Source organism: Dongshaea marina (assembly GCF_003072645.1).
Taxonomy (GTDB): Bacteria; Pseudomonadota; Gammaproteobacteria; order Enterobacterales; family Aeromonadaceae; genus Dongshaea; species Dongshaea marina.
Map to the genome: position 1 here is coordinate 1453829 of NZ_CP028897.1, position 57671 is coordinate 1511499.

The 57671-nt window shown below is 52.4% G+C and carries 54 protein-coding genes, 1 tRNA gene and 5 pseudogenes (1 of these 60 cut by a window edge); 31 read left to right on the forward strand and 29 right to left on the reverse strand.

The features are described 5' to 3' along the window. The 5 genes and pseudogenes from DB847_RS07130 to DB847_RS07150 form a co-directional block, all read right to left on the reverse strand. Window positions 1-652, reverse strand: partial view of a substrate-binding periplasmic protein gene (locus tag DB847_RS07130; RefSeq protein ID WP_108650054.1) — the 5' portion only. 110 nt of this gene lie to the left of the window's left edge; 652 of the gene's 762 nt are visible here — the first part of the coding sequence; it begins with the start codon at window positions 650-652; the stop codon falls past the left edge of the window. 111 nt (window positions 653-763) lie between these two features. Beyond that, on the reverse strand, window positions 764-1540 hold the full coding sequence (locus DB847_RS07135; protein ID WP_108650055.1) for a substrate-binding periplasmic protein: 777 nt from the start codon (window positions 1538-1540) through the stop codon (window positions 764-766). An 86-nt stretch (window positions 1541-1626) separates the two neighbouring features. Then, on the reverse strand, window positions 1627-2409 hold the full coding sequence (locus DB847_RS07140; protein WP_108650056.1) for a substrate-binding periplasmic protein: 783 nt from the start codon (window positions 2407-2409) through the stop codon (window positions 1627-1629). A gap of 62 nt (window positions 2410-2471) precedes the next feature. Beyond that, window positions 2472-3173, reverse strand: a complete 702-nt coding sequence (locus tag DB847_RS07145; protein ID WP_108650057.1) for a substrate-binding periplasmic protein — start codon at window positions 3171-3173, stop codon at window positions 2472-2474. 126 nt (window positions 3174-3299) lie between these two features. Beyond that, a pseudogene (locus DB847_RS07150) lies at window positions 3300-4147 on the reverse strand (23S rRNA (adenine(2030)-N(6))-methyltransferase RlmJ). 268 nt (window positions 4148-4415) lie between these two features. Here DB847_RS07150 and DB847_RS07155 point away from each other — a divergent pair. Then, window positions 4416-5708: a M18 family aminopeptidase gene (locus DB847_RS07155; protein ID WP_108650058.1), complete on the forward strand. Its 1293-nt coding sequence runs from the start codon at window positions 4416-4418 to the stop codon at window positions 5706-5708. A 57-nt stretch (window positions 5709-5765) separates the two neighbouring features. Here the strand turns inward: DB847_RS07155 and DB847_RS07160 are convergent, their stop codons facing one another. Continuing rightward, window positions 5766-6524, reverse strand: coding sequence for a DsbA family protein (locus tag DB847_RS07160; RefSeq protein WP_108650059.1), 759 nt, complete (start codon window positions 6522-6524; stop codon window positions 5766-5768). A 207-nt stretch (window positions 6525-6731) separates the two neighbouring features. Here DB847_RS07160 and DB847_RS07165 point away from each other — a divergent pair. The 3 genes from DB847_RS07165 (at window position 6732) to DB847_RS07175 (ending at window position 7468) form a co-directional block, all read left to right on the forward strand. After that, window positions 6732-6822 (forward strand) — tRNA-Ser (locus DB847_RS07165). Window positions 6823-6995: 173 nt separating this feature from the next. Beyond that, window positions 6996-7253: a hypothetical protein gene (locus tag DB847_RS07170; protein WP_108650060.1), complete on the forward strand. Its 258-nt coding sequence runs from the start codon at window positions 6996-6998 to the stop codon at window positions 7251-7253. Window positions 7254-7264: 11 nt separating this feature from the next. Next, window positions 7265-7468 carry a DUF3592 domain-containing protein gene (locus DB847_RS07175; RefSeq protein ID WP_159084441.1) on the forward strand — a complete coding sequence of 68 codons (204 nt, stop codon included), beginning with the start codon at window positions 7265-7267 and terminating at the stop codon, window positions 7466-7468. A 1149-nt stretch (window positions 7469-8617) separates the two neighbouring features. Here the strand turns inward: DB847_RS07175 and DB847_RS07180 are convergent. Continuing rightward, window positions 8618-11026, reverse strand: coding sequence for a zinc/cadmium/mercury/lead-transporting ATPase (locus tag DB847_RS07180; RefSeq protein WP_108650062.1), 2409 nt, complete (start codon window positions 11024-11026; stop codon window positions 8618-8620). Window positions 11027-11216: 190 nt separating this feature from the next. Between DB847_RS07180 and DB847_RS07185 the strand changes: the two genes are divergently transcribed. Further along, the gene (locus tag DB847_RS07185; RefSeq protein ID WP_159084442.1) at window positions 11217-13184 is read left to right on the forward strand and encodes a flagellin N-terminal helical domain-containing protein; all 1968 of its coding nucleotides are present in this window, start codon (window positions 11217-11219) and stop codon (window positions 13182-13184) included. 129 nt (window positions 13185-13313) lie between these two features. Here DB847_RS07185 and DB847_RS07190 read toward each other — a convergent pair whose 3' ends face one another. From DB847_RS07190 to flgA, 5 genes are all read right to left on the reverse strand, one after another. Beyond that, a complete protein-coding gene (locus DB847_RS07190; protein WP_108650064.1) occupies window positions 13314-14210 on the reverse strand; it encodes a hypothetical protein in 897 nt (298 codons plus the stop codon). 226 nt (window positions 14211-14436) lie between these two features. After that, window positions 14437-15198: a substrate-binding periplasmic protein gene (locus tag DB847_RS07195; RefSeq protein WP_159084443.1), complete on the reverse strand. Its 762-nt coding sequence runs from the start codon at window positions 15196-15198 to the stop codon at window positions 14437-14439. 131 nt (window positions 15199-15329) lie between these two features. Continuing rightward, complete coding sequence (locus DB847_RS07200; protein ID WP_108650066.1) at window positions 15330-15848, reverse strand: flagella synthesis protein FlgN; 519 nt, start codon at window positions 15846-15848, stop codon at window positions 15330-15332. Next, window positions 15845-16126 carry a flagellar biosynthesis anti-sigma factor FlgM gene (flgM, locus tag DB847_RS07205; RefSeq protein WP_108650067.1) on the reverse strand — a complete coding sequence of 94 codons (282 nt, stop codon included), beginning with the start codon at window positions 16124-16126 and terminating at the stop codon, window positions 15845-15847. Before flgM ends, DB847_RS07200 begins: the two co-directional genes overlap by 4 nt. 76 nt (window positions 16127-16202) lie before the next feature. Then, the gene (gene flgA, locus DB847_RS07210; RefSeq protein WP_159084444.1) at window positions 16203-16910 is read right to left on the reverse strand and encodes a flagellar basal body P-ring formation chaperone FlgA; all 708 of its coding nucleotides are present in this window, start codon (window positions 16908-16910) and stop codon (window positions 16203-16205) included. A gap of 273 nt (window positions 16911-17183) precedes the next feature. Between flgA and flgB the strand changes: the two genes are divergently transcribed. The 12 genes and pseudogenes from flgB (at window position 17184) to DB847_RS07270 (ending at window position 26985) form a co-directional block, all read left to right on the forward strand. Beyond that, window positions 17184-17552 carry a flagellar basal body rod protein FlgB gene (gene flgB / locus DB847_RS07215; RefSeq protein ID WP_108650069.1) on the forward strand — a complete coding sequence of 123 codons (369 nt, stop codon included), beginning with the start codon at window positions 17184-17186 and terminating at the stop codon, window positions 17550-17552. A 12-nt stretch (window positions 17553-17564) separates the two neighbouring features. Beyond that, complete coding sequence (gene flgC / locus DB847_RS07220; RefSeq protein WP_108650070.1) at window positions 17565-17990, forward strand: flagellar basal body rod protein FlgC; 426 nt, start codon at window positions 17565-17567, stop codon at window positions 17988-17990. Window positions 17991-17993: 3 nt separating this feature from the next. Further along, window positions 17994-18719: a flagellar hook assembly protein FlgD gene (locus tag DB847_RS07225; RefSeq protein WP_108650071.1), complete on the forward strand. Its 726-nt coding sequence runs from the start codon at window positions 17994-17996 to the stop codon at window positions 18717-18719. A 17-nt stretch (window positions 18720-18736) separates the two neighbouring features. Further along, window positions 18737-19945, forward strand: coding sequence for a flagellar hook protein FlgE (gene flgE, locus DB847_RS07230; RefSeq protein WP_108650072.1), 1209 nt, complete (start codon window positions 18737-18739; stop codon window positions 19943-19945). Between the two features lie 10 nt (window positions 19946-19955). Beyond that, window positions 19956-20693, forward strand: coding sequence for a flagellar basal body rod protein FlgF (locus DB847_RS07235; RefSeq protein ID WP_108650073.1), 738 nt, complete (start codon window positions 19956-19958; stop codon window positions 20691-20693). Between the two features lie 22 nt (window positions 20694-20715). Next, entirely contained in the window at window positions 20716-21501 is a 786-nt protein-coding gene (flgG, locus tag DB847_RS07240) for a flagellar basal-body rod protein FlgG (protein ID WP_108650074.1), read from the forward strand. A gap of 1 nt (window position 21502) precedes the next feature. After that, entirely contained in the window at window positions 21503-22198 is a 696-nt protein-coding gene (gene flgH, locus DB847_RS07245; protein ID WP_234418531.1) for a flagellar basal body L-ring protein FlgH, read from the forward strand. Between the two features lie 31 nt (window positions 22199-22229). Further along, window positions 22230-23305, forward strand: a pseudogene (locus tag DB847_RS07250) (flagellar basal body P-ring protein FlgI). A 3-nt stretch (window positions 23306-23308) separates the two neighbouring features. Beyond that, a complete protein-coding gene (locus DB847_RS07255) occupies window positions 23309-23656 on the forward strand; it encodes a rod-binding protein (protein ID WP_108650075.1) in 348 nt (115 codons plus the stop codon). A gap of 54 nt (window positions 23657-23710) precedes the next feature. Next, window positions 23711-25066 (forward strand): flagellar hook-associated protein FlgK, encoded by a 1356-nt coding sequence (gene flgK, locus DB847_RS07260; RefSeq protein WP_108650076.1) that lies wholly within the window; start codon window positions 23711-23713, stop codon window positions 25064-25066. A gap of 9 nt (window positions 25067-25075) precedes the next feature. Further along, a complete protein-coding gene (flgL, locus tag DB847_RS07265; RefSeq protein ID WP_108650077.1) occupies window positions 25076-25975 on the forward strand; it encodes a flagellar hook-associated protein FlgL in 900 nt (299 codons plus the stop codon). Window positions 25976-25980: 5 nt separating this feature from the next. After that, complete coding sequence (locus DB847_RS07270) at window positions 25981-26985, forward strand: hypothetical protein (RefSeq protein ID WP_108650078.1); 1005 nt, start codon at window positions 25981-25983, stop codon at window positions 26983-26985. On the opposite strand, the gene DB847_RS07275 is transcribed toward DB847_RS07270, so the two are convergent. The 10 genes from DB847_RS07275 to DB847_RS07320 form a co-directional block, all read right to left on the reverse strand. Continuing rightward, the gene (locus DB847_RS07275; RefSeq protein WP_108650079.1) at window positions 26982-27929 is read right to left on the reverse strand and encodes a flagellar motor protein MotB; all 948 of its coding nucleotides are present in this window, start codon (window positions 27927-27929) and stop codon (window positions 26982-26984) included. The two genes, DB847_RS07270 and DB847_RS07275, sit on opposite strands and share 4 nt — an antisense overlap. A gap of 2 nt (window positions 27930-27931) precedes the next feature. After that, window positions 27932-28783 carry a flagellar motor stator protein MotA gene (gene motA / locus DB847_RS07280; protein ID WP_108650080.1) on the reverse strand — a complete coding sequence of 284 codons (852 nt, stop codon included), beginning with the start codon at window positions 28781-28783 and terminating at the stop codon, window positions 27932-27934. Continuing rightward, window positions 28776-29510: a sigma-70 family RNA polymerase sigma factor gene (locus DB847_RS07285; RefSeq protein WP_108650081.1), complete on the reverse strand. Its 735-nt coding sequence runs from the start codon at window positions 29508-29510 to the stop codon at window positions 28776-28778. Before DB847_RS07285 ends, motA begins: the two co-directional genes overlap by 8 nt. A gap of 3 nt (window positions 29511-29513) precedes the next feature. Next, window positions 29514-29963, reverse strand: coding sequence for a flagellar basal body-associated FliL family protein (locus tag DB847_RS07290; RefSeq protein WP_108650082.1), 450 nt, complete (start codon window positions 29961-29963; stop codon window positions 29514-29516). Window positions 29964-29978: 15 nt separating this feature from the next. Continuing rightward, window positions 29979-31130, reverse strand: coding sequence for a flagellar hook-length control protein FliK (locus DB847_RS07295; RefSeq protein WP_159084445.1), 1152 nt, complete (start codon window positions 31128-31130; stop codon window positions 29979-29981). Window positions 31131-31132: 2 nt separating this feature from the next. Further along, on the reverse strand, window positions 31133-31432 hold the full coding sequence (locus DB847_RS07300) for a hypothetical protein (RefSeq protein ID WP_108650084.1): 300 nt from the start codon (window positions 31430-31432) through the stop codon (window positions 31133-31135). Then, window positions 31429-31809: a flagellar export chaperone FliS gene (fliS, locus tag DB847_RS07305; RefSeq protein ID WP_108650085.1), complete on the reverse strand. Its 381-nt coding sequence runs from the start codon at window positions 31807-31809 to the stop codon at window positions 31429-31431. Before fliS ends, DB847_RS07300 begins: the two co-directional genes overlap by 4 nt. A gap of 3 nt (window positions 31810-31812) precedes the next feature. Next, a complete protein-coding gene (fliD, locus tag DB847_RS07310) occupies window positions 31813-33240 on the reverse strand; it encodes a flagellar filament capping protein FliD (protein ID WP_159084446.1) in 1428 nt (475 codons plus the stop codon). Window positions 33241-33455: 215 nt separating this feature from the next. Further along, window positions 33456-34439 carry a flagellin N-terminal helical domain-containing protein gene (locus DB847_RS07315; protein WP_108650087.1) on the reverse strand — a complete coding sequence of 328 codons (984 nt, stop codon included), beginning with the start codon at window positions 34437-34439 and terminating at the stop codon, window positions 33456-33458. Window positions 34440-34454: 15 nt separating this feature from the next. Next, window positions 34455-35351, reverse strand: a complete 897-nt coding sequence (locus tag DB847_RS07320; protein WP_108650088.1) for a flagellin N-terminal helical domain-containing protein — start codon at window positions 35349-35351, stop codon at window positions 34455-34457. A gap of 540 nt (window positions 35352-35891) precedes the next feature. On the opposite strand from DB847_RS07320, the gene DB847_RS07325 reads away from it, so the two are divergent. From DB847_RS07325 to pflB, 5 genes and pseudogenes are all read left to right on the forward strand, one after another. Beyond that, complete coding sequence (locus DB847_RS07325; RefSeq protein WP_108650089.1) at window positions 35892-36203, forward strand: hypothetical protein; 312 nt, start codon at window positions 35892-35894, stop codon at window positions 36201-36203. 102 nt (window positions 36204-36305) lie between these two features. Continuing rightward, complete coding sequence (gene tdcB / locus DB847_RS07330; protein ID WP_108650090.1) at window positions 36306-37310, forward strand: bifunctional threonine ammonia-lyase/L-serine ammonia-lyase TdcB; 1005 nt, start codon at window positions 36306-36308, stop codon at window positions 37308-37310. Between the two features lie 11 nt (window positions 37311-37321). Then, the gene (gene tdcC / locus DB847_RS07335; RefSeq protein ID WP_108650091.1) at window positions 37322-38659 is read left to right on the forward strand and encodes a threonine/serine transporter TdcC; all 1338 of its coding nucleotides are present in this window, start codon (window positions 37322-37324) and stop codon (window positions 38657-38659) included. A gap of 146 nt (window positions 38660-38805) precedes the next feature. Continuing rightward, window positions 38806-40014, forward strand: a complete 1209-nt coding sequence (gene tdcD / locus DB847_RS07340; protein ID WP_108650092.1) for a propionate kinase — start codon at window positions 38806-38808, stop codon at window positions 40012-40014. A 44-nt stretch (window positions 40015-40058) separates the two neighbouring features. Next, window positions 40059-42352, forward strand: a pseudogene (gene pflB / locus DB847_RS07345) (formate C-acetyltransferase). A 424-nt stretch (window positions 42353-42776) separates the two neighbouring features. On the opposite strand, the gene flhA reads toward pflB, so the two are convergent. From flhA to DB847_RS07380, 7 genes and pseudogenes are all read right to left on the reverse strand, one after another. Next, window positions 42777-44882 carry a flagellar biosynthesis protein FlhA gene (gene flhA, locus DB847_RS07350; RefSeq protein ID WP_108650093.1) on the reverse strand — a complete coding sequence of 702 codons (2106 nt, stop codon included), beginning with the start codon at window positions 44880-44882 and terminating at the stop codon, window positions 42777-42779. A 7-nt stretch (window positions 44883-44889) separates the two neighbouring features. Next, window positions 44890-46008, reverse strand: coding sequence for a flagellar biosynthesis protein FlhB (gene flhB, locus DB847_RS07355; protein ID WP_108650094.1), 1119 nt, complete (start codon window positions 46006-46008; stop codon window positions 44890-44892). Beyond that, window positions 45989-46786, reverse strand: coding sequence for a flagellar biosynthetic protein FliR (gene fliR, locus DB847_RS07360; RefSeq protein WP_199911769.1), 798 nt, complete (start codon window positions 46784-46786; stop codon window positions 45989-45991). The genes flhB and fliR overlap by 20 nt, the downstream gene beginning before the upstream one ends. A 2-nt stretch (window positions 46787-46788) precedes the next feature. Next, a complete protein-coding gene (fliQ, locus tag DB847_RS07365; RefSeq protein WP_108650095.1) occupies window positions 46789-47058 on the reverse strand; it encodes a flagellar biosynthesis protein FliQ in 270 nt (89 codons plus the stop codon). A gap of 8 nt (window positions 47059-47066) precedes the next feature. Then, window positions 47067-47803, reverse strand: a pseudogene (gene fliP / locus DB847_RS07370) (flagellar type III secretion system pore protein FliP). Between the two features lie 6 nt (window positions 47804-47809). Beyond that, window positions 47810-48166 carry a FliM/FliN family flagellar motor switch protein gene (locus DB847_RS07375; RefSeq protein WP_108650096.1) on the reverse strand — a complete coding sequence of 119 codons (357 nt, stop codon included), beginning with the start codon at window positions 48164-48166 and terminating at the stop codon, window positions 47810-47812. Between the two features lie 4 nt (window positions 48167-48170). Beyond that, a complete protein-coding gene (locus DB847_RS07380) occupies window positions 48171-49019 on the reverse strand; it encodes a FliM/FliN family flagellar motor switch protein (RefSeq protein WP_108650097.1) in 849 nt (282 codons plus the stop codon). Window positions 49020-49721: 702 nt separating this feature from the next. Between DB847_RS07380 and DB847_RS07385 the strand changes: the two genes are divergently transcribed. From DB847_RS07385 to DB847_RS07425, 9 genes and pseudogenes are all read left to right on the forward strand, one after another. Beyond that, a complete protein-coding gene (locus tag DB847_RS07385) occupies window positions 49722-50591 on the forward strand; it encodes a MotY family protein (RefSeq protein ID WP_108650098.1) in 870 nt (289 codons plus the stop codon). 2 nt (window positions 50592-50593) lie between these two features. Beyond that, window positions 50594-52009, forward strand: coding sequence for a sigma-54-dependent transcriptional regulator (locus DB847_RS07390; RefSeq protein WP_108650099.1), 1416 nt, complete (start codon window positions 50594-50596; stop codon window positions 52007-52009). 48 nt (window positions 52010-52057) lie between these two features. Further along, the gene (gene fliE / locus DB847_RS07395; protein ID WP_108650100.1) at window positions 52058-52381 is read left to right on the forward strand and encodes a flagellar hook-basal body complex protein FliE; all 324 of its coding nucleotides are present in this window, start codon (window positions 52058-52060) and stop codon (window positions 52379-52381) included. An 8-nt stretch (window positions 52382-52389) separates the two neighbouring features. Further along, window positions 52390-54054: a flagellar basal-body MS-ring/collar protein FliF gene (fliF, locus tag DB847_RS07400; protein WP_108650101.1), complete on the forward strand. Its 1665-nt coding sequence runs from the start codon at window positions 52390-52392 to the stop codon at window positions 54052-54054. 108 nt (window positions 54055-54162) lie between these two features. Further along, window positions 54163-54330 (forward strand): annotated as a pseudogene (locus tag DB847_RS26580) (hypothetical protein); the annotation flags it as partial. Between the two features lie 149 nt (window positions 54331-54479). Next, entirely contained in the window at window positions 54480-55085 is a 606-nt protein-coding gene (locus DB847_RS25475) for a FliG C-terminal domain-containing protein (RefSeq protein WP_234418602.1), read from the forward strand. Window positions 55086-55096: 11 nt separating this feature from the next. Then, window positions 55097-55810: a FliH/SctL family protein gene (locus tag DB847_RS07415; RefSeq protein WP_108650103.1), complete on the forward strand. Its 714-nt coding sequence runs from the start codon at window positions 55097-55099 to the stop codon at window positions 55808-55810. Beyond that, window positions 55803-57152, forward strand: a complete 1350-nt coding sequence (gene fliI, locus DB847_RS07420) for a flagellar protein export ATPase FliI (protein ID WP_108650104.1) — start codon at window positions 55803-55805, stop codon at window positions 57150-57152. The genes DB847_RS07415 and fliI overlap by 8 nt, the downstream gene beginning before the upstream one ends. After that, complete coding sequence (locus tag DB847_RS07425) at window positions 57149-57583, forward strand: flagellar FliJ family protein (RefSeq protein ID WP_108650105.1); 435 nt, start codon at window positions 57149-57151, stop codon at window positions 57581-57583. The genes fliI and DB847_RS07425 overlap by 4 nt, the downstream gene beginning before the upstream one ends. Window positions 57584-57671 lie beyond the last annotated feature (88 nt).

Below are 57671 nucleotides of genomic sequence, written 5' to 3' on the forward strand. Positions count from 1 at the left end.
GAGGGTTACGCTTGCTGAAGATCAGGTGATGGTCAAAAACGGCACTGGGCGAGGGTGAGTGAGCAAACTGCATCAGTTCCTGGGGAAGTTCAGTTCGGATCAGGAAGTAGCCCACGCAGAGCTGACTGGGGAAAAGGTCAATTTCCCGGTTGAGCAGCTTTTTAAGATTAGTCACATCATCGCCGGCATAGACAATCTTGATCCCTGATTTTCCCTTGAGTGACTCAAACTCATCGCCATAGATATACCCCTTGGTGGCGCCAATGATAAGAGGTCTGTTTCGGGTTAAGTCATCCCAGTTATAGGGTTTTTTAGGGCTGTCGGCATGATAGAACCAGTAGATGCTGGTCTTGAAAATTGGCATGCTGAAGTCGAAAAACTCCGCTCGCTGTTGGCTGTACCCCCAGCTGATAGAAGCATCGAATTTACCCTGTTTAGCGAGATCAAAGGCCTCAGCCCAGGGGAAAAAGTGATACTCGGTTTGATAGCCAGCCTCGGTAAAAGCGCGGGTCACTATCTGGGAGGCGAGCCCATATCCCGGGAGCTCTTTTGAGTTCCACGGAGGCCATTCACCACTGCTGATGGTGACTACTTTTGCAGCCAGGCTAGGCAGGGTTAAGAGTCCCAACAGAAGTAGTGCGATCCATCGCATAGGGAAAGATTCCGGGTTACTGATTCCTTCTTAGAGCATAGCCTAACGCTCTGCCGTTATCTCAGTTGCTGAGCATAGAGCCAAACCTTCAATGCTCGAGAGCACTGAGATTCAGGTTCCCATCTTCCAGTTTCTGAAGCACTTATTTTGGGTCTTCTTAAAGGACTCCTGCTTGGACAGCTTGGTCATCCCGCGATTAAATATTTCTAGGAGCTTCGGACTATCCGCGGAAACCCGGTTAAACAAAAGGTGCAGGTTGTTGACCGAGAAAGCAAAGGGGGAGTGGGTGATCTCTGTCATAGTCTCGACAAAGGTGTAACGAAGCTGGTAGTAGCCTACGCACAGGTTGTGTGGAAACAGATCGATGCTTCCCGCCAGGAGTTTTTGGAAGTTCTCCTCATCACTATCGGCTTCAATCAGGGTTAGGCTTCCCTTTTCCTTGAGCTCATCAAACTCTTTTCCATAAAAATAGCCCCGGGTGATCCCAACTCTTAACCCCTTGTGTTTATCAAGCTCCTCCCAGTTGAAAGGGGCTTTGGGGCTGTCTTTTCGGTAAAACCAGTAGTAGTTGGTGCGAAACACAGGGACACTGTACAGGAAGTCTTTAGCGCGCTGCTTGTTGTAGATCCATCCCAGGGTTGCCTGAAACTTGCCCTGTTTTGCCTGATTGTAGGCATCTTTCCAGGGCATCACCTCAATTTCGGCCTGGCGATTCTCAAGGGCAAAGGCCTGCGTTGCTATCTGCGAGGCGGTACCAAATCCCGGAAGTTGTGCCGAGGTCCAGGGGGCCACTCGCCGGTCGAGATATGAATGACGGGAGATGCCTGAGCAGCAGCAAGCCACCAATACAATAGCAGTGAGATCAGGATCCTTGGCATCAGGGTTCACCCTTACACAGCACTTTAATTTAAGGGTAGCTCAGTTGCCACAATTGACCGGAGCCAGCATTGAGTCGACTGAGCCCGCGTTTCCAGCTACTGACGGACCGCCCTCTGTTGACCGAGTCGCCAATTACGAAAGCATTTATTCATCGTTTTTTTGAAAGATTTTTGTTGCCTTAGCTTGTTCATTCCCCGGTTGAAGGTTTCAAGCAGGGCCAGGTTTCCCGGAGTGACCTTGTTAAAGATAAGGTGGATATCATTCACCGAGAGGGGGGAAGGGGAGTGGGCAATTAGAGGCATATCTTCGGTAAACTGGTGGCGCAATTGATAGAAGCCGACACACAAATTGTGGGGAAAGAGATCGATCTCTCCTGCCAGCAGTCGCTTGAAGTTCACAAGGTTAGTCGAGGCCTCTTTGATCTGGAATCGTCCCTTGCGTTTTAGGGCATCAAACTCCTCTCCGTACCAGTAGCTGCGAGTGATCCCTATGTTGAGATCCTGGCGGTTTTGTAGTGTATCCCAGTCAAAAGGTGCCTTGGGGTTATCTTTTAGGTAAAACCAGTAATAGTTGGCCCTGAATACCGGCTGGCTGTAATTAAAATCCTGAGCGCGTTGCTTGTTATAGATCCAGCCAAATGTGGCCTGAAACTCTCCCTGCTTGGCGCGTTGGTAGGCCTGGGTCCAGCCAAAGAAGTGAAAGCGGGTCTTATACCCCTCCAGCGCGAAGGCCTGGGTGACTATTTGTGAGCCATTTCCATAGCCATCCATCTCGGCCGAGATCCATGGAGGCCACTCACCTGTGCTGATCTCTACCCTGGGGGTGGCGTAACAGACCGCTGTTCCCAGCCACAAGAGGAATATCAGTCGCGCGTTCATCTCCGCTCAGTGATATCTGAGAAAACTTACCTAAAGCATAGCTTAGAGGCTGCGGGCGTGAGCTATTGGGCCCTTCGGGACAGAGGGTTCTTGGAAGCCCAGCCACTAAAGCAGCGTTTCTTGCCTTTACGAAAACTGTCCTGCTTGTGCAGGATCTCCATCCCCAGGTTAAATTGCTTCAAAACCTCGAGTCCGGCAGGGGATTTTTTGCTGGTGAGCAGGTAAAAGTCTGTGATCATCAGGGGGGTTGGGGAGTAGCTGATGGTTTTTATTCTCTCCCGAAAGTAGCTGCGGAGCAGGTAGTATCCGGTACACAGGTTACTTGGGAATAGATCGATCTCTCCTTTGAATAATCGCTCAAAGTTTTCGGTATCTGTGTTGGCGATCACTACGGTGACCAGGGGGCGCTGCTTGAGGGCATCAAACTCCTGGCCATAGCGATAACCCTTAGTTGCACCGACCATCAGCCCCTGATGCTTGCCAAGATTTTCCCAGTCAAAGGGAGCACTACTATTGGACGGCAGGTAAAACCAGTAGGTGTTTGCACTAAAGATGGGAGTGCTGTAGTGGAACTCTCTTGCTCTGTCTTTAGTCCGGATCCAGCTGATAGAGGCATCATACTTACCCTGGCTGGTCTGTGGCAGGGCCTGTGACCAGGGGAGAAACTCATAATCGGTTTCGATCCCCTGCTGAGCGAAGGCCGCCGAGACTATTTGGGAGGCGGTTCCATAATGAGGCAGATGCTCAGAGTTCCAGGGGGCCATTCACCGGTCGCAATTTTTACCCTGTCTTGAGCCAACAGAGTGAAGGCTGGCAGAAGTAGCAACAGCAATGCATAACGAACCATCTGGAATACCCCAAGATCACTACCTCCTTTGAGGATAGCTCAATCAGTCACTCTGGATGAGCCACTCTAGTTGCCACTTTCCTGCGCCGTCGGGACTCAGGGCCCGATGGAGTTTTGGCAGTAGGGTTTCAATCTGCTGATCGAGCTGCCAGGGGCATTAATGATCGCCATGCCAGAACCATGCATACCATACTCCTCGGCCTGGGGCTCGACCGAGAGCTCGGCGGTCAGCAGGTTATTCAGGGGGAGCTCGGCCAGGGAGCTGAGCATCCGTTGGCTGTGATCGCGCTGTTTTGCCAGCAACGGATACCAGATGGCAAAAATGCCGGTCGGCCAGCGACGAATCGCTCCCTTAATGGTTTTTACAACCTGCAGATAATCCTCTTTCATCTCATAGGAGGGATCGATCAGCACCAATCCCCGTGACGGGGTCGGAGGCAGGATCCCCGGCAGTCCCTCAAAACCATTGCGGTGATGAATACTGATCCGCTGGTCTCCCCGCATGTTGCGCCTGAGATTCTCGATTTCGTTGTTGTGTAGCTCCATTAGCACCAGCTTGTCCTGCTCTCGCAGCAATCGACGGGCGATCTGTGGAGAGCCAGGGTAGGTGGCGTTTGCCGTTCCCAGAGAGTCCTCTAACAGATCAAGGTAGTCACTGATCTGCGGCAGCTGCTGTTTAACGGCCTGGATCCGGACAATTCCCTGCTGGTATTCGGCGGTCTTTTGCGCTTCGTCACTGCCAAGATCATAGAGACCGGCGCCGCTGTGGGTATCGATGTAGATGAAAGGCTTGGATTTAGCCTTGAGCTTATCGAGTAACAACTGCTGGATGCTGTGTTTGAGCACATCGGCATGGTTGCCAGCGTGAAAACCGTGACGGTAACTAAGCAAGAGAAAGTACTCCGAAGAAAAACGGCTAGCTAACTATGAATTGGCCCTAAAGGCAAGTGAATTTTGCTGACCCTGTTGATGCCTCCAGCCTGAAGCTGTCGGCATTTTAAAATGCTTAGCTCACGAAGCTCACTTAGCCATCACCAAGAGGGTGTGCACAGTGAGCCACGACTTTTGCTATGTCCGGCTCTCAAAGTGGCTGGGCTAATATTTGCGGGCGCAGCTCCTTGGAGTAGTATGAGGCTTTTCGATTCTCACGAGATTGTTCATGCAAGCATTAGCCCGTCAGTTTATCGACTTTGTTCATCGTTCCAGCTCGGTGTTTCATGTGGTGGAAAATAGTGCAGAGCTCCTCACCCAGCAGGGTTTTGAAGAGCTCTATTATGACAAGCCCTGGTCACTTAAGGCCGATGGTAAATACTTTGTCAAAAAAAACCATTCATCCCTGGTCGCCTTCGCGATGGGAGAGGGTGAACTTACCACCCAGGGGTTTAGGATCACCGGTAATCACACCGACACTCCGGGGTTTCGGATTAAGCCAAACCCTGAAGTGAGCGCCGAAGATGCTTACCTGCGGCTCAATACCGAGGTGTATGGCGGACCGATCCTCAATACCTGGATGGATCGGCCTTTGAGTGCTGCCGGGAGAGTGATGCTTAAGTCCGAAAACCCACTACGGCCCGAGACTCGGCTGGTGGATCTGCAGGACCCCATCTTGATTATCCCTAACCTGGCGATTCATCAGAATAAGGATGTGAACAGTGGTTTTGAGCTCAACAAGCAAAACGATACCCTGCCGGTGCTGACCCTGCTCAATGATGAGCTGGAAAAAGAGGGACTACTACTTGGATTGATTGCCAAGGCCTGTGATGTGCCCCAGGAATCGATCCTCGATTTTGATCTGTTTTTGTATGAGCATGCCAAAGGCGAGCTGGTGGGTTTGAACCAGGAGATGCTCTCCTGTCCGAAAATCGATAACCATGTTTCACTGTTCTGCGGACTACGGGGATTGTTAGAGTCTCAGGGGGGGCAGGGGATCAGGGTTTTAGCCTGCTTTGATAATGAGGAGATTGGCAGCAGCACCAAGCAGGGAGCAGACTCGAATATGCTGCTCAATACATTAAGGCGCATCGCCTTTAACCTGGGACTCGATGAGGAGGGCTTTTACCAGGCCCTGTATAACTCCTTTATGATCTCCGTTGATGGTGCTCATGCGGTGCATCCAGCCCAGGGGGCTAAAACCGATCCTGTGATTAAGCCCAGAATGAACCAGGGGCCGGCGATTAAGCTCAACGCCAACCAATCCTATACCTCAGATGCCTATTCGGTAGCTGTGGTCAAACAGATCCTGGAACGTCACCAGCTACCCTATCAATTCTTTGTGAACCGCTCCGATGCCCGCAGTGGCTCCACCATTGGACCCATATCTTCGACACACCTGGATATTAATGCCGTGGATCTTGGATTGCCGATGTTGGCGATGCACTCGGTGCGCGAGTTATGTGGCACCGACGATATCTTCTATCTCAAGGAGCTCCTCAGGCACTACTACTGCCTGTAATTCTCGGCAGAGCGAAAAGAGGAGGCAAGCCTCCTCTTTTTGTTAACCAGGAGTGAGCTATGACTTGGAAGATGCTTCCTTGAGGGCTTTGATTAATATTTTCTCTGATTGAATGCCACGATAGATGGTGTTGCCTATCACAAAGGTTGGTGTGCCACGGATCCCCAGTTGTCCCGCCAGGCGAATGTTTTCACTGAGCTGCTTTTTCACTGCATCACTGTCCATGGCTTCCTGAATCTTGCCCCAATCGAGCCCCAGCTCTTTGGCTGATTTTGGCAGGGTTTTTTCGGAAACATTGCCTATCTGGCTCAGCAGTAGATTACGAAATTCCATGTATTTTCCAGGATAGAGCTGATGAACGGCCAGGGCTGCACGGGCTGCCTGCATCGAAGACTGACTGAGGATCGGGTACTCTTTGTAGACGTAACGGATATTTGGCTTTGATTTGAGAAGTGACTGGGTATCACGGTTCATCCGCTTACAGTAGCCACAGTTGTAATCAAAAAATTCAACGATGACCTGTTTGCTCTTGGGATTACCCGCGACAGGATCGCCGGGATTAAAAAATAATTTTGCAGCGTGGCGCTTAATCAGATCCTGCTGTTGCAGTTTTTGTTGTTGGAGCTGTTTCTTTTGCAGTGCCTGAGCGGCTTCAACCAGGATCTCCGGGTTTTGCAGCAGGTAGTCGTGAATAATTTTCTCCACGGCTTGTTTATCCAGAGGTGTGGCGTTAGCAGCAGGCAAAGAGTTCGCTGCACTGGCACTAGAGGAGATGAGTAGCAAGAGGCTTATCACCAGAGAGTAGAAACGAAACATAGCATCCCTTCTTTGAATCGAGTTTCATGTGTTGAGCATGGGCAAAATTTTGGCATTTGTAAAAGAAAATACGCTGGGAGCTGGTTTGTCAAAGTAGGCTCGACGATTCGTTCATAAAACTGCTTAAATAACCGGCAAACAGAGGGTTGAAGCCAAAAAAGGGTTTACAAGGCCTGAGCTTCCCGATAGGATTCAATCCGAAATCGCGGAGAGATGGCTGAGTGGTTGAAAGCACCGGTCTTGAAAACCGGCAAGGGTTAATAGCCCTTCTAGGGTTCAAATCCCTATCTCTCCGCCACTTTAGAAAAGCCGACCCTTGGGTCGGCTTTTTGCTATCTGGTGCATTTTCATCCCATCTTTTCTGGCTGCGAGTGTGTTGCCACTCAAGGATTATTTGGTCGCCGCTTACTGTCTCCCACGGATTATGGTAGCTTCTAGTCGGGGGATGTCTCCTCTTTTCAGGGATGATCTATGAAATCACAATTGACCACCAAGGACTGGGCGGCTCTGCTATTGGGCCTCATTTGCCTTATTGCCTCATGTTATATGCTAATTAACGCCTATCGCCCTTTGTTGTGGAGCCAAACAACCGCAACCATAGAATCTGTCGATCTGATCCCGGCGATCCAGGCAGGGGATGAAACACGCCTGACGATCCACTATCGTTTTGAGGCCGATGGTCGGGAGATCATAGGGCAGAGAGTGAACCCCTGTATGGAAATCGCCTGAGTGCCGAACGATTGCAGCGCCTGCACAACACGCTCAAAGTGGGTGATAAGATTCAGGTCTGGTATCAGGAGTCAGCTCCCGGCCAGGCAGTGCTTGAGATGGGGCTTGATCCCCGACACTGGGCCATGGTTGTTTTATTGCTGCTGGTTGCTCTGGCGATGTTTTCGACGGCTCTCGTCAAACAAAACCGCAGGGCGCGGGTGATACCAGGATAGGATTAATTGTGCTGCGCACGGCTGATTTGCAGCTGCGCTGCAAGGGCCGGTGCTGACCGGCGGCAGGCAAAGGGGCAAACGCCTTTCCCCTTTGCAATTCCCTTGCGCCCCAGAACTCTGTGAATCCTCGACTTTCCTAAGGATTAAGGTACGGCTTAGACGCAATTCCAGCCGCACTTGATAGCATTGCATGCAGCTAATGTTGTGGCTTTGCCACAGATGTGTCGGGGCGCCGACAGAGCCTGACTTTTGTATCGGCAAAAGTCAGCAAAACCTCCCTTCGCGTGATGGGTTCCTCCATTAAGCTGCGGCGCTCGACATCCCTGTCTCGAAAATCATAAGCCACAAGTCTATAGCTCAACACTATGCTCGCTCACGGGGAATTGGGCCCCGTCTATTTGCGCCGAGGGTTTCAAGTAGGAGCAAAGGGTGAGTGCCAAGGATGCCACGAAAAGGCAACCAGTACAGGGAGGTTCTGTTTGCCTGTACCTCTGCGAATTTGAAACTTGAGGATGAAGCAAATACCGGGGTGTCCTTGGGAGTGAAGAGGGTATTGGACAAGCAATACCCTCTTCCCGCAGCCGCTCGGCAGCGGCAAATGTGCCGCAGGCACAAAAAAGCTGACTGCAGGTCAAACTATCCCGATTCTCTTTGTACCATAGCGAATTTATGGTCGCGCTGCGCGCGGCTAATTTGCCGCTTCGCTGCATGGCCCGAATCACCGGGCAGGTGAGTTACTTTTCTATCAAGAAAAGTAACCAAAAGTTCGCTCCACACTGCGAGTCCCTCCGCAGAGCTGCGCACCTCGACATCCCTGTCTCGAAAGCAAAAACAGCAAGATAATCACTCATCTCGGTGCTCGCTCACGGGAGGACTTCCCCTTTGATTCGTCCTTGAAAATCATAATGCGAGTGAAGCCGAATGGGAGGACGCCATGAGTGCATAGCCAAGCTTAGGGTGAAGTCTCTCCCTGAGAGACAGAACGAGAGATAGGGATATCGAACTGGGGAGGCATATCATGGATGGTATGCGGCGTGTCTATACTGAGCTTCAAGGAGTAAGTGATTTTCAGGATTTCCACGAATCGAGGGGCACCCTCGGGGTTGTTAGGGGAACACTCTGGTGTGGAAGGGGCCGAGGCCCCTGAGTTTACTTCTTATAGCGCAGCAGTCGCAGCGCATTGAGGGTGACCAGGGCCATGGTTCCGGTATCGGCTAATACCGCAACCCACAGTCCGGTGAGTCCTACCAGGCTGGTAATCAGGACGATCCCCTTGAGCCCCAGTGCCAGGGTGATGTTCTGGCGAATGTTGTGGCGGGTCGCTCGGGACAGGCCAATCATGTTAGCAAGCTCGATGATCCGGTTGTGGGTCAGGGCGGCATCTGCGGTTTCCAGCGCAACATCCGAGCCTCCGCCCATGGCGATCCCTATGCTGGCCTGTTTGAGGGCCGGGGCATCATTGATCCCATCGCCAACCATGGCGACATGCCCCTTACGAGCAGCCTCGGCGACCGCCTCTACTTTATCTTCGGGGAGCAGGCTCGCCTGGTAATCTATTCCAAGTTTGCCAGCGATCACCGCCGCCGTTCCCGGGTTATCGCCGGTGAGCATCAGGCTGTTGATCCCGAGTTTTCTGAGTTCAGCTACCGCCTGGGTGGCATCGTCACGAAGCTCATCACGCAGGGCAATGATCCCCTGGGGCTCGGCATCGACCCAGATCACCACCAGAGTCTTTCCTTCGCTAATTAGCTGCTCCTGCTGTTTTTGGGCTAGCTGACTTAGTGCTGTTGCCTGCTCGGGTGATTTTCCGGGGGCCAGAAGCTGTACCTCCAGCCCATTGATTTCGCCACGAACGCCCCGGCCGGCCAGGGCGGTACGGTTGCTTGCTTCACGCAGTGCCACTCCCTGTTCGGTTGCATACTGACAGATGGCGGTTGCCAGGGGATGGTGGGAGCCCAGCTCTACCGCATAGGCGATCGCCAGAAGTTCGGACTCACTCAGGGTGCCCGTTGCAATCAGGTCGGTGACCTGAGGTTTCCCCTGGGTCAGGGTGCCTGTCTTATCAAAGGCCACGGTTTCGACCTGCCCCAGTTGCTCCAGGGCGGCGCCTCCCTTGATCAGGGCTCCGCGCCTTGAGGCGGCGGCAAGGGCTGAGGTGACGGCTGCCGGAGTGGAGATCACCAGAGCGCAGGGGCAACCGATCAGTAGCAGGGCTAAACCGCGATAGATCCAGACATCCCAGCTCTGGGCAAACGCCATGGGCGGGATCAGGATCACGGCCACGGCAGCCAGGATCATCATCGGGGTGTACCAGCGGCTGAAACGGTCAATAAAGCGCTCTATCGGAGCCTTTCGCTCTTCGGCCTCTTCAATCAGGTGCAGAATACGGTCGATGGCATTTTGTCCCTGCTTGGAGACAACCCGTAACTGGGCGGTTTGATCCACTACCAGGCAACCGGCCATCACTTTTTCACCCTCCAGGCGTTCGATCGGGATAGACTCCCCGGTCAGGGCGCTCTCATCAAAGCTTGCCTGATCCGAAACCAGCTCAACATCGGCAGGAAGGCGGCCACCGGCACTGACTTCAATCAGGTCGCCAGGCTTAAGCGCACTGACGGCGACGACCTGACGTTGCCCATTGCGCAGCAAGGTAGTGGTATCCGGCACCAGCGCCATCAGTGATTTAACTCCCTGACGGGCTCGGTTGGCGGCGTAAGCTTCGAGCTGTTCGCCGATAATAAACAGCAGCATCACCATACCGGCCTCACCGGTTTCACCGAGAAATAGTGCCCCTATGGTGGCGATACTCATCAGGGTTTCAATGGCAAAAGGGGTCCCGGTGCGTGCCAGCTTCAGGGCTTTTTGTCCGACAGGGAGCAGGCCTCGCATTGCGGCCAGGCCAAACAGAATTTTAGCTGCAAGGGGGTTATAGAAGTGGGTTGCGAATCCGGCCAGCATCAGGATGCTCAGGGTGATCACCAGGTGATAACGAACGAAGAAGCCCTGGCTCTCAGCCTCATCTTCATCATTGATGAGATTAAAACCCGCCTTTTTGACCGCCTTGGTGACGATGCCGGCACTGCTCCCCCGATGCAGATCAACCACCAGTTTCTCTGTGGTAAACAGCACCCTGGCTTGCTCCACTCCGGCTAAATTCTTGACGGCATTTTCTATCTTACGGGCGCAGCTAGGGCAGTCCATCCCCTGGATTTGCCAGCTAACACGGGTGGTTTGATCCGCTGTCCCAGCGAGTGGCGATGGCTCATCACAGCTGTTGCCATTGCTGTCTTGAGCTAAGTTGGATTGGCTGGTTTTGGAAGAGGGGGATTTTGAGGTGGAACATGCGCTCTTTGAGGCGCTACAGCAACTTTGACGGGGCGATGCCTCTTCATCCTCTGTGCTATCAGCAGAGGTGTGAGTGGCATGTTCGGCACTCGCTGAGGCTCTGGCACTGACGGCTGCTACAGACTGGCTGGCACAGCAGCTGGCACCGTGAGGCGTATCCTTGGCAGAGCGATCGAGTTGGGTTGAGTGGGTATGATTACAACGTAAGCACATAACAGGACTCCTGGCTTTTTTTATGAGTTTAAACCTTGGACCTTAGTCAAAGGTCAAGACAGAAAAGAGGTTATGGTTATTGGTTATCAGCAGTGATTGCTAACACCATTTAGTTATTTGAATAGCGAAATCGGCATTTATTGGGTATTTGATCTCTATGGCCTGTTGTTATCTTGTCAGGGGTTCGGCCGTGGTCACAATCAATTCGATGGTCTCTAATGCAACGAGTTTTCTGCAGCTACAACGCGCTCAACAGGTGCTGTTTAACAGTGCCGAGAAGCTCACTTCTGGCAAGCGGATCAATAGTGCAGCCGATGATCCGGCGGGACTTGCGATCGTCAACCGGATGAATTCACAGATCCGTGGCGATAATCAGGCTATTCGTAATGCCAACGATGGGATCTCCATGACTCAGGTTGCCGATGGAGCCCTTGCCAGTGCAGACTCGATTTTGCAGAGAATGCGCGAGCTGGCGGTTCAGGCGGGTAACAGTACTCTGTCCGAGAGTAATCGTCGGGCGATTCAATCCGAGTTGGGTATGCTCTCTGATGAGCTGGCTTCGATCGGCAGTCAGACCCAGTTTAACGGGATCAATGTGTTCAAAAACCAGGGAAGCCTCAACTTTCAGGTGGGATTTAACTCCAGCGTGCAGCTCAACATGGGGGGATTGACCGGGAATACCCTGGAGCAGGGGATCTCAGCCGCCCGGGGCGATCTCAACGGTGGACGGGTGGAAGCTGCAACCTCCGGGATAGCGGCGGGCAGCGTCACCATCAATGGGGTGGATTTGGGAGCATTAACGGCATCTAGTGGCGGTGATGCGGATCTCAAGGCCGATCTCATCAACCAGCAAACGGGGCTGACTGGAGTGACGGCCAGTGCAAGCAACCTGATCGAGGGGCAGGCGGTCGCTGCCGATACCTCTGTCGGTCAGGGAATTCAGGTGACGATAGGGGGCACCACCACCACTCTCAATGGGGCCGCCTCGGTGGATGATTTTGTCGCACAATTTAACCAAGAGGTCGCCGGGGCCCAGGCGAGTATCACGGCCAGTGGTGCGATCCAGATCTTCAATGATACCGGCAAGGATATCACCCTGACCGATAATGCCCTGGGCGATCTGGGTCAGCTGGGGTTAGAGGCCGGTACTTTTGGTGGCAGCATCGCTCTGAGTAGTGCTACGGGCGATCCGATTCAAGTCGGGCTATCTGCATCCGGAAGCTTTGAGGACCTCAGGGCGTTTGGCTTTAACCAGCAAACCGGGGCTTCGCAATTAACCGGTGGCGAGGTCAGTGGACAGGCGATTACCAGTGCAGATGGGATTGAGATCAATGGTGTGGCCCTGGGGGCTTTGGGTACCTTAGGGAGTGAGCTTGGCGCCGATGAGCTGGCTCAGGCCATCAACTCTATCAGTGACCAGAGCGGGGTAACGGCGAGCGCTTCAAACCAGCTGGATCTCAGTGTCGATCTGAGTGGATTGCAAAATAACAGTGCCTTGGAGCTCAATGGTGTGTTTGTGTTTTCCGGGTTTAGTGTTACCAGCCTGGGGGATGCCATAAATACCATCAATGCCGCCGGGATCTCAGGGATCACCGCCAGTGCCACCACCGAGGGTGAGCTGCGGCTTTCCAGTAGCAGTGGGGCAAGTATCAATATTGAGAATGGTGATACGGCTTTCAGCCAGGAGGGGAGTGCGATTAGCAGTAGCCTTACCCAGCGTGGCCAGTTGACTCTGGAGGGAGAGGATGGCCGGGAAGTGAACATCAGCTCCTCGGCAGCCATAGGTCAGCAACAGGCCGCTCTGGATAAATTGGGACTCAGTGACGTGGGAGGTTTCAGTACGGATACGGGGAACAATGTAGCCAGTGTCGAGAATGCCGGATCCCTGATCGCCAACATTGACCGTCTGAGTGCCGAACTCACACAGGCGCGCAGCGCCCTTGGCGCAACCCAGAACCGTTTCGTGTCCACGGTCAATGGCTTGTCTGACAGCATTATCCAGAACTCGGCCGCCCGCTCACGCATTGAGGATGCCGATATGGCGCGTAGCATCTCCGAGTTTCTGCAGGCTCAGGTAGCTCAGCAGGCGGGGTTGATTATCCAGGCTCAGTCGCAAAAGGCTGAGCGGGGAGTGATCTTTTCCTTACTCAGAAGCTAGTACTGATATTTTGTAAAAGAGTCGATTACCCCTGAGCTAATTATGCTAGCAGTAAGTCTGAGCCTCTTCAGTGAGGTTCTTTTTCTGCTCATCGGTTAGATTCTGTAAATTCAGTGCATAGGGTTACCATTATTTTTCATGATGAATACAGTAACTTTTATTTCCTGACACCAGGGATAGCCTATCGCCCTTCCAAAGATAAGAGCATACCTGGGGAGGGGTATTGTTATAGAAATTCATATAGTAGAGGCCATCTTTTTGGGTTATGAAGGGGGTATCAGTGAAGAGGTACCAACCTGAGCCATCAATGCCAAAGTTGTGGTAAATCACATCCCCAAAGCTGATGTTTTTCCAGCTGTCTCCCTGTTTCTCGTATATAGTATCGATTCCTGAGGTTCTCAAAGAGCCTCCTCCGCGGTAGGCAAATAGATAGTCAGGGGAGCCGTTATTGTTGATATCTACTTTGTAAACCTGCCCATCAGCAGATGAAGCCTGGCTCTCATTTTTCATGTGAGAGGCTAGCAGTTTTTGGATTGCGGAAGGATTGGAGATAGGCTTGACGGGGGCACCAAGCTGATGTTTCTGAGCGGGCAGCTGCAGCTGATAGTTAAAGGCGGTAATTTTTATCAGAGTATTGTCAGTTGCGCTAAACCAGATGTTTCCGGCATCAAACATAGCACCCTGGTAGTTACACCAAAGCTGATGCTCATTGATAGAGGCGATCCGGCTTCGGATCTCGGGGGGCATAATCCTGTTGTAGTTGGAGATAAAATAACCACGATTGATGATCTGGTGCTGCCCGTCCCTGAGATAGACTTTGAGCGGGAACCTGAAAAATTCAGCCGTTTTGCTGGGAGTACCATTTTCAACGGCTTCTTTAAAACCAACGAGGGTTTGATGGATAAGCCTGCTGTTATAGCCATTATCGTGACAGCCCGTTTGCTCAAAATCCGCTACGGCATAGCTGGGAAGTGAGAATAGAACACTCAGGCCAATCAAAAAACAAGCAGCGCAATTTATCTTCATAACTATTTTGCAGTGAAAATTTTAAAGAATGTTAGCGGCAAGGTACGAAAAGTAGCCGTGAAAATTAAGAGCATCAGTGCACTGCTCATAGTTGAAGGGGAGTGGGAAATAAGAGCTTTTTGATGGCTCAAAATCGTATTTTCCGCATATTTGGCGGGCGGTTCGAAAATAGCTCCCTATGCCAAGGATTATGCCGTGAACTCACAGGCACAGGGTAGCATCAGGTTCAGTGAAGGTTATTCATGACATGGTTATCAACAATGCGCTGGTAGGTACCGTCTTTCTGCATCTTCTCTAATACCCTGGTGATCTCTTGCTGGAGCTGTTTTAGATTTGGATATTTAGACTTTTTGGAGAGGATCAGGTAGGCGGCTTGTTTGTTACCGATAGAGGCGATAGGCGCAATTTTATGGCTCAGGTTCAGGGTACCGAGATAGTACTGCATCACCTCCAGATGGCCGATAACTCCGTCAACGCGCTGAAGGTCCAACATCTTAAGGTTATTGATATTCTTGCCTTCATTTACCCTGAACTTATGCTGCTCCATGGCTTTTTGAAACGCATCGCTGATAAAGGCGCCGCTCTCTTTGGCGATAACCTTTCCATCTAAGTCACTCAGAGAGCTGAAAGAGAACGCATTCTCTTTATTCACAAAAAGATGCATCGCTTCGTAATGCAGTGGCGCCGTATAAAGGCTGAACTCCTGGCGCTGCGGTGTCAGGAATGCCGCAAACCCGCCATCGACCCGGCCCGCTTCGACTTGAAGCATCACCGACTTCCAGGCGGTCGAGACTATCTTGACCTCCAGGTTCAGCCGATTGGCCATCTCCTGCACAAGGTCAATATCAATCCCTGATAGCGCGCCATCTTTCATGTAGTTGAAGGGGGGGAAATCGTCCACGGTTGAAAAAACCAGGACAGGTTTGGAGAACGCATAGTATCCCCAGGAGCTTAGGAGGATAAGGCAAAATAGAATAATGCGTTTCATGGGGTACCCTGGTGTATATGCCTTCAACGATTCAAGACTTGGAGTCAGTATCTTCTGTAATTTTAGTCTATCTCCCTCTTTTAAACCTTTGCTTCCTACTTTGTGCATCAACACCGTTCTCGCTTACATCATTAGGCGATCGACTCAGTTGCCTTGGTAGTGATAGCGACTCTCCTGTCAGCACTCTCCCAGCAAGACGCCGAGCTTTTCGGGGGGGACTGTAAATTGGGATGCTGATGTGGAGCCTTACTCAGGAGGCGGTTGATGAGCTGTTGCTGCTGAGCCATTAACAGGCCGTTATTCTGGTTGAGCTGGTGACAGGCGTTGATCTCATCAAGATACGCCTGCCATTGCCGGACGATGGGATTGGCGATCTTGGGTGGAAGTTTCTTTAGTAACTGGGTGATACCGGTCTTATCGGCACTGAACCCGAGTGCTTGCAGCAAACCGTCTCTTTGTTGTCCCTGATGGTCAATGGATTGCAAAAGTTGCTGTTGGCACTCTATCAGACGGTTTATCTCAGCGCTGTTACACCGATGAAGCGCTTCACTGAGCTGCTGCATCACCCGGTTGAGTTGCTGCAGCTTCTGTGTATCCCTTGCTATTAGCTGGTACAGTCGTTGGATCTTTCGGGCAAGGGGCTGATTCATGAAGACTTACCATTGTGAATACTGGCTCCCATATCCAGCAGATTATCTGCCAGCTGTTCGATGTCAACATTGAGTGAGCCTTGGCGAAGCTGCTCTTTGATCTGCTGAACCTTGAGGTTATCAACCTCAGGGGCCGCATCCAGACGCTGGCGAGCCACCTGGGTCAGAATATCTGAGCCAGGCTCAGCTTTGGTCGGTTGAGAGCGGCTCTCTCGACTCGATGGGGGAGCCTCACTTAGGGTGACCGGGCGAATGAATGAGAGTTTGTCGATGCTCATGAGAGTGTCCAATAAATCCTGATTGTTGTTATATTCGACGCAAGTTGCCGATTGTTTATAGCCAGGTTGAAAAAGATCAAAAGTGAGTTTGCACCTGGTGATGATTAATGACCTCAGCCCAGATCTGTTTATGAGAGCTTAGATTGCGTACCCTTATCTGTTGGTGGAGCTTGCCACTTTGCAAGGCCATCCCGGGAGCCGTGATCTTCAGGTTTCCACTCTGGGCGATAATATTAATATGTTCACCCCGCTCTATCATCGCGCCTCTCATTACGCTCACTGGAGTGATCACCTGCCCGGGAGGGAGCGGCCGGCGAACAACCATCCCCAAGAGTGGCTTACGGGCACTATAGTAGCCGGCATAAAGGGTACTGAGATCCTGCGTTCGGTAGCCCAAATCCGAGAGAATAAGTTTATGCTGGCGGTGAAGGGAGGCGTTGCTGACAACGACCCTGGCATAGATATGGGCATTGACCCTGGAAAACAGTTGCCAGTGCGTTTGCGGACTTTGGCAAATGAGCCGGACGGTGAAGTGGCCCAGAGGCGCCTTGCTGCCCAACATGGGCTCCACCTTGACCGGGTTCGGGCAGGGGGCAACCCCCTGAAGGAGCAGGGGGGAGATATCCAGTTGATAGCGTCCGGAGCCTTGCTCCTGAACCATCTTTTCCAGGATGGGATCCAGGTGTTGGTGGATCGCCTGGTTAAGCTGAGATTGGAGCACGCTTCCATAGGCCAGTCCAGTAAACAGCCAAAGCAGTGTGATGTAGCCGATCCTCTGTTTCATCTGTTCTATTATCCCACCCATCCGGTGGCTAGTTTAGCCTGAATCCTCCTTTCACAGAAAGACTCATCTCTATCAAAATTAAGACGGGAGTATTTTGATGGGACCTTCTCATCAATCCTCTCTTGGGCGGAAATAGAGTTTACATTGGCTTCCTCCGCCCTGGTACTTCCGGAAATATCATTTCACATATTGCTCAATGTATTGAAAATAAAGGAATTTAATATTGGCATTATTTTTGCTTAAGAGTGGGCTTTTGTTGGTTCAGAGGTGAAAGTGAGTATCAAGCTGGAGCAGGCCCTGGGAGCCCATGTCGATATGCTGCGTTTTCATATCCAGCGGGCAGAGGTATTGGCCGGCAATATTGCCAACGCAGATACCCCGGGTTATCAGGCCAGAGACCTGGATTTTAATGCCTATGTTACCGATGCTCAGGCCAGGCTTGAGGGGGTCGGTGCTCCCGCCCTGAGTCGGGAGCTTAATTATCGTATCCCGGAGCAATCGAGCGCCGATGGCAATACGGTTGAGATCGGTCAGGAGCAGGCTCGCTTTTCCCAAAATGCGATGGATTATCAAACCAGTTACAGCTTTCTCAATATGCAGCTTCGAGGTCTGAAGCAGGCGATTGAGGGGCAGTCCAGCTAAGGCAGGAGCGAGATGTCACTCGATTCAATTTATCAGATCGTCGGCTCGGCGATGAATGCCGAAACGGTCAGGCTCAATACGGTTGCCTCCAACCTGGCTAATGCCAATAGTGTGGGCGGGAGTGAGAGCGAAACATATCATGCCAAAAAAACCGTGTTTGCCACGGTTTACCAAAATAACCTCGCGGGCTCATCCTCTCCCGACTATGGTGCATCGGTTCGGGTTGCCGGGGTGGTCGATAGTCCCGAGGCTCTGGAGCGGCGTTATCAGCCGGATAACCCCAAGGCCGATAGCAAGGGCTATGTCTATGCTCCCAATGTGAATCCTGTGGAAGAGATGGCAGATATGATCTCGGCATCGCGTAACTTTGCAACCAATGTTGAGGTACTCAACAGTGCCCGGGGTATGCAGCTCAAACTACTTAAGCTTGGAGGCTAAGTTGTGAATACCTCAGTGAATGCTCAGAACAACACCCTGCTGTCCGCGGACAACACCCAGCAGCCAGTTCAACAGGGGATGGATGTTGATGAAAACATGTTCATGACCCTGATGCTGGCGCAGCTTAAAAACCAGGATCCGACCGAGCCACAGGATAGCTCTGAGTTTTTGAGTCAGCTGGCGCAATTCAGTAGCGTCAGTAGTCTGCAATCCTTGCAGAAGCAGGTTCAGGGACTGGCCTATGGACTGAGTACCGCCGTGGATCTGACGGCAACCAGCATGGTGGGAAGCCAGGTTCTGTTTGCAACGGACAAGGTTGATCTGACCCAGGACGGTAAGGTTCAGGGGCAACTCAACTTGGGGGATGATGCCAAGCAGGTGACGCTGAATATCTATGATGAGGATCATCAGCTGGTGGACTCCGTAAACCTTGGAGATCATAACCAGGGAGCCTGTGCCTTTACCCTGGATCAGAGCGAACTCAAGCTCAAGCCGGGCCACTATCAGATCTCGGCAACCGCAACCATCGGCGGTGAGCCAACACCGCTGCAAACCAATATAGCGGCCCGGGTGGATAGTGTGGAGCTGGCTCAAAATGGCATCTATCTGCACTTAGAGGGGATGGGGGTGATCCCTATTGAGCAGGTCACCCAGATCACCGGCGGGGCCGACAAATCGTCCGGCTCATCGGCACTCATGTCTCCCTTTACCCTCAATCACCACCTTTAATCTCTACAGGAGTAATCATGTCTTTTTCTATCGGACTTAGCGGATTGAATGCTGCCAGCGATGAGCTGGAGGTGACCAGTAATAACATCGCCAACGTCAATAGCGCAGGCTATAAATCCTTTCGCAATCAATATGCTTCTGTATATAACCAGTATGCCCCGGGTGGCGTGCAGCTGGCGGCACAGACTCAGCGCTTTACCCAGGGTAGTTTTCAGGAGACCGGGCGTTCTTTGGATATGGCGATTCAGGGCGGCGGTTTTTTTGTGGGTTCGATGAATGGCCATCAGGTCTACACCCGGCGTGGCTATTTTCAGCTCGACAGCCAGGGGGTCATTACCAATGATCTGGGGATGAAGTTGCAGGGCCATCCGGTGGATGGCGACGGCAATCTGCAAAACTCTGTGGTGAGTGATCTGCAAATTCAAAAAGGTGATATCGCGGCCCGCTCCAGTGGCAATGTTACCATTAGCGCGAATTTGAATGCCGGAGATGAGATCCCGAAAACCACTCCTTTTGATGCCAGTGATTCCGATAGTTACAACAGCTCTACCTCGGTCAATATCTATGACTCCTTGGGCAAGCAACATAGTTTGAAGGAGTACTTTGTCAAAGGAAAGACTTCAGAGAACCCTAGTATCACTACCTGGACAGTCCATTACACGATGGATGGTCGATCTGTGACTAATAATGGGGGGGAGGATACGTTGAAATTTGATAGTTCAGGAAAGCTGGTGGATTACAAGCCTCAATCTTTGACACTGGATCCTAGTGGTGGTGCCAGCTCCATGACCACCAAGGTGGATCTGAGCGGTATGTCGCAGTTTGCCTCCGATTTTAGTATCAACAAGGCCACCCAGGATGGCTACGCCTCGGGTCAGTTCACCAAGCTATCGGTGGATGATAAGGGGCAGATCTTCGCGGACTACTCCAATGGCAAAAGAGAGCTACAGGGGCAGGTGGTGATGGCCTCTTTTAGCAATGAAAACGGCCTGCACCCAGTGGGTAACACCGCCTGGGAGCAAACCTCCAGTTCGGGGGAGGCGATTATTGGCTCTCCGGGAAGCAGTCAGCTGGGGGCGCTCAAATCGGGTGCGGTGGAGCAATCGAACGTGGATCTCTCCCAGGAGCTGGTCACCCTGATCACGGCCCAGCGGGACTATCAGGCCAATGCCAAGACGATTCAGACCGCTTCTAAACTCAACAGCACCCTGATGCAGATCATCTAAGGGGAGAGTCATGGATCGTTCTCTATACACAGCGATGACCGGCGCTTCGGCGGCGATGCAGGTGGAGGCGCTGCACTCCAATAACCTTGCCAATGCTAATACCCCGGGGTTTCAGGCGGCGATCGCACTTGCCGATAGCCAGCCTGTCGAAGGGGATGGCTGGCATAGCAGGACAATGGCTGCGGTGCGTGATGGTGGGTTGTCCGGTCGCAGCGGGGATGTGATCGTGACCGGTCGCGCCCTGGACGTGAAGCCCTCCGAAGGGGGCTATCTGGCGGTAATGGATCCCAGTGGTAAAGAGGCCTATACCCGGGATGGGAGCATCCAGGTCAATGCCAGCGGCGAGATGACGATCAAGGGGCTTCCCGTGATCGGCAGCTCGGGCGGGCCCATCATGGTTCCCTCCTCGGCTCAGCTGCATATCGGCGAGGATGGCACCATTTCAATGGAACAGACCGCAGGCCAGGGGATGGTTGAGCTGGACCAGCTCAAGCTGGTGCAGGCCTCTCCCCGAGATCTGGAGCGGAGCAGCAGTTGTCTCATCTATGGGCGTGATGGCAAAACCTTTGGCGCATCTTCAGCTATCCGGGTGCGCTCCGAAGCCCTGGAGGGAAGCAATGTCAATCCGGTGGAAGAGATGGTGACCGTAATGTCTTCAAGCCGCCAGTTTGAGATGCAGCTGAAAATGATGGAAACCGCGAAAACCCTTGAGCAAAGTGGCGATAGCCTGTTGCGCTCCCCCCTATAACCCAAGTATGGAGTTTTAAATAATGAGTTCATCCCTTTGGGTCAGCATGACCGGCCTTGAAGCGCAGGAAAAGCAGATGTCAGTGATATCGAACAATCTGGCAAATGTGAATACCACGGCCTTTAAGCGGGATCGCGCCTCCTTTGAGGATCTGTTCTATCAGACGGAGCAGGAGGCTGGTGCCATGGCAAATCAGCAAAATGAACTGCCGGTTGGCCTGCAGCTGGGGACGGGGGTTAAGGTGACAGGGACCGAAAAGGTTTTTACCCCGGGAGACATCAAAACCACCGGACAGCCTCTGGATCTGGCGATCGCGGGTCAGGGGTTTTTCCAGGTTCAAAAGCCTGATGGCAGCATCGCTTATACCCGGGATGGCCAGTTCCAAAAAAATGCCGATGGCACCCTGGTGACCATGGAGGGGCTTCCAGTACAACCCTCGATCACCATTCCGGATGATGCGACCAGTGTCAGCATAGGTACCGATGGGACCGTATCCGTGACCCAGGCCGGCAGCACAGACTCCCAGTCGCTGGGGCAACTCACCCTGGTCAGCTTCGTGAACCCCTGTGGCCTCAAGGCATTGGGAGGGAATCTTTATCAGCAGACGACCGCCAGTGGCGCGCCAAACGAATCTATTGCGGGCCAGGATGGTTTGGGAGAGATCAAGCAACACTCCCTGGAGGGTTCTAATGTGAGCGTGGTTCAGGAGATGGTAGACATGATCTCGACCCAGCGTGCCTATGACATGAACTCCAAGGTGGTTTCGGCCGCCGATCAGATGCTCAAAGAAGTCAGTCAGGTAGGCTAAATTGACGAACCTAAGTAACCCGAGCCTGCGTACTTGCCTGCTGTTGGTGTGCCTGCTGCTGGCTGGATGTGAAAACCTCAAGCTGGATCCCAAGCCCGGAGAGGATGGCTACTCGACCCATAATTTTCCATCCAGCCACATTGAGCATCAGGATGGTAGCCTGTTTGGAGGCGGGGCCTCCATGATGCTGTTTAGCGATCACCGGGCGCACCAAACCGGCGATATCATCACCGTGGTGCTCAATGAACATACGGTTTCCGACCATAAGTCCGGCACCAAGATCAACAAGAGTAATAGTGACGATCTGGCCAGTCCCGTGGTGTTTGGGCATACAGGATCTCAGGTATTTGGCGGCTCGATTGAAACGGGCCTTAAGTCCTCGCACAAGTTTGATGGTAACACCAATTCGATGCAGCAAAACCTGTTGCAGGGGCAGCTCACCGTGGTGGTGGAGGGGGTGATGCCAAACGGCGTATTGAGCATCAAGGGTGAGAAATGGATCAAGCTCAACCAGGGCACCGAATATGTGCGGATCACCGGCTATATTCGTCCCGAAGATATTAATGATCTCAACCAGGTCTCTTCCCAGCGGGTCGCCGATGCCAATATCGCTTATTCCGGAACCGGTGCCCTGGCCGATGCCAATCGGCAGGGGTGGCTGAGCCGGTTCTTTAGCAGCTCCTGGTTCCCTTACTGAGGTGGTGATGAAATATCGTATCTTGCCGGTTATGTTTCTAATTCTGCTCAGCTCCTGGGCCCGGGCCGAGCACCTGCTGGATCTGGTGGATATCCAGGGGGTACGGCCGAATAAACTGGTTGGTTATGGGTTGGTGGTGGGCCTGGATGGCAGTGGCGACCGTACCACACAGACCAAGTTTACCGCCCAGTCGGTGCGTAACATGCTCGATCAGTTCGGGGTTCAGGTCGATGGGAATCTGAACCTGAAAAATGTGGCTGCCGTATCTGTGACCGCCTCCCTGGCGGCAGATATGCGCCCCGGTCAGTCACTGGATGTCACTGTGGCCTCGATAGGGGATGCTAAGAGCTTGCGTGGCGGCACTTTGCTGATGACCCCCCTCAAGGGGTTGGATGGCAAAATCTACGCCGTTGCTCAGGGGCACCTGATAGTCGGAGGGGTGAAAGCCGAGGGGCGTAATGGCAGTGGCGTGACCATTAATATCCCAACCGCCGGACGGATCCCGGGGGTGGAACCGTGGAACGTTCGATCTCTTCGGCCTTTGATTCCTCTCAAACTCTGACCCTGAGCCTGCATGAGCCAAGCTTTGTCACCGTGCGTAATATTGAGCGGGCGATCAACGGAATTTTCGGGCCGGGTGAGGCGATCGCCCTCAATGATCGCTCAATTCGGATCAAGGTTCCTCTTGAGAGCAATCAGAGGGTGACCTTCATGGCGATGCTTGAGCAGACCAACGTGGCTACCGGTGAGCCTCAGGCACGGGTAGTCATCGATGCCAGAACCGGCACCGTAGTGTTTGGCGGGGACGTCCGGATCAAGCCGGCGGCAGTTGCCCACGGCAACCTGGTGGTCCAGGTGAGTGAGGATTATAAGGTGAGTCAGCCCAACGCTCTGAGCAAGGGGGGAAGCACAGTGGTGGCGCCTCAGTCCCAGGTGCAGGTCAAGGGCAATGAACCGGCGCATCTGTTTTTACTCCCTGCGGGCACCACATTGGAGAAAATAGTGGCGGCGCTGAACAGCGTGGGCGCCTCTCCAACGGATCTGATGGCGATCCTTGAGGCCCTGAAAAAAGCGGGGGCCCTGGAGGCCAAACTGGAGGTGATATAACAGATGAGCATCAAGATACCCGGCAGTCAAAGCTACTTTGATACGACGCAGCTCCAGAACTTGCAGGGCGAGGGGAAAACCTCTCAGGCCCTGGGTCAGGCCTCCGATCAGTTTGAGGCGATGTTCTTACAGATGATGCTAAAAAGCATGCGCGATGCCAATCAAACCCTTGAGCAGCACAGCCCTCTGACCAGCCGGGATCAGCAGCTCTACCAGGGGATGTATGACGATCAGTTAGCATTTGAAATAAGCCGCAAGCACGGTCTGGGCCTGTCTGAGATGCTGGTTCGCCAGCTGGGTGGGACGGTTCAGCCCGATGCCGATCCCAAGGGTAATAAAGACAAAGGCTAAACATTTATGCCCGGGTGTCGAATTAACAGCAAACCGACGGATGGATGGTAACAGATGAGTTTAATCGATATAGGTGTGTCTGGGATCAATGCGGCCCAGGCCTGGTTGAATGTCACCGGACAAAACATCGCCAATGCCAGCAATCCCAACTATTGTCGGGAGGGGGTTGAGCTGGCTTCTTTGGGGGGCATCCCAGGACAGGGGGGCGGGGTTCAGGTGATCCGCTACAGTCGGTATAGCGATCCTTTTCTGAGCCGGGAGGTGTGCAATCAGTCGGCCCAGCTCAATCAGTTTACCACCCGCCATCAGTACCTCTCTCAGATCGATACCGTCCTGGGAGCCGATAGCAACTCGATCTCAAAGGGGATGGACGATCTGTTCGCCTCCTTTACTGCGGCGCAGAAAGACCCGCAGGATCTGGCCTATCGTCAGCAGATCCTCAGCCAGAGCGGTGAGTTGGTCAACCGTTTTCACATGATGGATGATCGCCTGGAGAAGCTACGCAGCGAGTCGCACGATCAGCTCACCAGCTCGGTGACCAAGGTCAACTCGGTGCTGGGGAACATCGCCAAGCTCAACCAGCAGATTGCCGATGGACAAGCGGGGGGCAGCAATGTCAGCGATCTTCTGGATCAGCGTAATGGGGCCCTCAAGTCCCTGTCTCAATATATGGATATTCAGAGCAGTACCGCGAGTGATGGCAGCATCAATCTTTATATGAAAAATGGTGAGCCCCTGCTCCTTGGAAACCAGCCGGGGCAGCTCAAGCTCGAGGAGCATGGAGATGGCAGTTATGATCTGGCGCTGACCTCGGCGGGGACCACGACTCGGATCCATGATGGGATCGGCAGCTCAATCGGTGCCCTGTTTGATTACAATGCCCAGGATCTAAATCGACTGCAGCAGCAGCTCGATAGCATGGCTTCTGAGGTGGCGAACAGCTTTAACCAGGTACAGGCGACCGGAGAGGATCTTGAGGGAAAGGCCGGGCAGCCCCTGTTTAGCTTTGATCCTGACCACCCGGCAAAAAGCCTGAAACTGGCGATCGATGACCCATCTGAACTGGCGTTTTCGGCACCCGGTAAAGGGCCTGGTGATAATAGCAATCTTAACCAGTTTCTGGACCTTCAGAATCAGAAGATTTCAGGGTTGGGAGGGGTCACCTTCAGTGATTACTATTCCCAGATGGTCAGCCAGGTCGCCAATGATACGGCCACGGCCAAAGATAATATGGCCTCGGGTCAATCGCTTCTCAAGGTTGCGGTCTCCAATGAACAGGCGGTCGCCGGGGTCTCTCAGGATGAGGAAGCCGCCAACCTGATGCGCTACACCCAGGCTTACCAGGCGAATGCCAAAGTGATCAGCACGGCCCGGGATATGTTTTCGACCCTGCTCAGCACCTTTAGTTAAGGAAACAATATGCGTATCACCAACTACCAGATGGATCAGCAGATGCTGCTGAACATGCAGCGTAACTGGTCTGATCTTAATCAGGTCAATATGCAGCTGAGTGCTAATCGGCGGGTACTCAATCCCAGTGATGATCCAGTGGCTTCGATTCAGTCGATGAAGCTGGATCAGCAGCTGCAGCAGCTGAGTGTCTATCAGCAAAACAGCAAACGTCTCGGGGGGGCGCTGCAGACCGAGGATGGGATCCTCAAGAGTACCGACTCCCTGATCCAGAGCATCCATGAAAACTTGGTGCAGTTGGGGGATGGGGCCCTGTCACCGGATGATAAAAAAGCCCTCGGCCAATCATTGCAACAAAAGGTCGACCAGCTGGTGAGCCTGATGAATAGCAAGGACTCCAGCGGCAGTTATATCTTTGCCGGATCTCAGGTCAATACCGCTCCCGTCGTGCACAATGCCGATGGAAGCTTTAGTTTTCAGGGCGATGGACAAAAACGCCAGGTGACCATTGGCGGGGGGATGACCCTGGATGCCAATGATACCTTAGCGGAATTGATGGGATCTCCCGACGGGCTCAACGCTATTGCCACCCTTGCAAATGATGCCGCTGCCGGTAAGAGCCTGTCGCAACAGGAGATGGACGAGGCCGGTAAGGCCTGCAGCGATACATTACAGAGCGTGGATCTGGTGCGCAATAAAATTGGGGGCCGTCTTCGGGCGATTGAGTCGGTAGGTAAGGCCAACGATGCGGCCAAGGTGAGCCAGACCCAGCTTAAGGAGCAGCTGGTTGGGCTTGATTACGCCGATGCCGTGGTCAGGCTCAATACCTATCAAATCACCCTGCAGGCCAGCGAGCAGGTATTCACCAAGCTCAACCAGTTGAGCTTGTTTAACTATATGGGGCATTAGTCCGGATGAATTCAGCCCTGGTTGCGACGAGCGTGACCTCACTTACGTCTGCCGGTATTTCCGATGTCAAAGGTCGGGGCCCCTCGGGAGCCACTGTTTCGGGGGCGACTCAGGGGCGCTCCGAGCATACAGGCATAAACTTAAAGCCTAAAATCACCACCAGGGTATCCTCTGGTCTGGGACTGGCTCGTCTGAGCGGGGCCATCAGTGATCAGCAGTTAGCCTCGCAATCCCTGAGGGACAGTGCCCGGGTGATGCGGTCCATGATGCGGCAAATCGGTGGCGCTTCACCGGATCTCGAAACGCTGAGCGACCTGCAACAACAATTAAAGGTGTCGCGAAACCAGCCTGGCAGCTCGGGGCAAAGCGTGCTGGATAGTAAGTTCAGCCTGAATCTTCCCGGAGCCGGGATGACACAGGAGTATGATTTTCAAATAGCCGGCCTGAGTGCGAAACCCGTGACCCAATCCTGTCGCCATCTTTTTACTGTAAAAGCAGAGCAAACCAGGCAACAGATGATTACTGTGACCGGAGGAAGCGGGGCGGTGGATGTCGCCCGGCAGCTCAACCAGCAGTTGAGTAGCTTTGGCGTGAAGGCTCGCCTGGAGCGGGGAGACATCACCTTTCGAACCTCGGGCTGCCAGCTCGATGAGATGCAGCAAAGCCTCAATATTCTCGGGCAGAGCGAGCTCTACAGTGAGTCCACAGTTCGATTCAAAGAGCCTGGAACTCCCTCCTTGGAGCATTTGAGCAGGGATCAGCTCGGCGATCAGGCTCTGTGTCTTGCGGCTCTTCATTTGGCGGGAAGAACCCTGGCTCAATCCCAGCTGAAATTGCGCCAACTGGGGGCTTCACTGGCTCACGAGCTCCAAGAAGCCCTTCCCGGAAAAAGCCTGCCAAATAGCGTGGTGGAGCAGCTTGGCCAAAGCATTGGTGAGCGCGCCTGTGGTGCCTTGTTGAGTCAGAGCAACTTTTCCCGTAGCCAATTGATGGCGCTGTTGCGTCGTTAGCTTTTGATCCCTGTAGGCAAAAAACCTTTTTCCCTGAGCACTTCAATCGAGGTGACCGGTTGATTGCGTGCCGCAAACTGCTGGGCCTCTTGGATGCTTTCAGGCTCCGGTGCCGTGTCAGAGCTTTTTCCAAACATGGATTGCAGCGTTTGGGTGGCGGAATCGGTTAGTACCAGGATCTCGATGCGCCTATTGCTGCCACTGACCGGGTTTTTAGGATCCAGTGGCTCTTTATCCGACATGCCAGCGATTTGCAGGAACTGATTGTCCGAGATCCCGTAGAACTCCAGGGTGTTCTGGGCGGTGAGCGCCCGCTGGGAGGAGAGTCCCCAGTTGGTCCCCCGACCTGAGCGAAAACGAATCGCATCTGTATGGCCTGCGATGACGAGCTTGTTGGGAACCGACTCCAGCAAGGGGGCAATTTTTAGCAGGAGATCCTCAAAAAATGGCGTCAGCTCGGCGCTGCCACGATGAAACATGTTGTGATGTTGGCTGTCCTGAAGCTGGATCTTAAGTCCCTGGGGGATCAGCTCCAGATTAAGGTTATCTCTTAGTTTCTTATCCTGTCGCAGCTGATCGAGCTGGGTGGTGAGCATCTGCAGGGAGCCGCCGTGACTCGGCCCATGCAACTGTAGCGATTGTCCCTGGGTATGGCGGGTACGCCGCTCTCCCTTTCCCCCATCGGCGGGTGAGGGGGGAGGAGAGCCCTTGAGATCGACTGGGTAGGGACTGTTGCGATTATCGAACACATGGACCTGGCGAAAATAGCTGGCGATACTGATCAACTGCTGTGGAGTGGAGAAGCTGATGATCCAGAGCACCAGGAACAGGCACAGCAGCGACATAGCAAAATCTGCAAAGGCGACTTTCCAGGCCCCCCCATGGTGTTGGCTGTGAGAGCGACGGGGTGATTTTTTTACAATGATGACGGCCTTATCTCGCATGATTACTGTCCACTGAGTTCACTTTCCATATCGATAAAGCTTGGTTTGATTTCGCTGTAGAGTACCCGGCGTCCGGCATCGACGGCGAGCATGGGGGGCTTACCGGAATTAAAGGCCACTAGGGCACTCTTGAGCATATCCAGCGCCATGATCTCCCGGTTGATCTCTTCTTCGACGGCGTGGGCCATCGGAGAGGCGAGGCCATAGCTCATAAAGATCCCGAGAAAGGTGCCGGTCAGGGCGGCCGCGACGTGCATGCCGATCACCGCCAGGTTGCCATCTATATGGCCCATGGTCACAATGATTCCCATCACCGCCGCCAGGATGCCGAATCCAGGCAGGGCATCAGCAACCTTGAGCAGAGCTCCGGTCGAACGGCCAAGATCACGCTCCACGCCCTGGATCTCCTCTTCGAGCATCGATTCCAGCTCATGAGAGGGGAGTTGCTGGATTAGCATCAGCCTTAGAGTATCGCAGAGCAGGTGGATGATCCGCTCCTGCCTGAGGATCCTGGGGTAGCTTTGAAACAAAGCACTTTGTGAAGGAGATTCAATATCTTCCTCCAGCCCCTTAAGCCCCTGCTTGCGTGCCGATTCAAACAGCTGAAACATCAGCTGCAGCAGCTCCTGATAGAAGTGAGGGGTAAAGGTGGTTCCCCGAATCAATCCTGTGATGTAGCTCAGGACTCCCATCAGCACAGCTCTGGAGTTGGATATCACCAAAAAACCCAGGGCTGCTCCCCCGATGATCACGAATTCGGCAGGCTGATAGAGGGCGGCAAAAGGTCCTCCCTCCATGGCGTAGCCACCGAGGACGCAGATAAAGATGATCAGGACTCCTATCAATTTAAACATGGATCTCTCCGCAGGTTTCGGTGAATTGAGCCCTGACCCTGAGCAGGGCCTGCTTATGCAGCTGGCAGGCCCGGGCACGGCCGACCTCAAAAACCTGAGCGATCTCCGTCAGGTTCATTCCAATGTTGTAGTGAAGGTGTAGCAGAACCTGCTCTCTGTGAGGGAGTGTTTTCAGGGCCCGGGTGAGCAACTCTTTTTGCTGCTGACGAGCGAAATGCTCGTGTAGAGGATCCTCCCGGGTCTCACCACTGGCACTATCTTCCTCAAAACTCAGCAGTTGGCTGGCCTGAATATCATTGAGGGTCTGGCGATATTCATCCAGGCTCATTGACAGGGCATCGGCTATCATCTGCTCCCCTGGTTGCGGGTGCCCGGGCTGGCTTAGTGTGGCTATGATATCGCGGATCTGCTGTGCTTTTTTTTGCAGCGGGCGGGGGCGCCAATCATTGCGCCTGAGCTCATCGATGATGGCACCGCGGATCCTTTGGCTGGCAAAGCTTTCAAACTGCCCTCCACGCCCGAGTTCAAAACGGTTGGCCGCCTCCCACAATCCCATGAGCCCTGCCTGCTCCATGTCTTCGCGGGAGATGGGCTGCCCCACCAGGTTAATGATGCGCGAAGTGATGCGCTTCACCAGGGGGATATATTTATGGAGCAGCTGCTCAGGAGTCGCCGTGAGTTGCTCGCTATAGGCCGCCACGCCCTCTTGTTGGGGGTTGGGATACATCCACTACTCCAGAAGATATTTGGTGATCAGCAGATCATTGATCTGCTGTTGGCCGGTATTTTGAATCATCACCCGCCGCAGCTCTGCCAGGACGGCTTGTCGAAAGTTCTTCTCATTGGCCGGATTTGCCAGGTAGCTAAAGCTGTAATGGCTGAGAAGGCGCAGCAGAGCACTACGGACGACCGGCTGATAGAGCTCTACCTCTTTGATCTGCTGAGCACTATGGGTCACCAGGGTGAAATCGACGACAAAGTAGCGAATATCCCCATGATCGGACAGGCTAATCACCATCTCCTTGAGGGGGTGAAACTTGGGTGGTTTGTGCTGCTGAGCATTAAGCTGTGGCTGCGTTTTGTCGGATTGACGCATTTGATAAAAATAATTTGCTGCAGCGCCACACATTGCGCCGAGCAGGAATACCAGTAACAGGCTGATAAGGTTCTTTTTACTCATATCGGATCTTAGTGGTTAGCCAAGGGTATCGAGGAGCTGCTCATGAAGGCGAGCGGCTATTTGTGTCTCATGGGGCGCAGCTCGGGTGGGGGTATGCCACTCTCGCTGTGGCTGAGCCGGTGGTAGTTGCTGTCCCGGTTGCTGTTGACCCGATTGTTGCTGGGTTGAGACATCAACCCGAACACTGCCGTGAGTCTGTTGTGCCAGCTCATAGTGAAGCTGGTGCAACTGCTGCTGCAGAGAGTTTTGCGCCTGATGACTGCTGGTGACCAGCTGTACCTGGGTATGTTGATTGGTCAGTTGGATCTGGATCTGCAACTCACCAAGCTGTGGAGGGTCCAGGCGCAGGGTGGCCTTATGCTGATTATTCTTAAGCTGCCAGTTGAGCTGCTGTTGCAGCATCTGCTCCCAGCCACTGTGCTCAAGGTTGAGCGAGTGGTGAAGAGAGGTTGCCACTGGGGTCTGCTGCGGCTGGAGTAGTGCTCGAGCTCCCTGAGTTTGCTGGGAGTGATTCAGGGCCAACACGGATTGAAGCGGCTGGGGTTGAGCTCCCGGATTTTCATCCCGGGAGATCTGCCCAAAGTGAAGATGTTCCGGCAAGAGTGATTGCGGTGGGCCCTTTTGTGTGACGCTGGCTCCTTGATGAGGCTCGTTTGTGAGTATCCCATTTCTCTGAGATAGTTTACCCGCCTTGCCAGGGAGATGGCTGGCTTGTTGCTGCAGAGCCTGACTCCAGGTCTTTGGCCTGCTGTTTTTGAGCTGGCCTGGCGTATCCTTGACCGGTTGTTGCTGGGGGAGATTGCTCAGTCCGAAAGAGTGCTCCTTAACCACCACTGGAAGAGGCTGAGGCTTCGGCTGGCAGGCTGAGTTGAGTTGCATCCGTTTGCCTTTTTCAGTGGCAGCTGGCGTTGTTGCTTGTTTCGAGTCCTGGCTCTGTTGTGGCTGAGCTGGGGATGACAATTGGATGGCTAGCTGTTGTGGCTGAGCCTCAGTCCGCTCTGTTTTTTTTGCCGGGGAGGGCGATTTTTTATCCGGATCCTGGTCTTTTTTCACCTTAGCCCTGTGTTGCTGATGCAGGCCGGAAAAATCGACGCTTGCGCCATGAGAAGGGTGGAGGGCAGAGGCTGAAGCTCCCGTGACTTTAACCTGGTTTATCTGGGTGAGCATACTCATCTCCCGGTGACCTCCTGATAGGCATGAATCGCCCGGCGGGTATGTGGAAGCTCTTTCAGCTCTTTTTGGGCAAGCAGGGCCTCGGCCCGGGCCTGATCTCTGACCTTTAGATAGAGCTCTGCTAAGGCTTTCATCTGGCGATCGGTTTCGGGATCCCGGTCGAGCTGAAAGAGCTCTAATTGATGAAGCTTTTGGTTAAGCTGGATAAAGCGCTCCAGGTCTCCATCCTGCTGCGCCCGGGTCAGCAGGGGCAGCAGGGTTATCAGTTGTCGCTTGTTGGTTGATGGCAGTTTCAAGGGCTAAGCTGCTCCCAGGCTTGTTTGACCGGAGCCAGGCTACTCATTACCTCATCGACCAGCTCTGTTTTGTTGCGCAGGTTTGCCTCCATCAGCTGGCGCATACAAAACAGGTAAAGCTGGTGCAGGCTTTCGGCGACTTCAGGGTTCTCATCGGGATCCAGGGCGCTATCCAGGGTACTGAGGATCTCCATGCAGCGGTTGGCTTCCCGGGTTTTATCCTGGATCCGCTGATGTTGGATATGTGCCTTCATCCGGATCAGGCTGTGAAACAACCCCTGATACAGGAGTTGAAGCTGTTTGAGAGGGGAGGCCACATTGATGTTGGCATCAATGATGGACTCCTGGTAGGCATTGAACGGGGTGTTTGATTCCATAATTTATGTTTGGCTGTTGGTTTTAAAGTATTGCTGCAACATCGACATGCTGTTATTCATCTGATCGACGATCGCTTGTGATGCCGTGAACTGTGCGATGAGACGACTACGATAATCATCCATTCGGGTATTCAGATCGTCCGTTTCTTTGGTCAGGCCATCGAGATCTTTATTGAGTGAATTAACCCGGGAGTTGAGTACGGTTGTGTTGCCTGAGCTATCGGTGGAATAACTTTTGAAAAGACTATCGAGTTGCTTGATGAGCCCCTTGTCGCCGCCTATCAACTGCTGTGCCGCTGCCGGGTTATTATCAAGGGCTTTATCGAGCTTATCGTTATCGATCTCAAGCTTTCCGCCACCATCAAGCTCGGTCTCAATCCCTAGCTGAGCAAGGGAGACTGAGCCACTGCCGGTTACGTTCTGAATGAGCTGCTGCATCTTGGATTGCAACTGGGAAGGGATGGTTTCAGAAACCAGAGCACCCGAGGTGGTGCCTGAACCACTGCTGTTTTTAGTCAGCTGATTGATAAGATCGATCACCTGGTTATAGGAATCGACAAAACTATTGAGATTATCCTTAAGGGTTTTGTCATCCTTACTAACGCTCAGATGAATCGCTTGATAGTTATCCGGGTTGCTGGTGTCGACATCTTTACCCGTTTTCAGAGGAGACACCTGTTTCAGGTCAAGAGTCATGCCGGGGATCAGTCCGCTGATCTGATTACTGCTCTCTTCAAATATGGGGGCATCTTTTCCCAGGCCATAGGCTATTTTGGCATTTTGAGCCGCTGCGAGTTGCTTTTGATTGGAAGCGTCTAAGAGGCTATTTAGCTTAGGATCTCCGCTTGCAGAGACTGTGAAGCTGGCATCAATTCCGGTGTTGCTTCCCTGAAGCACTAGGTGTTGCCCCTTGTTGTCGGTGATGATGGAGGACTTAACGCCACCTTTGCTGGGCAAAGCCTGATTGATCGCCTTAGAGATATCTTGCAGGCTGCTTCCGGCTGGGATATTCACGCTATAGGAGGTACCAGCATAGTCGATGCTGATGCTTGATGCTTCAGTCGTTTTGCTATCCGCGATCCATGCACTATTGGTATAGGTTTGCTGGGCCTGGGCCAGTTGCAGCACCTCAAAATTATACTCGCCCTCAGCTGCGCTGCCGGTCACTGTGGCGCTCAGTGTGCCATTATCACTGCTGGCTATCTTCATCGGATTAAACGCATTGGTAGCGTTAAGATCTTCGAGGCTACTTTGGGCTTTTTCCAGGGCAGCCTTGAGCTGACTGTAGGCAGATATCAGGGTCTGGTCGGTCTGTGTCTGCATCTTGATCAGCGCATCGGGTCCCGCGCGCTCTGCGGCAACCAGAGCGTCGATCGTCTGCATATCAATGCCGGAACTACTGGCGGGCGAGGTTGCGGATACACTGCTCATCATCATCTCCTGTGTGAAGTGCGCTTAATGCAAAAATAAAGCCAATTATTTTTTTGTTTTATTTCATCGAGTTACATTTTTTGTCCCCCGAAAGTTTCCTTCCGGAACAGCTCAGGCGGAAATACACTCTGTTATTTTTGGTCTTTGAGTCCTGGCCACTTAAAAATGCAGGACAGCAGGAGAACTCCCTGCAGTCCTGCTTGGCTTTTAGTGTGTTACCTCAGCAAAGACAGTACATTCTGTGGCAGGTTTTTGGCCTGGGCCAGGACCGAGGTTCCTGCCTGGATCTGAATGTTCTGCTGAGCCATGTTGGCGGCTTCGGTGGCGTAATCGGTATTCATGATCCGCCCCTGGGCCGTGGTCATATTGGTAGAGATGTTCTGCAGGTTAGAGACCGTATGCTCGAATCTGTGCTCCATGGAGCCCAGAGTGGACTGGAATCCACCGACCGCGGTGAGCATTTTATCAATCGCCTTGATCGAATTTTCTTCCGCGAGCTTGGTTTGCGCGGCATCAATTTTTGCTGGGTCAGTTTCTGATTTCCCTGTGGAGTCTACGGTGCCTATCGTTCCGAGTAGCCGGGTATTCATGTTTACCCCCATATCGGTACATTTGACCTCAATGGTATTTCCGTCTGAAACATTCGAGCCAACGAGGAAATCGACTCCGCCCGTGGGATGGTTGGTTGCATCGTAATCAAGGATTCCCCATGAAGCGTTACCACCGATCCCTCCGGCAACAGGGGCGGCATCCGTTCCACCTGTACCATCGTCGTCATAGAAACTGAAGAGTTGCTGTGAACCAAAAGTGGTCGTTTTCTCTATACGATTCAATTCTTCTTTGAGCTGGGTAAACTCTTGGTTAAGTGCTTTTTTGTCATCATTACTGGTGGCACCATCCAGAGATTGAACACCTAGATCGCGCATTCTTTTCAAAATACTAGTGAACTCCTTAAGGGCTCCATCAGCGGTCTGAGCCATTGAAATTCCATCCTGAGCATTTTGCACCGCACGGTTAAGACCATTGATTTGCGAATCCATGCGATTAGAGATCTGCAAGCCTGCCGCATCATCATAGGCACTGTTGATTCTATGCCCGCTGGATAAGCGCGCCATGGTACGGTTGAGCTTATCGGTGGCATAGCTGATGTTGTTTTGGGCAATTTCAGAGCCAGAGGTGCTGAAAATTGAGATAGCCATGATTTAACCCTCTGTTTAACGCAGCAGTGACAGCACGTTTTGCGGCAGGTTCTTGGCCTGAGCCAGTACCGAGGTTCCCGCCTGGATCTGAATATTCTGCTGTGCCATGTTGGCGGCCTCGGTGGCGTAATCTGTATTCATGATCCGCCCCTGAGCGGTTGTCATATTGGTGGAGATGTTCTGCAGGTTAGAGACCGTATGCTCGAATCTGTGCTCCATCGCCCCCAGGTTCGACTGGAAGCCTCCAACAGCGGTCAACATTTTATCGATAGCCTTGATGGCATTCTCTTCGTTGGTTTTGGTGGTGGCAGCATCGGTATCAAACTTAAGGCTTCCTAAGCTTGCCGTATCCATTGCGGTGGCTGTATCCGTTAATTTCACGGTCACTGTATTTCCATCAGAAACATTTGCCCCAACTAAAAAGCTAACGCCAGCATCTAAAAGACCATTGGTTGTGGGGACAGGTGTGCCTGAAGGATTGGAGCTATCTTTAGAGCTGAACAGATTCATATCTCCAAAGGTGGTCGTTTTGCCAATCCGATCCAGTTCCTGCTTGAGCTGAGAGTATTCAGTATCGAGAGCAGCTTTATCATCCTGACTGGTTGCACCATCCAGAGATTGAACGCCCAGATCGCGCATTCTTTTCAGAATGCTGGTGAACTCCTTAAGGGCTCCATCAGCGGTCTGGGTCAAAGAGATACCGTCCTGGGCGTTTTGTACCGCGCGGTTCAGGCCCTGTATTTGAGAGTCCATTCGATTTGAGATCTGCAGACCCGCTGCATCATCGTAGGCACTGTTGATTCGATGCCCACTGGATAAGCGCGCCATGGTGCGATTGAGCTTATCGGTCGCATAACTGATATTGTTCTGGGCGATTTCTGAGCCCGAGGTGCTGAAGATTGAGATAGCCATTAAGATTCTCCAAGAAAAATGAAAAAGCACGGCTACAATCGACGCCCAAATGAGAATGTTTAGTCTGGAGGGAATTTTTCTTTCTCGTGCTGCGCACGGCTGATATCAGGTTGAGCAGGGATCTCCTGGCATCCTTTGGGAGGCATAGCTTGTGGCAAAGGCCATATCTTCACAGAACAGCTAAAACTCAAACGGTCGTTCCTGGCTCAGAGTTCAGAACGAATAGAGCCGATGGAATATGGGTGAGCACTCAAAAAACACGCACCGATTGTGCTTTAAATGATCAACCCAGGGATTTTTAGTGATGCAGAAGCAAGTTAAATAACTGTTCCAAATAGTAGAACACTTGGAGCAGCTGTTGAATTGTGAATAAGCAGACCCTCTGCGTCAGGGGTGAAATGGTTTTAAGCCATTGAACGAGAGGTATGGATGCCGAACTGGGAAAGGCTATCAGGGATGATAGCCGATGCGGTGGAGCGATTCATAGCGTGTCTGCTAGCACACATCAACAGATGTAGCAGTAATAGGATTAGCTAGTTAATGGGTAACTCCAACCAAAATATAGACGCCAACATAAAGGAAGAATATCGCCCCGAACGTGTTTTGAGCTCTCTATACCTTTACAGGCTATTTGCAGAAGGTTATGGAGCAGCTCTAAGAGCTGGAGTTGTGAAGAAAAAGCATGTGAGTATTAACAAAGTATTTACACTATTACCCTGCCCAAGTTCCCTGAAAAACCAATTATCTGTATTTGATTCTCAGGAGTTATTAATTTTCTGTATAAAATGCGCCCAATACGTAACCCCGCTCACACTTCTTGATTTTAAAGCTTTTCATAGACTCTTGTTTTAACTTTATGTGTTTAAAGTCACATTAACCCAAAGAGAATAAACATAATATGTCGTCCAGAATTGATGTGTCATGGTGTAATTCTTTATAGGATGTAATCTTGCAATGAAAATAGATGAAAACCTCCAAGTGGATCTTCATGATATTAATGAAGCCAGAGAAAAATTATCCGGTCATATATATAAAACACCTCAGGTTCACTCCAGTTACATTAGTGATAAATGCAATGGAGAAGTCTATTTAAAACTTGAGAATATGCAGCGCACTGGTTCTTTTAAAATTCGAGGCGCCTTTAATAAACTCTGCTCATTAACACCACAAGAGCTGGAAAAAGGTGTCGTTGCTTGCTCGGCTGGAAATCATGCACAGGGAGTTGCTCTATCCAGTACAGCGTTTGGAGTTGATGCGAAAATAGTTATGCCATGTAATGCTCCGAAAACTAAGATCGATGCAACAAGAAATTACTCGGCAGAAGTTATTCTGCATGGTGATAATTTCAACGAAACTATCGCCAAGGTGAGTGAAATATCTGAGATTGAGCATAGGACATTTATCCATCCATTTGATGATGCAAAAGTTATTGCCGGGCAAGGAACGGTTGGCTTGGAAATTATTGAGGATATGAGTGATGTCGATAATGTCATAGTTCCTATCGGAGGTGGTGGTTTGATTGCGGGTATTGCTATCGCAATTAAATCAATCAATCCGGCGATCAAGGTGATCGGAGTACAATCTGAAAATTCACATGGAATGGCAGCCTCCTTTTATAAAGGAGAAATAACAAATCACAGGGTCTGCGGCACATTAGCAGATGGGTGTGATGTATCAAGACCAGGCCGTTTAAATTTTGAAATTGTAAAACAACTGGTTGATGATATTGTACTGGTTACTGAAGATGATATTCGAAACAGCCTAATGGGTCTGCTTCAGCACAATAAGATCGTGACTGAGGGCTCGGGAGCATTGACTTCTGCGGCAGTGCTTAGCGGTAAGCTGAACCACTATGTTGAAGGGAAAAAAACAGTTAATCTAGTCTCGGGAGGAAATATAGATCTAACTAAAGTCGCTGAAATTATCGAAAGGCAGAATACATATCAGTTTTCTTTATAAGGAATGCAGTTATGATATTGGATGGTGTAATCACTAATAGTGAAGATAAAGATAGTTCAAAGAAGTGGCGTAAAACAGATACAACCTGGACTCTTGGGTTGTTCGGTACTGCCATCGGTGCCGGAGTACTATTTTTCCCAATAAGAGCGGGCTATGGTGGTCTCATCCCAATATTGATAATGCTTGTACTGGCTTATCCGATAGCTTTCTTCTGCCATCGAGGTCTGGCCAGACTGTGTCTTTCCAGCTCAAGAACCTCTGCCGATATAACTGAAACCGTAGAGGAGCATTTTGGAAAAATGGGAGGAACAGTGCTCACTTTCCTCTACTTTTTTGCAATCTGCCCTCTGCTTTGGATATATGGAGTTACGATTACCAACACCTTTATGACATTCTGGGAGCATCAACTGCACTTTGCGCCACTCAATCGTGGAATTGTTGCTCTATTATTGCTGCTACTCATGTCATTTGTAATCTACTTTGGCAAAGATTTAATGGTCAAGGTGATGAGTTACCTTGTATTCCCGTTTATTGCCAGTTTGATTATTATATCTCTATCTCTCATTCCATACTGGAATAGTTCTGTCATTGAGCAGACTAACTTTAGTAGTATTCCCGTACTGGGTAGTGATGGACTTCTGGTGACAATATGGCTAGGCATATCCATCATGGTTTTCTCCTTTAATTTTTCACCGATAGTCTCCTCTTTTATCGTATCCAAGCGCGAAGAGTATGAAAATGAGTTCGGACGGACATTTATAGAGAGGCGCTGCTCAAAAATAATATCTAATGCCAGCATGCTGATGGTCGCCGTGGTTATGTTTTTTGCCTTTAGCTGTCTGTTTACCTTATCACCACAAGATATGGCCGAAGCAAAGGCTCAAAATATACCTGTGCTCTCTTATCTGGCTAACCACTTCTCTTCAATGACAAGTCATCAGTCTGTATTTGCCACCACTTTGGAGTATGCAGCTTCTATTATCGCTCTGGTTGCAATTTTTAAGTCATTCTTTGGTCATTATCTTGGTACCCTTGAGGGGTTAAATGGCTTGATTGTTCGCTCTCGCTACCAGGGTGATAAAAGCAAGGTATCTTCAAAGAAACTAAATATGGTCAGCATGTTGCTTATTATGGGATCGACCTGGCTGGTCTCCTATATTAACCCAAACATCCTTGATCTGATTGAGGCCATGGGAGCGCCAATTATCGCAGCACTGCTTTGCCTGCTACCTATGTATGCAATCCATAAAACCCCTTCACTAGATAAATATAAGGGAAAAATTAGTAATGTGTTTGTAACCGCTATCGGTGTTTTAACCATCCTTAGCATTGCATCGAAAATATTTTGAGTGTGAATAGTGTTGGCAACTCAGATCAAGCTATCAAGCCTTGGTCTGAGTTTGCTTGAAAAATAAGATAAATAGAAAAGGAATACAAGTGATTTGTAATCTATTGCCTTATGAGATTAACGACTCCAACGCTACAGAGGTCTTCAATGAAATATGATTCTTTAGTTCTGGTTATTAATTGCGGGTCGTCATCTGTTAAATTTTCCGTATTAAACACCGAAAATCATGATGTCATCATCTCCGGTATCGCAGATGGTATAGCGACCGAACATGCCAAGCTGAAAATTGACCATGATCAGTGCATCGCTTTATCTGAAAACGATCACTCCAGCGCCCTGACCGCCATTGCAACCGAGCTTCAACAACGCAACTTGTTACAGAAGATCACCATGGTTGGTCACAGAATTGCTCACGGTGGCAGCGAGTTTAGCGAAGCCGTATTGATTGATGATGAAGTACTGGAAAAAATCAGACGGGTTTCTCCCCTGGCACCTTTGCACAATCATGCAAATCTCAGTGGTGTCGCCGCGGCGCGTCGGCTATTTCCTTCCCGGCCACAAGTCGCTGTATTTGACACCGGGTTTCATCAGACCATGAAACCTGAAGCCTATATCTACGCTCTGCCTAAGAAATACCTTTTGGAGCACGGAGTGAGACGCTATGGCTTTCACGGGACCTCCCATAGATACGTCACCGAACAAGCGATCGAGTTTCTAGGACTGCCCTCTCAGGACTGTGGCCTTGTGATTGCCCATCTTGGTAATGGTGCTTCTATCTGTGCGGTCCAGGATGGTAACAGTGTGGATACCTCAATGGGGATGACACCACTGGAAGGGCTGATCATGGGGAGCCGCAGTGGTGATATTGACTTTGGAGCCCTGGCTTATATCTCGAGCAGAACCGGGCAATCGATTGAGGATATCGAGCAGATATTAAATAAACACTCAGGTTTATTAGGGATCTCAGGTTTGTCCTCCGATATGCGTGTTTTGGAGGAGGCTTACCAGGAAGGTCACTCCGGAGCAAAACTGGCCATTCATGCCTTTGTGCACCGTGTTGCTCGCCATATCGGGGGGCATGCAACATCATTAAGAAATCTTGATGCGGTGATCTTTACCGGCGGCATAGGTGAAAACTCATCATTCATCCGAAAGCTGGTGTGTGAGCATCTGAAGGTCTTCGGCATATCACTTAATGAATCGACCAATAAAGAATCTAACACAGCAACAAATAGAGTCATCTCCTCCACAGATTCTTTGGTCCATACCGTGGTCATTCCAACCAACGAAGAAAAGATGATTGCCCTCGATACGATTCGTCTGGGGGAAAAGGTTAGTCACCTTGAATATGCCTGAGAACATCAAAAAGTAACCGAATGAATTATAAGGAGTATTGTTTTATGAGGGTTGATTTAGAGTTAAATCAAGATATGTATCTCCAGGCTTGGCAGGGTTTTAGCGGTGACAGCTGGAAAGGTGAGATAAATGTCCGAGATTTCATCCAGGAAAACTATAGCCCCTATGAAGGGGATGAACATTTTCTAACCGGAGCAACTGAAGCAACCAGTACTTTGTGGAATAAGGTGATGGATGGGATCCGCACCGAAAATGCAACTCACGCTCCGGTCGATTTTGATACCAAGGTCGCAACCTCGATTACCGCCCACGCTCCCGGTTATATTCAGCAGGGGTTAGAAAAGATAGTCGGCTTGCAAACCGATAAGCCGCTGAAACGAGCGCTACACCCATTTGGTGGAATCAACATGATCCGTAGCTCCTTTGAAGCTTACGGACGTGAAATGGATCCAGAGTTTGAACATACATTCAGCGAGCTGAGAAAAACACATAACCAGGGGGTGTTTGATGTCTACTCCCCACAGATGCTGCGCTGTAGAAAATCAGGTGTACTGACCGGTCTGCCAGATGGATATGGGCGTGGGCGGATTATCGGCGACTATCGCCGGGTTGCACTTTACGGCATAGACTACCTCATCCGGGAGCGCGAGCTGCACTTTACCGATCTGCAATCATCCCTGCTGCAAAATGAAAATCTGGATCAGGTGATCCGCCTCCGTGAAGAGCTGGCAGAGCATAAGCGAGCTCTTGGGCAGATAAAGAAGATGGCACATAGCTATGGCTTTGATATCTCCGGCCCGGCCCGTACAGCTCAGGAGGCGGTACAGTGGCTCTACTTTGCTTATCTGGCGGCAGTGAAATCCCAGAATGGTGGCGCCATGTCTCTGGGTCGAACCGCAACATTCCTCGATATCTATATTGAGCGAGATCTGAAAAGTGGAACTATCTCTGAACAGGATGCCCAGGAGCTGGTCGACCACTTCATCATGAAAATTCGCATGGTACGTTTTCTGCGAACCCCAGAGTTTGACACCCTGTTCTCGGGAGATCCCATCTGGGCGACCGAGGTGATCGGCGGCATGGGGCTGGATGGCCGAACCCTGGTGACCAAGAATTCGTTTCGCTATCTCAACACCCTGAAGACTATGGGGCGGCTCCCGAGCCAAACCTGACCATTCTCTGGGCAGATCAATTACCCGAAGCGTTTAAAAGCTATGCGGCGAGAGTCTCTATCGAAACCTCATCCCTGCAGTATGAGAACGATGACCTGATGCGAAACGATTTCCACAGCGACGACTATGCCATCGCCTGCTGTGTAAGTCCCATGGTCATAGGCAAGCAGATGCAGTTTTTCGGAGCTCGAGCCAACCTGGCGAAAACTCTGCTCTATAGCATTAATGGCGGGGTTGATGAGAAGTTGAAGATCCAGGTCGGTCCACAGGTCGCGCCAGTGATGGACGAGGTCCTCGACTATGATACCGTCATGGAAAATCTGGACAATCTCATGGATTGGCTGGCCGAGCAGTATATCAGTGCCCTCAACCTGATCCATTACATGCATGATAAGTACAGCTATGAGGCTTCGCTGATGGCGCTGCACGATAGAGATGTGCACCGTACCATGGCATGCGGGATCGCCGGACTTTCGGTTGCGGCGGACTCTCTGTCGGCCATCAAGTATGCCAAAGTAAAACCGATACGTGATGAGAGCGGGTTAGCGGTCGATTTTGAGATCGAGGGTGAATACCCCCAATATGGCAACAACGATGAACGTGTTGACAGTATTGCCTGTGATCTGGTCGAACGCTTTATGAAAAAGATCAAGGCGCTACCCACTTACCGCGATGCAGTGCCGACTCAATCGATTCTGACGATCACTTCCAACGTCGTATATGGCCAGAAAACAGGAAATACTCCGGATGGACGCCGTGCGGGAACCCCATTTGCGCCCGGAGCCAACCCCATGCATGGCCGTGATCGCAAAGGGGCCGTCGCATCTTTGACATCTGTGGCCAAGTTGCCGTTCAAATATGCCCAGGATGGGATCTCATATACCTTCTCGATTGTTCCGGATGCCCTTGGCAAAGATCCCCTGGTCAGAGAAAATAACCTGGTGGGTCTGATGGATGCCTATTTCCACCATGATTCGCAAGCGGAAGGGGGCCAGCACCTCAATGTGAACGTGATGAATCGTGAGATGCTGCTCGACGCAATTGAGAGCCCGGAGAAATATCCAAGCTTAACGATCCGGGTGTCTGGGTATGCGGTACGCTTCAACGCCCTGACCCGAGAGCAGCAACAGGATGTCATTTCCAGAACCTTTACCAACATGATGTAACGCCGATCCCCAAGATGGGTACCTTGTGGGCGACTGCTTATCCTGCAGTCGCCTTTGACGGGCTCATCTCGCCTGTTTGGCTCGCTCCTTCAGCTCAGCCAGCTTTATAGCTAGTACAGCTAAGCGTTATTAACCTTACCGCTTAGCTATTGTTCTTCCGCACTGCAACAACCCCTTTCGGGGGTGCCCGACGGCACATTACTTTTGTATCGCCAAAAGTAATCAAAAGCTCACTCCGCGCGATGAGTCCCTCCATCGAGCTGCGTTATTCGCCATCCATGGCTCAAATGCTTCACCATATAAGCTAGTGGTCAAAGTATTTGAGCTATGTGGTACTAGTTCTGATCCTGGCTATCCAGCTATACACAGAACCCTGTGCATTGGGGAAAATCCTTTTCCCTTTGCTACTATGGGGGACTGGGGATCATCCGATATTACACTGCACATTGATGTGTTTCTCTTCCGGTATTTCGTTAAAGGCGACGACCTTGAAGGGCTTGGCGACGATGCGGCAGACCCGGTTCATCAGAGGTCGAAGCTGGGGTACGACCAGCAGAATCGGCGGCTGGGAGGATTGTTGCAGCTGCTCACAAGCCAGCGGCAGATGCTGCTGGAGCTGCTCGGAGACGTTGGGTTCCAGGGTGATATTTTCAGGAGCGATATTTCCGGTTTGCATCGCCTGGTTGTAGCTCTGCATCAGCAGCTGCTCGAGCCCGGCCGAAAGGGTGGCAACCGTGAGTTCTCGATTGTTACCTATGAGGTTAAACATCAGCAATCGCGCCAGGGATTTTCGTACCTCACCACACAACAGAGTCGGATCCTTGGTGAACTCTACCGCTTCGTTAAGTGCGGTGGCGATACTAAGCAGATCGGTGAGGGGCACCTCATCGCGAAGTAGTTGCTGGAGGATTTTCAAAAGCTGGCCGATGCTGATCTTATCGGGTACCAGCTCTTTTTGCAGACTTCCCGAGATTTTACCTAGTTGATTGACCAGCTGCTGGACCTCATCATAGGTAAGAAGATCCGGCAGGTGTTCGGTCATCACCTTACGCATATGGGTGGCGATCACGGATGCGGGATCGATCATGCTATATCCCAGAGCGATCGCCTCCTCCTGTTGCTCGGGCGGGATCCAGTAGGCACTCAGACCATAGGCTGGATCCTGGGTGAGTTGCCCCTTGAGTTCACCAAACACTTCACCCGGGTTGAGCGCCATCAGCTGATCTGGGTGGATCTGTCCGCCGGCAACTTCTACTCCCCGTAGCTTGATTCGGTAGTGTTCCGGGTTGAGATTGAGATTATCGCGAACCCGCACACTGGGTAACAGAAACCCAAAGCGCTGGGAGAGTGTCTTGCGGATCCCCTTGATTCGCACCAGCAGTTCACCTCCCTGTTGTTGATCCACCAGGGGAACCAGCCGGTAGCCAAGTTCCAGGGTCAGGGTATCCATGATAGGAATATCGCTCCAATCCAGCTCTCGCTGGGATTCAAGCTCCATCTGTTTGACATTGTGTTGCTGCTGCTCACTGATTTCGGCCTGCTCACGGTTTGGCGTACTTTGACGGATGAAGTATCCCAGGGCAGCAGCCAACAGGCCAAAGCCAATGAATGCCAGGTGGGGCATGCCGGGGATGAGGCCAATGATTAGCAGCAGCGTCGCAACCATCATTAAAATTCGCGGTGAGCCAAACATCTGCTGAGCGACCTGCTCACTGATGTCCCGGGATTCAGACACCCGGGTGACTATGATCGCTGCCGCCGTTGAGAGCAGCAGTGCCGGGATCTGAGCCACCAGTCCATCACCGATGGAGAGCAGGGCAAAGGTTTTAAACGCCGCAGTAAAGCTCATCTGATACTGCATCACACCGACACAGGTTCCGCCGATGAGGTTGATAAAGAGGATCAGCAGGGCCGCGATCGCATCCCCTTTAACGAACTTGGAGGCTCCATCCATCGAGCCGTAGAAATCCGCTTCCCGGGTCACGTCCTCCCGGCGTTTTCGAGCCTGCTGCTGATCGATCACTCCGGCGTTGAGATCGGCGTCGATCGCCATCTGTTTGCCCGGCATGGCATCCAGAGTGAAGCGTGCCGAGACCTCGGAGATCCGGCCCCCTCCCTTGGTGATGACCACAAAGTTGATGATCATCAGGATCGCGAAGACCACGATCCCTACCACATAGTTGCCGCCGATCACCACTTGACCAAAGGCCTGGATCACCCGTCCCGCAGCTTCCGAGCCATTGTGGCCGTGAAGCAGTACCACCCGGGTTGAGGCGACATTCAGACCCAGACGTAACAGGGTGGTGACCAGTAGTATGGTGGGGAATACTCCGAAATCCAGAGGGCGCAATGAGTAAACGGCCACCAGTAACACGATCAGCGACAGTGTGATATTGAAGGTGAACAGCATGTCCAGCAGCGCAGGTGGCATCGGCAGTGTCACCATGGCCAGCAGCATCAGGACCAGTAATGGGATCCCAAGCTTTTGCTGGTGCAGAGAGTGAACAAGGGCAAAGGTTTTGTGTCTCATAGCTCGATCAATATTGAAGATGGTTTGGAATTGAGTAACTGGGCAAGGGGGGTCTTGCCTGGTCGCCGGAGAGCCTCTGAATATAGACCAGGATCAGGGCGACGGCCTGGTAGAGCTCGACCGGAATCGCTCGATCCAGCTTGGTGGTGTAGTAGATAGAGCGGGTCAGATCAGGGATGCTCAGGATCGGGGTCTGGTGGCGTCTGGCTGCTTCACGGATCTGAGCCGCCATATGATCCATCCCCTTGGCGATCAGGATTGGGGCGGGATCCTGCTCCGGCTGATAACGAAGTGCCACCGCATAATGACTGGGGTTGATCAGTACCGCATTGGCTTCACCGACAGCCTGGAGCATCCGGCGCTGACTGATCTCCCGCTGCTGGCGGCGGATCCTGGATTTGACCTCCGGCTTGCCCTCATTTTCTTTATGTTCATCTTTCACCTCTTGCTGTGTCATCCGCAGTTTCTGCTGGTGTTCCCACCACTGGTAGGGGATCTCCAGCACGGCGATGACGACCAGGGTCAATGACATATAGAGCAGCCCGTGCCATAGCAACTGGTTAAACTGGAGTAACGCCTGAGGCAGCGGGAGCTGACCCAGGCGCAGGATCTGCGGCAGTGATCCCTGCAGCATCAGATAAAGTGCCAGACCAATAAAGCTGACCTTGAGAGTGGATTTAACCAGCTCAACAGCAGATTTTCTGGAAAACATCCGCTTGAATCCAGAAGCGGGATTCATCTTACTGAATTTCGGAGCCAGAGATGAGCTGGAGAAGTTGAGGCCGCCCAGCAGCAGGTTTCCACCGATCCCAAGCAGTAGCAATAGCAACAGGATGGGGCAGCTCAGCACCAGGCAGTCGATCAGTGCCTGCTGCAGATGATGGAGCAGTAGTCTGGGATCAAACAGGCTGGTGTGATCAAAGCTTAAATTTTCCCTGAAAAGGCGCAGCAGGTGCTCACTCATCATAGGTGCCAGCAGTTTTAGTCCCAGGGCGGTTCCTGTCATCATCAGGGCGCTGACTAACTCCCGGGAGCGCAGGATGTCGCCTTGCTCCCGGGCCTTGCGCAGCTTATCCGGGGTGGGGGCCTGATTTTTCTCCTGAGAGCTATCCTGACTCTCTGCCATCAGGGGGCCCCATCAGCTGGTTGAGCTGTCGAAGCAGCAGGCTGAGCAGCCTGCCAAAATTATCGGGCAGGTTATCAAAGGTCAGAGCAAGGATCACTACTCCCAGAATGATGGTCATCGGAAAGCCCAGCGAGTAGATATTAAGCTGGGGAGCAGCCCGATACATCAGGCCGAAGGCGATATTCACCAGTAACATGGCCACTATGGCGGGCAGCACCAGTAACAGCGCAGCTCCAAACATCCAGCCCGCCATATGGGGCAACTGCATCAGGTGCTGCGGGCTGAGCAGGGGGCCCCCAATCGGCAGGTAATGAAAGCTCTCGATCAGGATCTTCAGGGCCAGCAGATGACCGTTGAACAGGAAAAACAGCAGTATGATGGCCGCCTGATAGATCTGACCAAGGATCGGAACACTCACACCGTTGACCGGATCATTCATGGCCGCCATGCTTAACCCCATCTGCATCGATACCATCTGTCCCGCCAGGGTGAAAATAGTGAAGAACAGCAGCAGGCTCAGACCAAACAGGGCCCCGATCAGCAGCTGCTGCAGGGTCAGGCCGATGGCTGCGATTGAGAAAGGATCGATGGCCGGGGCCGCAGGCATAAAAGGGTAGATCACGACCGCAAGGGAGAGGGCCAGCAGGATCCGCAGACGGCGGGTGACCAGCTTAGAGCCAAACAGGGGCATGGCAAGCAGTGCCGCCAGGATCCGGAAGAAGGGCCACCAGAGTTGACCTATCATCGCACTGAGCTGAGCAAAACTAAGGGTCAGCATGGCTAGCTCACCAGGGATGGGATGCTGGCATAGAGCTGCTGGACAAAGTCAACCAACTGGCTGAGCATCCAGTGACCGCCCAGCCCCAGGGCGGCAAAGGTCACCAGTAGTTTGGGCAGAAAGGAGAGGGTCTGCTCGTTGACCTGGGTTGCGGCCTGAAACAGGCTGATCACCAGGCCTATCACTAAGCCAGGCAGGACCACAAAGGTGACCAGGGTGCTGGTTAACCAAACCGCGTTTCGAAAGATCATGGCAATTGACAGGGTATCCATGGGGCCTCCTAATGGCCAAAACTGTTGGCGAGTGAGGCGATGGTTAGATCCCAGCCATTGACCACCACAAATAGCATCAGCTTAAAGGGAAGAGAGATCACCAGTGGCGATAGCATCATCATTCCCATCGCCATCAATACGCTGGAAACGACCAGGTCGATGATCAGAAATGGAATATAGATCAGAAAACCAATCTGGAAGGCTGTTTTGAGCTCGCTGAGTACATAAGCAGGAACGACCAGGGTGAAGGGGATCTTGGCAACCGGGGTGTGCGTCTGCATATGTGCCAGGTTGAGCATCAGCCCCAGATCGGCCTTGCGGGTCTGAGCCAGCATAAATTGACGCAGTGGCTGCTCAGCTCTCTTGGCCGCTTCGACCAGAGAAATTTGATCGGCCTGATAGGGCTGATAGGCATCGGTCATGATCTTATTCAGAACCGGATGCATCACCACCAGAGTCAGGCTCAGGGCGATTCCGATCAGTACCTTGTTCGGCGGACTTTGTTGAAGCCCCAGCGCCTGACGTAAAATCGCCAGTACTATGATGATACGGGTAAAGCTGGTCAGGAGCAGCAGGGCGGTTGGCAGAAAGCTGAGTGCCGTCATCAGCAGCAGGATCTGCATCTTGACCGAATACTGATCCCCGAGGGGGTATGGGTCACAGTGAGCAGAGGGATCCCGCTGTCAGCAAAGGCTGGTGAACTGAGCAGCCAGCATCCCAGGATGATGATGATAAGGCGTAACATTTGGGATTAGCGACTCTTGGGGGAGTCATCTAGCAGCTTGGTGATTTTTAAACCAAACCTGCCATCAACGGCGACGGCCTCAGCATAAGCGATCAACTGACCGTTTACCTTGACCTGTAACGGGGTGCCGAGCTCCTCATCCAGAGCAATCAGTGAGCCTGTGGTTACCTGCATCAGTTCACCCAGGCTTATCTGGGATGAGGCTACCTCCAGGGTGAGGGTGACAGGAATATCCCTGAGCCGGTTCATGGCTGAGTTCGCAGAGGGTTGCAGATTAAGCTCTTGATCAAGATCTGCAAAAGGGTTGTTACCTTCTTCAGCCAGCAGCTGCTCCAGATCATCCACGGGGGAGGTATGTTCCATAAGATTATCCATCATTGAGTGTTTCGGTAACCTGCAGCGCCTGACGACCTGCATCTGTGACGACCCTGGCTTTAAACAGGGGGGTTTGGTGGCAGTAAACATCGACCTGTCCGGGAGCATCGGTGACAATCAGATCGCCCTCTTTCAGATTGGAAAGCTCCGACAGATTCAGTTTTTTTTGCAGTAGCACAGAGGTTAAGCGAAATGGGATCTGCTGTAGCTGCTCAGAGTGCTGTTGCTGAATTGAATGATCGCTTTGAGGGAGTGGGGACGGCTCTAGCAGGCTTGCAGGCCAATACAGGATTATTGAGCTGCTGCATCCTTCCATCTCTATCTGTAGCCGACTCTGATAGTAGTAGCCCGGATGGAGGCTATTCTCATCGGTCAGGAGCAACTTCCGGTCAGACCATGGGGGGCTAAGTGACTCGATGGCATTGAGTAGTTGGCTGAAGATTCGCTGCGCCAGACGAATTTCGGTTTGGCTCATCTCCCGCTTGGTTTGCTGAGTTAGCCCTGCGCCTCCAAAAAATATTTCAGCCAACTCCTGCAGCGATTGATTGGAGATCGCGATACCACCGAATGATTTATGAACGGGATCACAAAATATTCGAAAAAAGTAATCTTTTTCCGATATAAATAAAGAATCACAGGGCAGAGCTTCATGAAAGATCTTGATCTCTTTCTTAAAAAGGTTATAAAAGATCGTTTGAGCTTTAAGTGATAGTTTTACGCTAAGTTTTTCAATATCTGCGAAACCCTGAGGGTACTTCTCCCCGGGGTTACATAGATCCAGAGTCCGAAACTGCTTATCTGCCTGACGGAGGAGCTTTGCGTAAGCTATTCTCGAGGTCACACTTATTATTTCCTGTATAGTCGATTAAACAGCCATAAAGTAATGGTTATTTTCATAGCCGAAATAGGCTTTAAGGGCCTATTAAGCGCATGATAGATAAACATTTAGCCACATTTTTTGATGCGGCTCGAAGTTTCATCGGCAGCAAACATTTCTCTATTCAGCCATTCATGAGAGCTCTTGCGTGGAGCTGATATTTTAATGGCAAGAGAGTTTGAACTAAGCGGGTGCCTGTTAAGGCGCATCATAATAAACGAAGAGTTGTCGCAGGTAAAGGGGGGAGTAGATGGAGTCATCATGGATATTCACGTTTCAACGGGGAGATGATTTTTGTGAGCTGTTGTATAAAATTAACAATAAAATACTCCTGTTGTACTCTCTTTTCTGTGTTCGGCTTGCTCTATGGCACGAATATCAAGGGAGTATAAGGCCTTTGAAGTTGATTTATCCCTGATGCTATTGATATTTTTTGTCGTGACTGATACCTTTCCCTTTCACCTGAAGGATTCGAACGAATATTGTACAAGGATGGCTGGTTCTGCGCTGCTAAATAGGGCGTTGGCCCCTGTTGTGTGATATCTGGTTTGTGGCTAAATACCTATCATTAATATTGATTATCATTAGCGATCATGATGAGAAGTTTAGTCATGCCTGACTTTGATTTTTGAAAGGTTCATAACCTGGTAGCAGAGGATACTGATTGTGAACTCATTGAATAGCTATGAGCCAATGATAAAAAAACTCTCTGTCTTGCTACTTTTATTTGCCTCTCAGCTTTGCTATGGCGGCCAGTTCAATATTTCAATGGATGAGGTGCAGTGGGATTATCAGGGTTCGGTATTTTCCTGCTTCTTGTCGATGAACTATCCAAACTTGGGTGAGATCTCATTTCAGCGAAAAGCTGGTGATCCGCTATCGTTGGATATTAGCTCGGGTTATCTAAACAAGCCGAGTCAAATATTTGTGTCTAAAATATCCGCACCATGGAACCCTAAACGATTATTTCCGGAGATTGGCTACTCGACGATTAAAACCGCACCGGGGAAGCTAATTCGAATTGAGCAGGGAGCCGAATCACTTTTAAAAGGGATGGCTCTTGGAAGCTGGTACAAAATTCGACTTCCTCAGGAAGATGAGTCTCTGAGTCTTATTCTGAGCCCGATCCATTTCCTTCCTTCAGCACAGAAGTTCTCTCGCTGCCTGACCCGATTGTTGCCTGAGGGATATTCTCAGTTACAGAGCTCAACACTTTATTTTCGATCGGCGATGAGTGGTCTTTCGCCTGAGCAGAAAAAAAAGCTTGGAGTGATAGGGCGCTATGTGACCGCTGATCCCGGGATCGTAGCGGTTTTGGTGGACGGTTATGCGGATGCTACGGGGCAGAGGCTGGCGAATCTGCAACTGTCCCGGGTCCGGGCCGAACATGTGGAGGAGGAGCTGTTGCTGGCCGGTGTTAAGCCAGGGTTGTTGCAGGTCAGAGCCCATGGTGAGCGCGATAGCATCGACTCTGTGAGGGGCTCAGAGAGTAACCGTCGGGTGGTGGTGCGACTTGTCAAGAAACCGGTGGGGTAAAGATGGCCTTTGCACAGGGTAAACAGCTTTTACTGATTGAGCCCCATCAGGGGCAGGGGCGCTCATATAGAGAGGCCCTGAAACAGGCGGGATATGATTGCCTGTGGGAGCGCAGCTTCTCCTGCATCGAGGCGGATGACGCGTTTTCTCCGGCCCTGGTCCTGTGCTCTTTATCGGGAATGGACTCCGATTGTGCCCGGCAGTTTGCCACTCTGCGTCAGCGCTTTCCGGGGGCGCGTTTTCTGGTGTTGATCCATTTCTCAGATGTCGGATTGGCAGCTCAGGCGATGCATCTTGGAGCTGAAGATTTTCTGCTTTGTCCGATGAGTAAAGATCTATTTATTGAGCAAGTGAATCGCCAGTTTACCCGGGAGCCGTGTGCTGACAGTGTGATTGCTCATGCCTGGCAGAGCAGACGGGTACTTCAGTTGGCCCAACGGGTAGCCAGAACTCAGGCGACCGTGCTGATTTGTGCCGAGAGTGGCTCGGGAAAAGAGGTTTTGGCACGGTATATCCACCAAAGCTCTGGGCGAAGCACTGCCCCTTTTGTCGCGATCAATTGCGCGGCAATTCCTGAAAGCATGCTTGAGTCTTTGTTGTTTGGCCATGAAAAAGGCGCTTACACCGGGGCATTGAGTGCCCGGGCCGGTAAGTTCGAGCAGGCTCAGGGGGGAACACTTTTTCTGGATGAGATTGCGGAGCTCCCCCTGGGATTACAGGCTAAGCTGTTGCGGGTCCTTCAGGAGCGAGAGGTCGAGCGTTTGGGCGGGCGCCGCGCCATGGCGCTGGATATTCGATTGATCGCCGCGACCAATCAGGATCTGAAGAGAAAAGTTGCTTTGGGCGAGTTTCGTGAAGATCTCTACTACCGGCTCGATGTATTCCCTCTGACCTGGGAGCCGCTGCGAGAGCGGCGTGCCGATATTGGCCCCCTGGCTGAGTTTTTTATTGAACGATACGCCCGCCAGATGGGGATCACGGCGAGCGTTCGTCTGACCAGCAGTGCTCGTCGGTTGCTGACAGCTCATGGTTGGCCCGGCAATGTGCGGGAGCTGGAGAATGTGATCCAACGAAGCTTAATTCTCTGTGATGGCGAGGTGATTGAGGCTGAGGATCTGATGCTTCCCATTGATCCTTCCTCAGGAGATATCCCGGAGAGCTTTGATGCGCAGATTGGGCTTACCCGGTTACCCCAGAGACCAGAGATCTCTGAATCTGCAAGCCCGCCACTTTCCTCTGCACGGGTATCCCTTGAGTTTCAACATGTCATTGATGTCCTGAGACGTTTTGATGGACACAGAACCAAGGCCGCAGCAGAGCTCGGGGTTACCACCCGGGCGCTGCGCTATAAGTTGGCCAAGATGAAACAGCAGGGGATCGACATCAATGATCTCATCGCTGTACCAGCTCTTTCCTGAGGGAGAGATGTTCATGAACTATTGTTTCACTGATTCAAGGAGCTCTCTATGAGTGATTCCAATCTGTCATTTGATCCTTTGCGCTCCCAGCTTCAAAGCCTGCAGCTTGAGCTTAATTCTCCCCTGGATTCGTCCCGGCCCGTGGCCGGAACTCCCTCATTTAGTGGTGTGATGCAGCAGGCGATCCAGCAGATCGACTCTCAGCAACAGTCTGCAGAGCAGAAGATGAATGCTGTTGATTTGGGGCAGAGTCATGACTTGATGGGAGCCATGCTGGCTTCGCAGAAGGCAAGCCTATCCTTCATGGCGCTGATCCAGGTGCGCAACAAAGCGGTAAGCGCCTATAACGAAGTGATGCAGATGCCTGTTTAGAGGATCCTATGGCAAAGAGATTGGTACAGCAGCTTCTATCGGGAGAGGGAAAGCTCAGGGGAGTGCCATTGGATTGGCTCAGGCAGGCAAGGGTGCAGTTGGGGATCATGATCCTGACATCGGCCCTGGTTGCTCTGTTACTGGTGATCTGGTTATGGAGCCAGAGTGTTAGTTATGTTCCCCTGTATGGAGCACACCAGCCGGTGAGTGAAAGCCAGATCCTCAGTGTTCTGGATAAAACCGGGATTGGCTATCGGATCGATCCGCAAACCGGTCGGGTATTGGTGGACAGCTCGATGCTTGCCCGTGCCCGGATCAAACTGGCAGCAGCGGGTGTAAAAGCAAAAATGCCCCAGGGACTGGAGATCCTCAATAAGTCCCAGGAGATAGGGGCGACTCAGTTTGTGGAGGGGATCCGCTATCGGCACGCCCTTGAGGGGGAGCTGGCACGCTCCATCATGTCATTGCAGCCGGTCTCCTACGCCATTGTCCACCTTGGGATCCCAAGAGAGAATCAGTTTGTTGGTCGTGCGGATGGTCATCCCAAGGCTGCAGTACTGGTGGAGTTAAAGGGCGGCGAGAGCCTAAATCCGGAGCAGGTCGAGGCGATCATTAATCTGGTTTCCGGCGCCGTGCCGGATCTCAAGGCGCAAAATGTATCTGTTGAGGATCAGTTTGGCCATGTGCTCAGTGCCGGTCTCAATCATTCCGGACAGGTGATGGGTCAGGCAAACAGTAAACTTGGTTATGTCGCCTCTTTGCAGCAGCGCTACATCGAACAAATTAGCCAGATCTTACGTCCGGTGTTAGGCGCAAATAATTTTCAGGTTCAGGTTGATGCCAGTGTTAACTTTGATGCTCTGGAGCAGATGTCTGAACAGTATGAACCCAATAAAAAAGAGATCAGCAGTGAATATATCGAGCTGGATCAGAGCGTTGATGGAGCGCGGGCGATCGGGGTGCCGGGCTCTTTGAGCAATCGCCCGGCACGAACCAGCAAGCAGTCGGATAACACGGGAGGGAATCGGCACACCCAGACCAAGCGTCAATATGCTCTGGGGAGGACGGTGAGTAAGCTGAGCCGTGAACCCGGTGAGGTGAGCCGTTTGTCGGTGGCGGTCCTGGTTAACTCTCAGGCTTTGGGGAGCCCGGCGAACCCTAAGGAGAAGCGTGCGGTTGATGCAAAGGATCTGAAAAAGCTCAGGCAGCTGGTATCAAGCTCGGTGGGACTGGATCCCAAGCGGGGAGATGCCCTGACTATTGAGGCTTTGCCATTTCAGCACCAGGCACCCCTGGCGTTTCAGGATCATAGTCGTTGGTGGCAGGATCCCATGCTGATCTACTACCTCAAGTATGGGATCGCAGGCTTACTGGCCCTGGTGTTGCTGGTGATCCTGGGAGGGCCACTGGCACGGGCCATGTTGGGACAGCGCCGCGTCATGGAGCAAGCGTTACCGGCAGGCGTCGATCCGGCCCGTCCGGGAGATTCAACGATGGACAGTTATGGAGCCTCGGCTCAGACTGTGGCGAGCCAGGGGCCGAGGTTTAGTGAACTTGCTCCTTTGGATAACAGCTTGGATGGCAGGTTAAGACAACTTAAGGGGCTGGCGGAAGATGATCCAGCGCGGGCGGCTCAGGTGATCCGGCAGTGGATGAAAGAAAATGGCCAATGAAGTAAATCAGATACAGGATCTGCGGATCACCCAAGCCCCCAGCTTACACCGGGTGTTGACGGTGCGGCTGTGTTGCTGCTCAGCCTCGGGGAGGAGTGTACGGCCGAGGTGTTCAAACACCTGGAGCAGGAGGAGCTTCACCAGCTCAGTGCCGCCATGGCGCGGGCTGATGGGATCTCCCAGGAGCGAGTCAATGAGGCGGTCGAGCAGTTTTACCTGGACTATCAGGAGCAGAGCGGGGTTAGCCTGCAGACGCGCAGTTATCTGCAAAAATCTCTTGGGCTGGCACTGGGAGAGCCACTGGCAGAGCATGTGATGAGCAGTCTGTACCAGGGGGATATCGCCCAGAGTTTGATGCGATTGAACTGGATTGAGTCTGGCACTCTGGTGCGTTTATTAGAACCTGAGCACCCCAGTTGCAGGCTGTGGTGCTGGCAAGCCTCACCGAAGAGAAGGGGCAGCAGGTTCTGTCACTGCTTCCGGAACATTCTCACGAAGATCTCTTGTATCGTCTGGCGAATCTTAAGGAGCTCCAGCCTCAAACCCTCCAGGAGCTGGAGCGGGTGCTGGAGCTGTTTGTCGATGGGCTGGATAGCTCTCAGGCCTACCCTCTCAATGGCCTGGATAAGGCGGCAGCCCTATTGGGCAGGATGGACTCAGAGCGCAGTCACTCGGTTCTGGAGCAATTGCGTGTTGCCAATGGTGAACTGGCAGAGCAGCTGGCAGATGCCATGCTGACCTTTGAGCTGCTCCTCAATCAAAGTGATGTAACCCTGAGGCGACTGCTGGATGAGGTGCCACAGGACCTGATGGTTAAGGCCCTCAAGGGAGCCGATGATGAGCAGCTGAAAAGACTCTATCGCAGCCTGCCGAATCGGGCTGCGCAATATCTCGCTGAGGCCCTGGAGATCCAGGGGGCGACCCGACGCAGTGTGGTCGAGAGTGCTCAGCGTGAGGTTTTGAGCACTTTACGCCAGCTGGCTGATAGCGGTGAGATCGAGCTCGATCTCTATCAGGAAGTGATGCTCTAGCCGGGGGAAAGATGAAAAAAGACACGGTCATTATCTCGGGCTGTCAGCATTCCTGTCGCCCCTTTGCCTTTCCGGAAACGGTTGAGTCTCCTTTGTCTGAGGCTCCTGATGAGCTTCGGGAGTCGCCAGCCAGCGAAGTCTCAGGCTTTGAGGAGGGCTATCAGCAGGGGCTCATGCAGGGGGCTGAGGAAGCGCGTCAGCGCGGCTATCAGGAGGGGTTTGAAAAGGGTGAATCCCGGGGATTTGAACAGGGTCATGAGCAGGGGGCACGCCAGGGAGTTGAATGCGGGCGTCAGCAGCTGAGCAGCCTCCTTGAGAGCGTACAGCTCCTGCAGGATCAACTCAGACATCTTCAGCAAGCCCGCCAGCATCAGCATGAAGCTCAGTTGTGCGAGTTGATAGAGAGGGTGGTGAGGCAGATCCTGGGAAGGGAGTTGACCGAGCAGCCCGAGCAGATCCTGTCTCTCATCCACCAGACCCTGGAGCAGCTCCCACAGCCACATCAGGGGGTAAGGATACAGATGAACCCTCAGGATCTGTTGCTGCTGCAACAGAGTTATCCCCGGGAGGTGGAGGGGTGGCAGCTCTGTGAAGATACTTCGATTGAACCCGGGGGCTGCATCGTCCAAACCCGTCATGCCGAGGGAGATGCCCGGTTGGAGCGACGTATCGAAGAGTGTATGAGCCGGGTTCGGGAGGTGGTGATGAGGGCTGCCAATGAGTGAGCATGAGCTATCGGCTCGCTTGCAACTTGCCTCCCGGGAGCTTTGCGATATTCCACAGGCCCGTCTCTACGGGCGTCTGACCCGGGCTGTAGGACTTGCCCTGGAGGCGGTTGGCTGCGATCTTGCTGTCGGTCATAGTTGCTGGATAGAGCGTCAGGATGGGAGCCGCATCGAGGCTGAGGTGGTGGGCTTTAGCGGCCAAACCTTTTACCTGATGCCACTGGTTCGGGCCCAGGGAGTTCGTCCCGGAGACCGGGTCCTTCCCAGACCGGGAGATGGCAGGGTAACCCTGTGTCCGCAGATGCTCGGAAGGGTGATCAATGGACTGGGGGAGCCCATCGATGGTAAGGGAGCTCTGGGGACGGGGGAGCAGGTTAGCCTGCATACGGACCCAATTAACCCTATGCTGCGTCGTCCCATAGAGCAGCCGCTGGAGGTTGGGGTGCGGGTCATCGATGGCATGCTCAGTGTCGGCAAGGGGCAGCGGATCGGCATGTTTGCAGGCTCGGGTGTGGGTAAGAGTGTGCTACTAGGGATGCTCACCCGTAATACCAGGGCCGATATCACAGTGGTGGGATTGATCGGTGAACGGGGACGGGAGGTCCGGGAGTTTATCGAGCGCTCACTGGGAGAGGAGGGATTGGCAAACTCTGTCGTGATCGCCGCCCCGGCAGATGATTCCCCCGTGATGCGGCTGCGTGCCGCCGATCTCACTCACAGGGTGGCGGAGTATTATCGGGACAGGGGGCAGGATGTGCTCTTACTGATGGACTCCCTGACCCGTTATTCGATGGCTCAGCGCGAGATAGCGCTGGCGATTGGTGAGCCTCCTGCAACCAAAGGATACCCGCCATCGGTGTTTAGCATGTTACCCCGTTTGGTTGAGCGTGCCGGAAATGGTATCGATGAAAGCGGTTCGATCACCGCTTTCTATACGGTTTTAGCCGAGGGTGACGATCAGCAGGATCCCATCGCCGATTCGGCCCGGGCGATCCTTGATGGCCATGTGGTGCTCAGCCGGGCACTGGCAGAGTCCGGTCACTATCCCGCCATCGATCTCGAGCAGTCGATCAGCCGGGTCATGCCTAATCTGGTGAGTGCACAGCAGCTTGAGCAGGTTCATACCTACAAGCGGCTCTATTCGCGCTATCGCCAGGCCGCCGATCTGATTGGCATGGGAGGATACCAGCCGGGAGCGGATCCCGAGCTGGATCGTGCTGTGAAGATGCAGCAGCCGATTGCCAGCTTTCTGCGCCAGGGCGTGAGTGAAAGCTCCAGCATGGACCAGACCCGTGAGCAGATGGATCGGCTGCAACAGTTGTGTGATGGGGCCGGGGCTTGAAACGCAAGCTTCAAACTCTTCGGCAATGGGCCCAGCTGCAACAACTGAAATTCGACCAGGCGCGCCAGAGCGAAGTGGCGGCGCGGGCGCAGCTGGAGCAGGCCAGGGGGACCCTGGTACAGCTTCAGGAGTATCATCAGGAATATGCCCTCAGACCCGGGCGCTGTAACACCCTGACCCTGAATAATAACCAGCTGTTTCGTGAGCGGCTGCAGCAGGCGATTGACCATCAGCATGGGGTGGTCGGGGAGAAAGAGATCGCCCATCACAGTGCCCAGGCGGAGTTACATGCTAACTACCGCAAGCATAAGTCGGCTGCGGAGTTTTATGCCCGGCAACAGCGGATCTGGCGACAGTTCTGTGACAGGCAGGAGCTCAAGCAGCTTGATGAGATGGCGCAGCAAAGTTATGCCAGGTACCAAGAGAAATAAGTTCTGAGATCTTAGAAATGGGGTTTCATTGCCCCATCTTCTATCTGTGCCGAAATTTGGCATGAAAGATTAGGGGCTATCTTCAGTG

What these genes read in the sequence shown, in the direction of transcription:
- fliE (WP_108650100.1), top strand. Translation starts at nt 52,058, where the DNA reads ATGAGTGATTCCAATCTGTCATTTGATCCTTTGCGCTCCCAGCTTCAA.
- flgK (WP_108650076.1), top strand. Translation starts at nt 23,711, where the DNA reads ATGAGTTTAATCGATATAGGTGTGTCTGGGATCAATGCGGCCCAGGCC.
- DB847_RS07415 (WP_108650103.1), top strand. Translation starts at nt 55,097, where the DNA reads ATGAAAAAAGACACGGTCATTATCTCGGGCTGTCAGCATTCCTGTCGC.
- fliI (WP_108650104.1), top strand. Translation starts at nt 55,803, where the DNA reads ATGAGTGAGCATGAGCTATCGGCTCGCTTGCAACTTGCCTCCCGGGAG.
- DB847_RS07190 (WP_108650064.1), bottom strand. Translation starts at nt 14,210, where the DNA reads ATGAAGATAAATTGCGCTGCTTGTTTTTTGATTGGCCTGAGTGTTCTA.
- DB847_RS07170 (WP_108650060.1), top strand. Translation starts at nt 6,996, where the DNA reads ATGAAATCACAATTGACCACCAAGGACTGGGCGGCTCTGCTATTGGGC.
- DB847_RS07390 (WP_108650099.1), top strand. Translation starts at nt 50,594, where the DNA reads ATGGCCTTTGCACAGGGTAAACAGCTTTTACTGATTGAGCCCCATCAG.
- tdcB (WP_108650090.1), top strand. Translation starts at nt 36,306, where the DNA reads ATGAAAATAGATGAAAACCTCCAAGTGGATCTTCATGATATTAATGAA.
- DB847_RS07275 (WP_108650079.1), bottom strand. Translation starts at nt 27,929, where the DNA reads ATGCGAGATAAGGCCGTCATCATTGTAAAAAAATCACCCCGTCGCTCT.
- flgG (WP_108650074.1), top strand. Translation starts at nt 20,716, where the DNA reads ATGAGTTCATCCCTTTGGGTCAGCATGACCGGCCTTGAAGCGCAGGAA.
- flgC (WP_108650070.1), top strand. Translation starts at nt 17,565, where the DNA reads ATGTCACTCGATTCAATTTATCAGATCGTCGGCTCGGCGATGAATGCC.
- flhA (WP_108650093.1), bottom strand. Translation starts at nt 44,882, where the DNA reads ATGAGACACAAAACCTTTGCCCTTGTTCACTCTCTGCACCAGCAAAAG.
- DB847_RS07145 (WP_108650057.1), bottom strand. Translation starts at nt 3,173, where the DNA reads ATGGCCCCCTGGAACTCTGAGCATCTGCCTCATTATGGAACCGCCTCC.
- flgL (WP_108650077.1), top strand. Translation starts at nt 25,076, where the DNA reads ATGCGTATCACCAACTACCAGATGGATCAGCAGATGCTGCTGAACATG.
- flgM (WP_108650067.1), bottom strand. Translation starts at nt 16,126, where the DNA reads ATGAGCATCGACAAACTCTCATTCATTCGCCCGGTCACCCTAAGTGAG.
- fliQ (WP_108650095.1), bottom strand. Translation starts at nt 47,058, where the DNA reads ATGGATACCCTGTCAATTGCCATGATCTTTCGAAACGCGGTTTGGTTA.
- DB847_RS07200 (WP_108650066.1), bottom strand. Translation starts at nt 15,848, where the DNA reads ATGAATCAGCCCCTTGCCCGAAAGATCCAACGACTGTACCAGCTAATA.
- flhB (WP_108650094.1), bottom strand. Translation starts at nt 46,008, where the DNA reads ATGGCAGAGAGTCAGGATAGCTCTCAGGAGAAAAATCAGGCCCCCACC.
- DB847_RS07320 (WP_108650088.1), bottom strand. Translation starts at nt 35,351, where the DNA reads ATGGCTATCTCAATCTTCAGCACCTCGGGCTCAGAAATCGCCCAGAAC.
- DB847_RS07375 (WP_108650096.1), bottom strand. Translation starts at nt 48,166, where the DNA reads ATGGAACATACCTCCCCCGTGGATGATCTGGAGCAGCTGCTGGCTGAA.
- tdcD (WP_108650092.1), top strand. Translation starts at nt 38,806, where the DNA reads ATGAAATATGATTCTTTAGTTCTGGTTATTAATTGCGGGTCGTCATCT.
- fliS (WP_108650085.1), bottom strand. Translation starts at nt 31,809, where the DNA reads ATGGAATCAAACACCCCGTTCAATGCCTACCAGGAGTCCATCATTGAT.
- DB847_RS07290 (WP_108650082.1), bottom strand. Translation starts at nt 29,963, where the DNA reads ATGAGTAAAAAGAACCTTATCAGCCTGTTACTGGTATTCCTGCTCGGC.
- DB847_RS07155 (WP_108650058.1), top strand. Translation starts at nt 4,416, where the DNA reads ATGCAAGCATTAGCCCGTCAGTTTATCGACTTTGTTCATCGTTCCAGC.
- DB847_RS07255 (WP_108650075.1), top strand. Translation starts at nt 23,309, where the DNA reads ATGAGCATCAAGATACCCGGCAGTCAAAGCTACTTTGATACGACGCAG.
- flgA (WP_159084444.1), bottom strand. Translation starts at nt 16,910, where the DNA reads ATGAAACAGAGGATCGGCTACATCACACTGCTTTGGCTGTTTACTGGA.
- fliF (WP_108650101.1), top strand. Translation starts at nt 52,390, where the DNA reads ATGGCAAAGAGATTGGTACAGCAGCTTCTATCGGGAGAGGGAAAGCTC.
- DB847_RS07235 (WP_108650073.1), top strand. Translation starts at nt 19,956, where the DNA reads ATGGATCGTTCTCTATACACAGCGATGACCGGCGCTTCGGCGGCGATG.
- DB847_RS07160 (WP_108650059.1), bottom strand. Translation starts at nt 6,524, where the DNA reads ATGTTTCGTTTCTACTCTCTGGTGATAAGCCTCTTGCTACTCATCTCC.
- fliR (WP_199911769.1), bottom strand. Translation starts at nt 46,786, where the DNA reads ATGCTGACCCTTAGTTTTGCTCAGCTCAGTGCGATGATAGGTCAACTC.
- DB847_RS07325 (WP_108650089.1), top strand. Translation starts at nt 35,892, where the DNA reads ATGGGTAACTCCAACCAAAATATAGACGCCAACATAAAGGAAGAATAT.
- DB847_RS07195 (WP_159084443.1), bottom strand. Translation starts at nt 15,198, where the DNA reads ATGAAACGCATTATTCTATTTTGCCTTATCCTCCTAAGCTCCTGGGGA.
- motA (WP_108650080.1), bottom strand. Translation starts at nt 28,783, where the DNA reads ATGTTTAAATTGATAGGAGTCCTGATCATCTTTATCTGCGTCCTCGGT.
- fliD (WP_159084446.1), bottom strand. Translation starts at nt 33,240, where the DNA reads ATGAGCAGTGTATCCGCAACCTCGCCCGCCAGTAGTTCCGGCATTGAT.
- DB847_RS07270 (WP_108650078.1), top strand. Translation starts at nt 25,981, where the DNA reads ATGAATTCAGCCCTGGTTGCGACGAGCGTGACCTCACTTACGTCTGCC.
- DB847_RS07140 (WP_108650056.1), bottom strand. Translation starts at nt 2,409, where the DNA reads ATGAACGCGCGACTGATATTCCTCTTGTGGCTGGGAACAGCGGTCTGT.
- DB847_RS07180 (WP_108650062.1), bottom strand. Translation starts at nt 11,026, where the DNA reads ATGTGCTTACGTTGTAATCATACCCACTCAACCCAACTCGATCGCTCT.
- DB847_RS07285 (WP_108650081.1), bottom strand. Translation starts at nt 29,510, where the DNA reads ATGTATCCCAACCCCCAACAAGAGGGCGTGGCGGCCTATAGCGAGCAA.
- DB847_RS07295 (WP_159084445.1), bottom strand. Translation starts at nt 31,130, where the DNA reads ATGCTCACCCAGATAAACCAGGTTAAAGTCACGGGAGCTTCAGCCTCT.
- DB847_RS07315 (WP_108650087.1), bottom strand. Translation starts at nt 34,439, where the DNA reads ATGGCTATCTCAATTTTCAGCACCTCTGGCTCTGAAATTGCCCAAAAC.
- tdcC (WP_108650091.1), top strand. Translation starts at nt 37,322, where the DNA reads ATGATATTGGATGGTGTAATCACTAATAGTGAAGATAAAGATAGTTCA.
- flgE (WP_108650072.1), top strand. Translation starts at nt 18,737, where the DNA reads ATGTCTTTTTCTATCGGACTTAGCGGATTGAATGCTGCCAGCGATGAG.